Genomic DNA, 57671 nt, shown 5'->3' on the forward strand with positions numbered 1-57671 from the left:
GGCGCTTTTCGCCTTTACGGCGACCTACTTTTGCTCTTGGGCAAAAGTAGGCAAAAACCGCTGGCTCCCACATGCGGCCCCTGCGCTGCGCTCCGGGGTCCCCTCGCTGCGGTGTCTTGCGGGGCTCCGCGGCCTCCGGCTGGCTACACCAGCCTCCATCTCGCGACTTCGGCTCACGCCGAAGGGCGCTGCGCGCCTGCCCCTACAGACACCTCCACTCGGCCTTCTGAGGTCGCGATAGGTGGCGTCTGGACTATCGCGTATCAAAAGCAACGGCAAACAAATTAATTGTTTGGGTGTTTATTCCTGCCTATTCACGGCTAGGAACGCCGAACCGCCGCTCCTGTAGGCACAGCGCCGTTCTCAAGAGCGGCGGTGAGCCTGTGTGAGCGGCGGTTCGGCGCCCCGGTTTACCCGCGAATGGTCCAAAAGCTCACCACAAAAACCACTCAATGAAACAACGCCAGCCCAGGCGCCGCCCGTAACTTGCGCCCCATCAGCAGGCCGAGCGGAGGTGTCTGTAGGGGCAGGCGCGCAGCGCCCTTCGGCGTAGCCGAAGTCGCGAGATGGAGGCTGGCGCAGCCAGCCGGAGGCCGCGAGGCCCCGTAAGACACCGCAGCGAGGGAACCCGGTGCGAAGCGCCGGGCCGGATGCAGGGGCGCGCGGCTTTTGGTTACTTTTGGCCAAGACCAAAAGTGACCCGCCGTAAAGGCGGAAAGGTGACTAACCGTCGCCAAATCAAACGGATAAGCCCACAAACCTCAAAACCAACAACCAACAACCAGCTCACCGCGGCTCCATGTGCGCAATCATCAACTGCACACTCTCATTCCCCCGAAACTCATTCACATCCAGCTTGTACGCCAACTCCACCCAGCGCACCGTCGGATTCGGCCAGACATCCCGATCGATGCCAAAGGCGATGCCATCGAGCTTGACCGAGCCGCACTCGCTCTTGAGCACCACCTTCAGATGCCGCTCGCCCACCACCCGTTGTTCGATCAGTTGGAACACACCATGGAACAGTGGCTCCGGAAAGTGCTGCCCCCAAGGCCCCGCATGACGTAGAGCGCGGGCCAGGTCCAGGTGGAACTCCTCGACCGCGAGGGTACCGTCAGACAGCAATCGCCCGGTCAGGTCCTCTTCCACCAGATGCCGACGAACCTCCTCATCGAAGGCCGCGGCAAACGCCTGGAAGTTTTCCACCGGCAATGACAGGCCAGCCGCCATGGCGTGCCCGCCGAACTTGCTGATCAGGTGCGGCTGACGCGCCGCCACCGCATCCAGCGCATCGCGAATATGGAACCCCGGCACCGAGCGCGCAGACCCCTTGAGCATGCCATCGCCGACATCGGCGAAGGCGATGGTCGGGCGGTGATAGCGCTCTTTCATGCGCGAGGCGAGGATGCCGATCACGCCTTGGTGCCAGTCGGCCTCGAACAGGCACAGGCCATAAGGCATGGATTCGACCGGCAGGTCCTTGAGCTGGGCCAGCGCTTCACGCTGCATGCCTTGCTCGATGGACTTGCGGTCCTGGTTCAGGCCATCCAGCGCTTGGGCCATCTCCAGCGCCGCGACCGGATCGTCGCAGAGCAGGCATTCGATCCCCAGGCTCATATCGTCCAGGCGGCCGGCGGCGTTCAGGCGCGGCCCTAGGATGAAGCCCAGGTCAGTGGAGGTGATGCGCCGATGATCGCGCCGGGCGACTTCGAGGATGGCCTTCAGGCCGGGGCGGGCGCGGCCGGCACGGATGCGCTCCAGACCCTGGTGCACCAGAATGCGATTGTTGGCGTCCAGCGGGACAACGTCAGCGACACTGCCCAGCGCCACCAGGTCAAGCAGTTCACCGATGTTCGGCTGCGGCTGATGATCGTAGCGCCCCAGGGCGCGAAGACGAGCACGCAGCGCCATGAGCACGTAGAAGATCACCCCTACGCCGGCCAGCGCCTTGCTGGGGAAATCGCACCCTGGCTGGTTCGGGTTGACGATGGCATCGGCATCGGGCAATTGCGCACCCGGCAGGTGATGGTCGGTCACCAATACCTTGAGCCCGGCGGCCTTGGCTGCTGCCACGCCCTCGACACTGGAAATACCGTTGTCCACCGTGATCAGCAGTTGTGGCTCCCCCTGCAAAGCCACTTCGACGATCTCAGGCGTCAGGCCATAGCCGTACTTGAAACGGTTGGGCACCAGGTAATCGACATGGGCCGCGCCCAGCAGGCGAAGCCCCAGCACACCGACCGTACTGGCCGTGGCCCCGTCGGCATCGAAGTCGCCGACGATGACAATACGCTGGCGCTGGTCCAGCGCCTCCAGCAACAGGTCCACCGCCGCGTCGATGCCCTTGAGCTGTTGATACGGCAGCAGGCGCGCCAGGCTCTTGTCCAGTTCGGCCTCGGACTGCACGCCACGGGCGGCGTACAGGCGGGTCAGCAAGGGGGGCAGGTTACCGAGGAACGGCAGGCTCGGTGGCAGGGGACGGGGTTCGATACGCATGAGGTCTTCGGCAGTCAGGTTGGGGACAGGTCAGCCACGCTCACCGAGCAGCCATTCCAGTTGCACTTCGTGCTGGCCACGGTCGTCGGTCACGAACACGGTGCCTTCACTGATCATGACGTCCCACTTGATCGAGCGGGGCATGTCGGTGGCCAGAATCTCCAGCACGTCCTGGGGAACCGCGGCGATGCTGAGGTTCTTCAGGCCCTTGACCGCATCGACCACTTTGTTCTGCCACACCCGCAGGCTGCCGTAGGCCAGCAGACTGGTACGCTCGGTACGACGCGAGCACCAGGTCAGGCGCTCGGCGTCCGGTTGGCCGACTTCGATCCAGTGCAGGACGCGGTCGTCCAGGCTCTTTTCCCACAGGGCTGCTTCGTCCACGTCGGACAGACCACGGCCAAATGACAGGTTCTCGTTGTACCAGAGCGCGTAGGCCAACAGGCGTACAGCCATGCGCTCCTCGGTTTCCGATGGGTGACGGGCGATGGTCTGACGAACGTTCTCGTACACACCGCGGTCGAGGTCGGTCAGATTCAGTTCGAACTTATAAGTGGTCGACGGCTGGGCCATGGGCGGGGGCTTCTTGCGAAATAAAAGTCACACAGTCTAACCGATCCCACTCTTCGTTGCGCCGCGGCAGTACCTGACGTCGACGACCTATGATAAAACCACGGGCTAAGCCCAGCTGCCACGGATGCCCCATGCCCACCCCAAGCAAACCCCTCGCCGGCCTGAAAGTGATCGAGCTCGGCACCCTGATCGCCGGCCCCTTCGCCTCGCGTATCTGTGCCGAGTTCGGTGCCGAGGTGATCAAGGTCGAGTCGCCCGACGGCGGCGACCCGCTGCGCAAGTGGCGCAAGCTGTACGAGGGCACTTCGCTGTGGTGGTTCGTCCAGGCGCGCAACAAGCAATCGCTGACGCTCAACCTCAAGCACCCCGAAGGCCGCGAAGTGCTCAAGCGCCTGCTGGCCGAAGCGGACATCCTGATCGAGAACTTCCGTCCGGGCGTGCTGGAAAAACTGGGCCTGGGCTGGGATGTGTTGCACGCGCTCAACACGCGCCTGGTCATGGTGCGTCTGTCAGGCTTCGGCCAGACGGGGCCGATGAAGGACCAGCCCGGCTTCGGCGCGGTCGGTGAGTCCATGGGCGGCCTGCGTTACATCACAGGCTTCGAGGACCGGCCACCGGTACGCACGGGCATCTCCATCGGCGACTCGATCGCCGCCTTGTGGGGTGTGATCGGTGCGTTGATGGCCTTGCGCCACCGCGAGGTCAACGGGGGTCAGGGGCAAGTGGTGGACGTAGCGCTGTACGAGGCCATCTTCGCGATGATGGAAAGCATGGTGCCGGAGTTCGACGTGTTCGGCTTCATCCGCGAACGCACCGGCAACATCATGCCCGGGATCACGCCCTCCTCCATCCACACCAGCGCCGACGGCAAGCATGTGCAGATCGGCGCCAATGGCGATGCCATCTTCAAGCGTTTCATGCAGGCCATTGGCCGCGACGATCTGGCCAATGATCCAGGCCTGGCCACCAACGACGGGCGTGACCTGCGCCGCGACGAGCTGTACGGCGTGATCGACCGCTGGGTCAACAGCCTGCCGCTCGAAGAGGTCATGCGGGTCCTCACCCAGGCCGAGGTACCAGCCAGCCGCATCTATTCGGCCGAAGACATGTTCAGCGACCCACAGTACCTGGCTCGCGAAATGTTCCTCCAAGCCAAATTGCCCGATGGCAAGCCGTTCAAGATGCCAGGCATCGTTCCCAAGCTTTCGGACACGCCAGGCTCCAGCGAGTGGGTCGGTCCGACCCTCGGCGAACACACCGAGTCGGTATTGACGCGCCTGGGCTACGACGCCGCCGCCATCGGTCGACTGCGCGAAACCGGTGCGGTCTGAACGCCCACCGATGCGCGCAATCGCCAGGCACTTGCTTGGGCTGCTGATCATCCTGTGTGGGATGTTGCCGACCATGGGGCAGTCCAAGGAGCGCTTGATCTGGCTGGTGCGCGATCTGCCGCCTTTCACCATCTTCGAAGGCACGGCCAAAGGCCAGGGTGTCGTTGACAACCTGCTGCCGCGGCTGATCGCGCAGATGCCCGAGTACGATCACAGTATCGTCAGGGTGAACCGTGCACGGGGCCTGCAGATGCTCCAGGAGCCCAGCTTTACCTGCGATCCGACGCTGCTATGGACGCCTGAGCGCGCCAAGTTCGTGCGCTTTTCCATCCCTTCGCTGGGGGTATTGAGCAGCGGATTGGTGATACGCAAGCAAGACCAGGCGGCCCTGGCCCCGTTTCTCGACAACCAACAGGTCGACCTCAAAAGCCTGCTCAGCCAGACTCCACTCAAGCTGGGCATCGTCGCCGAACGCAGTTACAGCGTTCAAATCGACGAAATCCTCCGAGAACTACCCGACACGGCCTTGAGCCGCCATTACGGCAATGAAGCTACCGCCAATTTGCTACAGATGCAGCGCTTGGGCCGTCTGCAGCTGGTGTTGGGCTACTGGCCGGAAATCCGCTACTTGATCCAGGCTCAGGGCAACAACCCGGATGAATACGCCTTCCACCCGATCCAGGGCGTGAACCGCTACCAGTTTCTGCATGTGGGCTGCTCCGATACGGCTTTGGGACGCGAGGCCGTCCGTCATATCGACCAACTGCTGCTCACCCTGCGTCGCGAGACACTGCCAGCGTTTTATGCTCGCTGGCTGGCCCCGGAAGAGCACGAACAATACTTGATCGATAGCCAGCACTTTTTCGGCACCCAGACCGAAAGCGCCGAGAAGTACTGAAACTGCCTCGACTGGCTTTAAAAAAAAGAAACCCCGGGCGCAGGAAGGAACACCCAGGGTCGAACGAAAGTCAGGGGGACTTTCCGGAACAGCCTTGAGCACCGGAGCCAAGTGCTGTCGAACTGCTCTTAAGGATTCTGACGAAACCTTCAGGCAAAGGTTCCGGAAAATGCTCGCTGATGCTGCAAGGCTGCGATTACACAGGGTTGCAGACGCCCCTCGGCGATTTGCAGGTCTCGGTGCAGGCCGTCAACCAAGTCAACCAGTAGGCGCTGGTCCTGGAGCTGATGCGGGCTGACCGAACGCCTGAGTGTCACGTCACCCTGTTGATCGATCACGGTCAGTTGACGGTTGCCGCTGGCGTCTGTTTCGCCGAGCAGGGCCTGGTAAGGGGTCAAGGCGTCGTTGAGCAGTTTGCAGATTCTTTCCATCCGGCGTACTCGCTGTTCGTGGAACCTATCGGAACTGACCACCAGACGCCCTGCAAAGTTCGTTCATGCCGCGCCGGTATCAGTGAGCATGCGCGGGGTACATGACAGTTTGAATATGCCCCTCGACTTCATGATGGATACGCTCCAACGCCCGCTGCAACCTCGGCATCACCAACGGCCAGGACAGCTCACCGATAACCCGAACCCCCTGGCGCCTAGCCTCCCGGGCCAGGCCTTCGTCATGGTCGATCGATTGTCCGACGAACAACAATGCACAGGGTTGCTGCGCTTGCGCCACCTGCCGGAGCAGTGTTCGCCCGTAATGTACCGGCAAGCCGTGATCGAGGATCAACAGGTCGATGATGCCCCGCTGAGCCAGACAATCTTTTGCCTCGGCCAGGTTCTGGGCCACGCGCACATTGAAGACGCCTTGGGCATTGCAGGCCTGATGCAGCGAGATATCGTGGGAAGGTCGTGCGTGAATCAGTACGTTGAGCCAATGCATGAACCGCTCCTGGAGTAGCACTATGCCCATATGGACGGGCGAGCCACTCTAAAAGCCCCATGCGGCGGCTGGAATAGGAAATTACTTAAGCTTCTAAAGAAAGATCTGACTCATCTTTTGCAGACGAGTAGGAAACCGTCTGGGGCCGCTGCGCGACCCCGAGCGGGTTGAATCTTAGAGCGGTTTACCGCGGTTGCCATGCTGGGCGACGAATGCCTGGACAGCCTTCAGATCGTTGGCCAGGACCGTGCAGCGTTCGTCACGGCTGAACAGGTCGCTCAGGTGCGCTGGCAGCTCAAGGGCTTTGCCGACGCCTGCCTTTTCCACCGCTTCCGGGAACTTGACCGGATGCGCGGTACCCAGGACAACCATCGGCGTATCCAGGCTGCGACGGCACTCACGGGCGGCCTTGACGCCGATCGCAGTGTGCGGATCGAGCACCTCACCGGTGGTGGCGAACACCTCGGCGATGGTCTGGCAGGTTTGCTCGTCGGTCACGGCCAGCGAATCGAACAGCTTGCGCGCCTCGGTCCAACGATCCTGTTCGACACTGAAGCCGCCGCCCTGCTTGAAGCGCTCCATCAGCTCGGCGATGGCGGCGCCGCTGCGCCCGTGCAGGTCGAACAGCAGGCGTTCGAAGTTGGAGGAGACCATGATGTCCATCGACGGCGACAGCGTCGGGTGCAAGGTGTCCTTGACGTACTGGTTACCGCTCATGAAGCGATGCAGGATGTCGTTGCGGTTGGTCGCCACGATCAGTTGGCTGATCGGCAGGCCCATGTTGCGTGCCAGGTAGCCAGCGAAGATATCGCCGAAGTTGCCGGTCGGCACAGAGAAGGCCACCGAACGGGCCGGGCCGCCCAGCTGCAGCGCCGCATGGAAGTAGTAGACGATCTGGGCCATGATCCGCGCCCAGTTGATCGAGTTCACCGCCACCAGACGGGTGCCCTTGAGGAACGACTGGTCGGCGAAGCTGGCCTTGACCATCTCCTGGCAGTCGTCGAAGTTGCCTTCGATGGCGATGTTGTGGATGTTGTCGCCGAAGATAGTCGTCATCTGGCGACGCTGCACTTCCGAGACACGCTGGTGCGGATGCAGGATGAAGATGTCGACGTTGTCGCAGCGGCGGCAACCTTCGATGGCGGCCGAACCGGTGTCACCGCTGGTGGCTCCGATGATCACCACGCGTTCACCGCGCTTGGCCAGGACGTGGTCGAGCAGGCGGCCGAGCAACTGCAGGGCGAAGTCCTTGAACGCCAGGGTCGGGCCGTGGAACAGCTCCATCACCCACTCGTTGCCCGCCAGTTGGCGCAGCGGCGCCACCGCGGCATGGGCGAACTCACCATAGGTTTCTTCGAGAATCTTCTTGAAGTCGGCGTCAGCGATGCTGCCATCGACGAACGGGCGCATCACCCGGAAAGCCAGCTCGTGGTACGGCAGGCCAGCCCAGGAAGCGATCTCTTCCTGGGTGAAGCGTGGCAGGTTCTCCGGCACGTACAGACCGCCATCGCTGGCGAGGCCCGCCAGCAGGACGTCTTCGAAATTCAGGGCCGGTGCCTGGCCACGGGTACTGATATAGCGCATGGGTGCAAACCTTTGGTTTGAGCGGCCCGTTTGAGATGCAAGCTAAAAGAGATGCCGACCGGCGTTGCTCTCGTGCTTTGCGTCTCGCCCTTGCCGCGAATTTACTCTGTTCGAAGCCTCAACACCGCACTGCCTTCATTTGCAGCTTGCAGCCTGAAGCTTGCCGCTTAATTGAGCTGTTCGACGCGGATACGCACGACTTTGCCGACCACGTCCTGCAAAGCTTCCAGGGCGACGATGGCGTCGTTGATGCGCTTTTCCACCACTCGGTGGGTCAGGAGGATCATCGGCACCAGGCCGTCCTGCTCCTCGGCTTCCTTCTGCATGATCGACTCGATGTTGATACCACGCTCGGAGAGGATGCTCGCCACTTGAGCCAATACGCCCGGGTGGTCCTTGGCCTGGATACGCAGGTAGTAGGCACTTTCACAGGCTTCGATCGGCAGGATCGGGTGAGCCGACAGCGAGTCGGGCTGGAAGGCCAGGTGTGGCACGCGGTTTTCGGGGTCGGAGGTCATGGCACGGACCACATCGACCAGGTCGGCGACCACCGAAGAGGCGGTCGGCTCCATGCCGGCGCCGGCGCCGTAATACAGGGTGGAGCCGGCAGCATCACCGTTGACCATGACAGCGTTCATCACGCCATTGACGTTGGCGATCAGACGATCATTGGGAATCAGGGTCGGGTGGACACGCAGCTCGATGCCAGCGTCGGTGCTGCGGGCCACGCCCAGGTGCTTGATGCGATAACCCAGCGCCTCGGCGTAATTGACGTCGGCGGTGGTCAGCTGGGTGATGCCTTCGGTGTAGGCCTTGTCGAACTGCAGCGGAATGCCGAAGGCAATGGAGGCCAGGATGGTCAGCTTGTGGGCAGCATCGATACCTTCGACATCGAAGGTCGGGTCGGCTTCGGCGTAACCCAGGGCCTGGGCTTCGGCCAATACGTCGGGGAAGGCACGGCCCTTGTCACGCATCTCGGTGAGGATGAAGTTGCCGGTGCCGTTGATGATGCCCGCCAGCCAGTTGATGCGGTTGGCAGACAGGCCTTCGCGGATCGCCTTGATCACCGGGATGCCGCCGGCCACGGCTGCTTCGAAGGCAACAATGACGCCCTTCTCGCGGGCCTTGGCGAAGATCTCGTTGCCATGCACGGCAATCAGCGCCTTGTTGGCAGTGACCACGTGCTTGCCGTTCTCGATGGCCTTCAGGACCAGGTCGCGGGCGATGGTATAGCCACCGATCAGTTCGATGACGATATCGATCTCGGGGTTGCTCGCGACTTCGAACACATCAGCGGTAATGGGGGTACCGGTAATCTGGCAGTTCGGGTTCTGCGAGCGCATGGCGATCTGTGCCACTTCAATACCGCGCCCGGCACGGCGGGCAATCTCCTCGGCGTTGCGCTGAAGTACATTGAAGGTTCCGCCACCGACGGTCCCCAACCCACAGATGCCTACTTTGACCGGTTTCACTGTGAACTCCCCATTGAACGGCCGGCACCTGCGCCGACCGTGAAACATGCCGTCTCCCCATGGTGACGGCGTACTGATTGAATTACTTGGCAGCCTTGCCGTCACTGGCCAAGGCCAGCTTGGCGACCTGCGGTGCCGGCTGGTAGCCCGGGATCACCTGACCGCTCTGCAGGACGATCGCCGGCGTGCCGTTGACGCCGATCGACTGCCCGAGCTCGAACTGCTTGCTGACCGGGTTGGCGCACTTGGCGGCCTTGATTTCCTTGCCATCGATCATCTTGTCCAGCGCCGCGCGGCGGTCACTGGAGCACCAGACTGCCTGCAACTGCTCGTCACCTGGCGAGCCGAGGCCCTGGCGCGGGAAGGCGACATAGCGCACCTCGATACCGCGGCGATTGAGCTCCGGCACTTCAGCATGCAATTTGTGGCAATACGGGCAGGTGGTGTCGGTGAAGACGGTGATATGCGACTTGGTCTCGCCCTTGGCAGGATAAACCACCATTTCGGCAGCTGGAATGCCGTTGATGAGCTTGGCGATGCCCTGGCGTTCGGTCTTCTCGGTGAGGTTGACCGGCTTGCCATCCTGGATCTGGTACAGGTACCCCTGCATCACGAACTGGCCATCGCCACTGGCATACAGGACACGACCACCTTGCAGCTTGACTTCATACAGGCCGTTGACCGGGCTGCTGGCGACGCTTTCGACTGGCACTTCCAGCGCAAGGGTCTTGAGGGTATTACGAATGGCCTGCTCGGCACCGGCGCTGGCATCGGTGGCCGCGGCGACGGCAAAAGTACTGGCCAACGCCAGGGCGGCGGCGGCGAAAATCTGGGTCACGCGCATGGGATACTCCTGAAGGCGGACGGGGCCGGAGGATGTCGATCCGCGGCAAAAACGCGGCGAGTGGACGGCCCTTGATGCAAACCGTCCAAGCCTACCACAACAGGCTGATGCTAAATGCCCTCTCAACCTCCATAGGTCGGAACATGAAAATCATTCATCCACGAGGATGGTGCTGGGCATGCAGCTGCTGCAACCGTGCCTTTGCGACATGGGTATAGATCTGGGTGGTGGACAAGTCACTGTGACCGAGCAACATCTGCACCACACGCAAATCGGCCCCATGATTGAGCAGATGCGTGGCAAAAGCGTGGCGCAAGGTATGCGGCGACAGCGGTTTGTCGATGCCGGCAACCCGCGCCTGATGCTTGATGCGGTGCCAGAAGGTTTGGCGGGTCATCTGCTCCCCGCGCTGGCTGGGGAACAGCACATCGCTCGGGCGCCCGTTCAACAGGTCGTTGCGGCCGTCGCGCAAGTAGCGTTCGAGCCAGATCACCGCCTCTTCGCCCATCGGCACCAAGCGCTCCTTGCTGCCCTTGCCCATCACCCGCAGAACCCCCTGGCGCAGGTTGACCTGATCGAGGGTCAGGCTGACCAGTTCGGTCACTCGCAGGCCACAGGCATAGAGCACTTCAAGCATGGCCCGGTCGCGCTGACCGATGGCTTCGGCCAGGTCCGGCGCCTGCAACAGGGCCTCGACATCGTCCTCCGACAAGGATTTGGGCAATGGTCGCCCCAATAGCGGCATTTCCACTTGCAGGGTCGGGTCGACGCCTACCAGCTTTTCTCGCAGCAGATACCGGAAGAAGCCACGCAGACCGGAGAGAAAGCGTGCCGTGGAGCGCGGCTTGTAGCCTTCCTCCAGGCGCCAGGCCAGATGGTCCAGAATCAGGTCACGGCCGGCATCAGGCAAAGCCACGCCGCGCTCTTGCAGCCAGCCGTTGAACAACGCCAAGTCGCTGCGATAGGAGACGCGGGTATTGTCGGACAGGCCTTTTTCCAGCCAGAGGGCATCAAGAAACTGGTCGATCAGGGGATGGTCGAGAGCGGGCATGAAAACTCGGTGGCAAACGGTGCAATGGCGCTTAGTCTTTCATAACAACGATGGCATAGGGAGCCCATATGAGCGAACAGCAGATTCTCCTGAGTTTCGGTGGCATCGGCGCGGCCGCCCTTGCCTGCCAATGGCTGGCCTGGCGCCTGAAACTGCCAGCGATACTCTTTCTGCTGCTGTGTGGAATTCTGGCCGGGCCCGTGCTGGGCTGGTTATCGCCGCAGCAACTGTTCGGCCCGCTGCTGATGCCACTGGTGTCCCTGGCCGTAGCCCTGATCCTGTTCGAGGGCAGCCTGACCCTGCACTTGTCCCAATGGCGCGAGATCGGCAGCGTGGTGCATCGACTGGTGACGGTGGGTGCCTTGAGCACCTGGCTGGTGATCGCCCTCGCCACCCACTGGTTACTGGGCTTCGAGTGGCCCCTGGCGATCCTCTTCGGCACCCTTACCCTGGTCACAGGCCCGACCGTGATCGTACCAATGCTGCGAGTGGTGCGACCCAAGGCTGCAATCGCCAATATCCTGCGCTGGGAAGGGATCGTCATCGATCCGATCGGTGCGCTGCTGGCAGTGGTGGTCTATAGCTTCATCATCGCCCGTACCGACGGTGACGGGCTGAGTCAGAGCCTGGTGACCTTTGCCGGCGTGATTTTCTGCGGCAGTACCCTGGGCGCCGCGGGTGGCTGGCTGCTGGGCCAGATCATGCGCGCGCAATGGCTGCCAGAGTACCTGCACAATCTGGCGTCGCTGGCAGCGGTGCTGGGCATCTTCATCGCCGCCAACCAGATCGTCCATGAGTCGGGACTGCTGGCCGTGACGGTCATGGGTATGTGGCTGGCCAACATGCCCGGCGTGGATGTGCGGCAGATCCTGCACTTCAAGGAAAACCTCAGCGTGCTGTTGATCTCCGGGCTGTTCATCCTGCTGGCCGCCCGCCTCGACCTGCATGCACTGCTGGCACTGGGCCCAGCGGTGCTGGCATTGCTGCTGGTCATCCAGTTGCTGGCCCGGCCGCTCAATGTCTTGTTGTCTACCTGGGGCTCGAACCTGAACTGGCGCGAGCGCCTGCTGCTGGCCTGGATCGCGCCACGGGGCATTGTCGCAGCAGCCGTTTCGGCGATCTTCGCCATTCGCCTGGATGAAGCCGGCCACGAGGGGGCACTGCTGCTCGTCCCTTTGACCTTCGCGGTCATCATCGGCACTGTGGTTTTGCAAAGCGCCACCGCAAGGCCACTGGCCCGTCTGCTCAGGGTGGCCGAGCCTGCCCCAAGCGGCTTTCTCATCGTCGGCGCCAACCCGCCAGCCCGCGCCATTGCAAAGGCCTTGCAGCAATTGGGCAGCCGGGTGTTACTGACCGATTCGAGCTGGGAGAATATCCGCGCCGCGCGCATGGATGGGCTGCCGACTTACTTCGGCAACCCAGCGTCTCAGCACGCCGACGCCCACCTGGACCTGGTCGGCCTGGGCCATCTGCTGGGCCTTTCGCCCGCCGGTGAACTCAACGCCCTAGCCTGCGCACGCTTTCGCCATGACTTTGGCCACAATCGATTGTTCGTATTGGCCAGTGGCCTGGAAAAGCAGCGCAGCGACAAGCACCGTGCCAGCGAGGAGCATCGCGGCCAGCTGCTCGGTTCGAGCACGATGACCTATGGGCAACTGGCCAATCGCCTGCATCAAGGCGCCGAGCTGTACAGCACCCACCTGACCGACAGTTTCAACTGGCAGGACTACCAAGCGCTGCATGGCGAACGCGCAACCTTGCTTTTCGCCCGTGACAGCAACGGCTGGGTCCATGTCGCCAGCCCGGACTCCCCTCTCAAGCCCCAGCCTGGCTGGACCTTGGTGGCACTGGTGGAGGCAGACCTGGAGGCGACTACCAAGGTCGAGGCGCAGACCGTGGATCAGTGAGCGGGAAGCACGGGCACCGGCCGCTTGTCCTCATCGATGGCGACGAAGCTGAACACACCATGGATGGCCCGATCGCGGCCATCCAGGTACATGTTCTCGACAAAGACATCCACCTGTACCTGCAGGCTGGTATTGCCGACCTTGATCACCGTCCCCACCAGCTCGACGATCGAGCCCGCAGGAATCGGGTGCTTGAAGTCGATGCGGTCGGTCGACACGGTCACCAGCGGCAAACGACAGAACCGCGTGGCGGCGATGAACGACACTTCGTCCATCCAGGCCAGCGCAGTACCGCCGAACAGGGTGTTGTGGTGGTTGGTGGTGCTGGGGAAGACAGCCTTGGTTACGCGGGTCACCGACAGTTCGGTGCGGCGCTGGATTTCCTGATCTCGAGGGGTGGTCATGAAGGGCTCTTGTCGCAGGGGCTTGAAAGCGGTGTCGCCTGATTCGCGGGGAGCCCTGATTCCACAGGGTTGGCGCAATCGTGGTGGGGGCAGGTTTACCCGTGAAGAAGCCCACACCGCCAATACAAAAATTCAAAAAGCAAAAAAGCAGCCCGAAGGCTGCTTTTTTTCTCGCAAGGTGGCCACTGGGGCCACCGGTCAAACGGTACTCAGGCCAGTTTTTCCTTGATGCGAGCGGCTTTGCCGGACAGGTCGCGCAGGTAGTACAGCTTGGCCTTACGCACGTCACCACGACGTTTCACGGACAGGCTGTCGATCTGCGGGCTGTAGGTCTGGAAGGTACGCTCTACGCCAACGCCGCTGGAGATCTTGCGCACGGTGAAGGCGCTGTTCAGACCGCGGTTGCGCTTGGCGATAACGACACCTTCGAACGCCTGCAGACGGGAACGGTCACCTTCCTTCACTTTAACCTGGACGACAATGGTGTCGCCTGGTGCGAAGGTTGGGATTTCCTTGTTCATCTGCTCGGCTTCGAGCTGCTGGATGATCTTGTTGGTCATGCTGTGCTCCTAAGGCGGATAACTCGATCCACCATCGATACGTTAACTATCGTCCCGCTCGCGGAGATATTCCTCGAGCAGCTTCTTCTCTTCTCCAGAAAGCGAGCGACTTTCCAGAAGATCGGCGCGTCGTTCGAAGGTCCTACCAAGGGACTGCTTCAATCGCCAACGCCGGATGTGTGCATGGTTGCCACTAAGCAACACGTCGGGAACGCGCTGATCCGCATACACCTCCGGTCGGGTGTAGTGCGGGCAGTCGAGCAGACCGTCGGTGAAGGAGTCTTCCTCCGCCGAGTCCACATGCCCTAAAGCTCCGGGCAGCAGTCGCGTAACCGCATCGATCAGTACCATGGCCGGCAGCTCGCCACCGGAAAGCACATAGTCACCAATCGACCACTCTTCATCGACATGAGCCTCGATAAAACGCTCGTCAATGCCTTCGTAACGACCGGCGATCAGGATCAACGATTCCTGTTGCGCCAAGTCTTTGACCGCCTGCTGGGTCAGCTTGCGGCCTTGTGGCGAGAGGTAAATCACCTTCGCCGATGCTCCGGTCGCTTGCCTGGCGCTGGCCAGGGCGTCTTCCAGAGGCTTGATCTTCATCACCATGCCCGGACCACCGCCAAACGGCCGATCATCCACCGTGTGGTGACGATCAGTGGTGTAGTCCCGCGGGTTCCAGCAGGTCACGTGCAGCAACCCCTGTTTCACCGCGCGGCTGGTAATGCCGTACTCCGTGATGGCCGAGAACATCTCGGGGAACAACGTGACGACTTCTACGCGAAGGTTACCCATCGTTTAGAAATCCGCGTCCCACTCGACCCGCATCACACCTGCTTCCAGGTCGACTGCCAGCACGCATTGCTCCGTATAGGGCAACAGTCGCTCGCGATCATCCAGGCTGCCTGCGCAAGGCTTGATCACCATTACATCGTTCGCACCGGTCTCCAACAGGTGATCGATCTTGCCGAACAGTTGTTCGTCCTGATTGATGACCTTCAGACCTACCAACTGGTACCAGTAGTACTCGTCAGCGGCCAGGTTGGGCAAAAGGCTCCGCGGAATGCAGATTTCATAACCGCTCAGAAGACGGGCTTCATCACGATCATCAAGGCCCTTCAGTTTCACGACCAGGCCCTTTTGGGAGCCACGACCGTTGACCAGCTCGACCTGTTTTACCTTGCCTTCGTGCCGAAGCGTCCAGCGCGGATAATCCAACAGGTTTTCAATCGGATCGGTAAAGGAATACACCTTCACCTCGCCGCGAACGCCGTGAACCGAAAAAATCTTGCCGACGACAATGAGAGCGTCAGCGTTTTCTGGCGTCGCGTTCATACTGCTCAGGCAGCGGCCTTGGCAGCGTCCTTCAGCAGCTGAGCAACGCGCTCAGACGGCTGTGCGCCCTGGCTCAGCCAGTAGTTGACGCGTTCCTGATTGACCGACAGCTTGACTTCAGCGCCGGAAGCAACCGGGTTGAAGAAGCCAACGCGCTCAACGAAACGGCCGTCACGGGCGTTACGGCTGTTGGTCACGGTCAGGTGATAGAAAGGGCGCTTCTTGGAGCCGCCACGGGCAAGACGGATGGTTACCATGTGAACATCGTTCCTATAGTCGGTGCTGCAAATCTGAATGCCCAAATGGGCACAGGGTGCCCAAAAGGCCGCATATTCTCGGGGAATACACGGACATTTGCAAATGCCTTTTTCGGCGCGGGGCTACCACACCGTTCAGATCTGCCGGTTAAGCCGCGAATTTCGCGACATCGTTCCCGCCGAAGCGGGATTTCGGGAGAGCTGCCTATAGATAGAAGGCAACCTCCCAGAATCGAATTAGAGCTTCGGCATGCCGCCACCTGGCAGCATCCCGCCAAGGCCACGCATCATCTTGGCCATGCCGCCCTTGGCGGAAAATTTCTTCATCATCTTCTGCATCTGCTTGTGCTGCTTGATCAACCGACCGACGTCCTGCACCTGGGTGCCGGAGCCGAGGGCGATGCGGCGCTTGCGCGAACCGCTGATGATTTCCGGGTCGCGACGCTCGGCAGGGGTCATGGAGTCGATGATCGCTTCCATCTGCTTGAACTGCTTCTCGGCCGCACCCTGGGCATTGCCCATTTGCGACAGGTTGACCCCACCGATGCTCGGCAGCTTGTCCATCAGGCCGCCCAGGCCGCCCATGTTCTTCATCTGCTGCAGTTGGTCGCGGAAGTCTTCGAGGTCGAAGCCCTTGCCCTTCTTTAGCTTCTTGGCGAGCTTGTCGGCCTTGGCCTTGTCGATGTTCTGCTCGGCCTGTTCGATCAGGCTGAGCACGTCACCCATGCCCAGGATGCGCGAGGCGATACGGTCAGGGTGGAAGGGCTCGAGCGCTTCGGTCTTCTCGCCCATACCGATGAATTTGATCGGCTTGCCGGTGATCGCGCGAACCGACAGGGCTGCACCCCCACGGGCGTCACCGTCGACCTTGGTCAGCACCACACCGGTCAGCGGCAAGGCATCGCCGAAAGCCTTGGCGGTGTTGGCGGCGTCCTGGCCGGTCATGGCGTCGACCACGAACAGCGTCTCGACCGGCTTGACCGCGGCGTGCAGCGCCTTGATCTCGTCCATCATGTCGGCGTCGATGTGCAGACGACCTGCAGTGTCGACGATGACCACATCGATGTACTTGAGCTTGGCTTCGCGGATCGCCGCCTCGGCAATGGCCACAGGCTTCTGGCTGATGTCCGACGGGAAGAAGGTCACGCCGATGTCATTGGCCAGGGTTTCGAGCTGTTTGATCGCTGCCGGACGATAGACGTCGGCAGAGACCACCATCACGCTCTTTTTCTTGCGTTCTTTAAGGAAGCGCGCCAGCTTGCCGGCAGTGGTGGTCTTACCCGCACCTTGCAGACCGGCCATGAGCACCACGGCTGGTGGTGCGGCATTGAGCGCCAGGTCTTCGTTGGCCGCGCCCATCAGGCCTTCGAGTTCGGCCTGGACGATCTTCACGAACGCCTGGCCCGGGGTCAGGCTGCGCGACACTTCGGTGCCGACCGCGCGCTCTTTGACGCTGTTGACGAAATCCTTGACCACCGGCAGGGCGACGTCGGCCTCGAGCAGGGCCATGCGCACTTCGCGCAGCGTGTCCTTGATGTTGTCTTCGGTCAGCTTGGCCTTGCCGGTGACATGGCGCAGCGTCTGTGACAGGCGGTCGGTCAGGTTTTCGAACATGGTGATCCTTTCAGGCCCTAATGAAGCCGAGGTTTTTCAGGCGCCCAGGTGAATATGCACACGCGCTGGGCACAGCAAGGCGGCGATTATAGCGAAGAGCGAGGGCGGCGCACACCTGGGTGCTGACCACTGGGGTCCAGGTGACTTGTTCGCGGGCGAACCCGCGCCTACAAGGCCAGCGCCGGCCCTGTGGAATCTTGCAGATGGGGTAGGCCCTACCGTCTCCAGTCTTCCTAGAGCGGCGGGATCTATGCCAAACTCCGTCCCTTTAGGGCTTGCCTACCAGGACTTATGCTCTCTTCCCCCAGCCTCATCCCCAACCTGCTCGCCGCCGGCCTCTACATCGCCGCCGCTCTCTACCAAGGCAGTCGCCTGGCCCAGGGCAGCCGCGCCGACAAACGGCTGCTCGGTCTGCTCGGTGCCCTTGCGGTCATTGCCCAGGGTAGCGCCCTGTTCTTCCAGCTGATCACCCCGCTGGGCCTTAGCCTCGACTTCTTCAGCGCCGCCAGTCTGATCGCCGTCGCGGTGATCGCGCTGACCTTGCTGGCCTGCCTGCGCATCCCGGTCGAAAACCTGCTCATGCTGCTGTTCCCGCTCGGCGCGGTGACCGCCCTGCTGGCCCAGTTCGCCCCGCCCGGCACCGTACCGCTGGTCAATGAGGAGCCTGGGATCCTGGCGCATATCCTGCTCTCGATCCTGGCCTATGGCTTGTTCACCATTGCCGTGTTCCAGGCCCTGCTGCTGCTGTTGCAGGACTACCAGCTCAAGCACAAGCATCCTTCCGGGCTGATCCGTAACTTCCCGCCCCTGCAAACCATGGAAAGCCTGCTGTTCGGCTTCCTCTGGGCCGGTTGGGGTCTGCTGTCGCTGTCGCTGGTGTCCGGCTGGCTGTTCCTGGACAACCTGTTCGCCCAGCATCTGGTGCACAAGACGCTGCTATCCTGTGTGGCCTGGGTGGTGTTCGGCCTGCTGCTGTGGGGACGCACCCGCCTGGGCTGGCGCGGCCACAAGGCGATTCGCTGGACCCTCGCCGGTTTCTGCCTGCTGATGCTGGCCTATTTCGGCAGCAAGCTGGTACGTGAATTCATCCTGCATATCTGACGACCGCCCATGGACACCCTGCCGTACGCTCCGCTATTCGGCACTCTGGCACTGGCGCTGCTCTGGTCGGCGCTATTCACCGCCGTCGACGCGGCCCGCCAGCAATTGAACGGCCATCAGCGCCCTGCTGACAGCGCCGAGCCCGCACTGCCCGCCCAAGCCGTGGTGCTCTGCGCAGGCCTCGGCAAGCTGCTGGTGCTTGGCCTGGCCTGCCTGATCGGCCAGCGCTACAACGGCGAACACGGCTTCTGGCTGGCGGGCCTTGCCGCAAGCGGCGCCCTGTTGGTCTTGGCCGAGTACCTGCCAAGGCGCGCCGCCCGACGCAATCCGCACGCCTTCCTCAACCTCGGCCCCCTGCTCAGATGGCCTCTGCTCGCATTGCAACCGTTGGCCTGCGTGCTCGACGGCTGCGCCAAGTTGATCCTTCGCCCACTGCGCGCGCAACCCGCCGCCGTGGCATTGCACCCACAGGAGCACGATGATTTCGACGAACCAGAGCCCTACGAAGCACCACGCCAAGGGCTGCTCGAAGGGCTGCAATCCCTAGACAAGATCACCGTCAACGACATCCTGGTGCCCCGCAACGAGGTGGACGGCATCAACCTGGACGACTCGCTCGAGCAGATCGCTGAACAACTGATCGTCAGCCGCCATACCCGCCTGCCGGTCTACCACAGTGATATCAACCAGGTCGAAGCCATCCTCAATACCAAGCTGATCAGCCATCTGCTGCCCCATGGCGAGCTGACCCTCCAGGCGCTGCGCGCGGCCTGCTACGAACCCTACTTCGTTCCCGAGAGCACTCCGCTGCAACGGCAGTTGCTGAACTTCCACAAGCAGCAAAGACGCCTGGGCGTGGTGGTGGACGAGTACGGAGAGGTCCAAGGCATCGTCACCTTGGAGGACATCCTCGAGGAGATCGTCGGCGAGTTCGAGGATGAGCACTCGCTGGAAAACCCGCACGTCCACCCCCTGGCCGACGGCCGCTACGTGATCGAAGGCACCGCCTCGCTGCGCGAAATAAACCGCAGTCTGGGGTGGCACCTGCCCTGCGACGGTGGCCCGAAGACCCTCAACGGGCTGGTCACCGAGGCGCTGGAAAGCATTCCGGAAAGTGCTGTATGCCTGAAGATTGGCCGCTATCGCCTGGAAATCCTCGAAACAGAGGACAATTGCGCCAGCAAGGTACTGGTGTGGACCGTGACCCGATAGCTATACTCCGGTCACGCTTACCCAGCCCTGCCGTCCCGCCTGCTACCCGCTTCCGGCACCACACGGCCGGTGCGCTCCACTGACACGCCCCGCGGTCCTGCTTCGACACCCAGAACAGCCCGCTCCCGTCCCTACCCTTGGGCTATCGTCGGTCGAGCGACTCACACTATGACGCTCCGGCGCCCGCACGCCCATGCCTGCCTGGCAGGGAGCGACCCGCCCATAGGGAGCAATGACTGTCAGGGACCTACAACATGACTATCAGCAGTACCTGCGCCGACACCTCGGCAGCCCCCGTCAATTCCCCCGCCCGTGTGGCCACCGCCAGCTTCATCGGCACCGCCATCGAATTCTACGACTTCTACGTCTACGCCACCGCCGCCGCGCTGGTGATCGGCCCGGTGTTCTTCCCGTCGGGTTCGGGCACCGCGCAGATGCTCGCGGCCTTTCTGACCTTCGGTATCGCCTTCCTCGCCCGCCCGCTGGGTTCGGCACTGTTCGGCCATTTCGGCGACCGTATCGGCCGCAAATCCACCTTGGTCGCCTCGTTGCTGCTGATGGGCGTTTCGACCACCCTGATCGGGGTTCTTCCGGGTTATGACAGCATCGGCGTCTGGGCGCCGATCATCCTTTGCCTGCTGCGCTTCGGCCAAGGCCTGGGCCTGGGCGGCGAATGGGGCGGGGCGGCACTGTTGGCCACCGAAAACGCCCCTGAAGGCAAGCGTGCCTGGTTCGGCATGTTCCCGCAGCTTGGCCCCTCCATCGGTTTTCTGGCGGCCAATGGGCTGTTCCTGACCCTGGCGCTGGTGCTCAGCGACGAGCAATTCCGTGACTGGGGCTGGCGCATTCCGTTCCTGCTCAGCGCCGCGCTGGTGATCGTCGGCCTGTACGTGCGACTGAAGCTCGAGGAGAGCCCGGTATTCGCCAAAGCCGTGGCACGCCACGAGCGGGTGAAGCTGCCGGTGGTCGATCTGTTCGCCAAGTACTGGCTGCCCACCTTGCTGGGCGCGGCGGCGATGGTTGTGTGCTACGCGCTGTTCTATATCTCCACGGTGTTCTCCCTGAGCTATGGGGTCTCGACACTGGGCTACAGTCGCGAGAGCTTCCTGGGCATGCTGTGCTTTGCCGTGGTGTTCATGGCCTTGGCCACGCCGATATCGGCCTGGCTGAGCGATCGCTATGGACGCAAGCCGGTGCTGATCGTCGGCGGCCTGCTGGCGGTTGCATCGGGATTCACCATGGAGCCGCTGCTGACCTCAGGCTCGACCACCGGCGTTGCGCTGTTTTTGGCCATCGAGCTGTTCCTGATGGGCGTGACCTTCGCACCGATGGGGGCATTGCTGCCTGAGCTGTTCCCGACCCATGTGCGCTACACCGGCGCCTCGGCAGCCTACAACCTCGGCGGCATCGTCGGCGCCTCAGCGGCACCGTTCTTTGCCCAACAGTTGGTCAGCATGGGGGGATTGAGCTGGGTGGGCGGCTATGTGTCGGTAGCCGCGGTGATCAGCCTGATCGCCGTCTTGTGCCTGAAAGAGACACGCAATACAGAGCTGTAAGTGGGGAGCGGCAAGCTTCAAGCGGCAAGAAAAAGCCAAAGCCTGCGCGGATTTGCTTTTTCTTGCAGCTTGAGGCTTGAGGCTTGAGGCTTATGGCTTAAAATTCGACCGTGACCGCCTGGGCAGCCCGGGTCGCTTTGGCCCGCGCCGCTTCGATCGACTCGTCACGCGCCAGGCATACGCCCATGCGACGTTGGCCATTGATTTCCGGCTTGCCGAACAGGCGGATGGCGGTATCGGGCTCGCTCAGGGCCGCACCCAGGTTGGCGAAGGTGGTCTGCTGTGACCGACCTTCAGGCAAGATTACCGCCGAAGCCGACGGACCGAACTGACGCACTACCGGGATCGGCAGACCCAGAATCGCGCGAGCATGTAAGGCGAATTGCGAGAGGTCCTGGGAAATCAGGGTCACCAGCCCGGTATCGTGGGGACGCGGCGAGACTTCGCTGAACCACACTTGGTCACCCTTGACGAACAGCTCCACGCCGAACAGACCACGACCGCCCAGGGCGTCAGTGACCGCCTGAGCCACGCGCTGGGACTCGGCCAGAGCCTTCGGGCTCATGGCCTGTGGCTGCCAGGATTCCTGATAGTCGCCCTTTTCCTGACGGTGACCGACCGGTGCGAGGAAGGTGGTGCCGCCTACATGACGCACGGTCAACAGGGTGATTTCGTATTCGAAATCGATGAAACCTTCGATGATCACCCGGCCTTTGCCGGCGCGGCCGCCTTCCTGGGCATAGTCCCAGGCCTTCTGCAGATCGGCATCGCTGCGCAGCAGGCTTTGCCCCTTGCCCGAGGAACTCATCACCGGCTTGACCACGCAGGGGTAGCCCAGGTCGGCGACGGCCTTGGCGTAGTCTTCGAAGGTATCGGCGAAATGGTAGGGCGAGGTCGGCAGGTCCAGCTCTTCGGCGGCCAGCCGGCGAATGCCCTCACGGTTCATGGTCAGCTGGGTGGCGCGGGCGGTGGGAACGACATTGAAGCCTTCGTTCTCCAGCTCGACCAGGGTCGCGGTGGCGATGGCTTCGATCTCAGGGACGATGTAGTGCGGCTTTTCGGCTTCGATCACCGCACGCAGGGCAACGCCATCGAGCATGTTGATGACGTGGCTGCGGTGCGCGACCTGCATGGCGGGGGCATTGGCGTAGCGGTCCACGGCGATGACTTCGACACCCAGACGCTGCAGCTCGATCACCACTTCCTTGCCCAGCTCGCCGCAGCCACACAGCAGTACACGGGTCGCGGTGGGCGACAATGGGGTTCCGATACGGGTCATTTCAGGTCCTCGAAGGCGTCCGGGGCTGCGCCGGATTGGCTGCTGCCCGCTGAAAAAGGACCGATATTCTACACCCGCCGAGGCATTCCGGGGCCGCTGCGCAACCCCGATCACATCACCCTGCGACGACCTCGCGTCGGGCGCGCCAGGCCATGGCCAGCCACACGGCAGTGACGCCGGCAAACTTGGACGCCAGAGCCGTACCGATCACTGCCGGGGTCAGGGCGCCGATCATGCCGAAGAAGATGAAGGTGTCCACCGGAATGCTCAGGGCCGAGCTGAGCCATAGACGGTCACGCAACGGCCGACGGGTGATGCTGAACACCAGCCAGTCGATCAGCTCGGAGACGAAGAACGCGGTCGCACTGGCCAGGGCAATGGCAGGCTCCGAGGTGACATAGGACAGCACCAACGCCGCCAGCATGGCCAACAACGCGCCATGACCATAGCGGGTCTGCACCATGTCGCGCAGGATGAACACCAGCCCACCCCAGGCGGACCAGATCACATCCAGGTGCGGAGCACTGGAAAAGGCGTAGTTGATCAGCACTACGCTACTGATATAGGCAATGAGATAGAACATGGGATCACACGTTGGGCAAGCGGCACAGAATACTTGATTTTCGGGTCAACTACAGCCCCGACCCGATGATCAAGCCTGACGCCACCGCCCGCCCGTGGCACAGCACCAGCACCTGACGGCGCTCGTCGTTGCTCATGCGCGACCAGCGGGTGATCTCGCTCACCGTGCGCTGGCAACCGACGCAGATGTCCTGCTCGTCCAGCGCACAGACATTGACGCACGGCGAGGCGACCGGGCGTTCGGCGTTCTGCATGTCAGTCATCCTGGGGGCCAGCTCGCGCGCGTAGCGCTCGGCATTATGGACATAATGTGCGGCGCTGGCTTCGAGCATGCGCTTCTGCGCCTCGGTCAACTCGCGTACCACCTTGCCTGGCGAACCCATGACCAGCGAGCCGTCGGGAATTTCCTTACCCTCAGGAATCAGTGCGTTGGCGCCGATGATGCAATGCTTGCCGATGCGCGCGCCATTGAGAATCACGGCATTGATACCGATCAGGCTGTGATCGCCCACCGTGCAGCCATGGAGCATCGCGTTATGGCCGACGGTCACGCCCTTGCCGAGGGTCAGCGGCGAGCCCATGTCGGTGTGCATCACCGTGCCATCCTGGACGTTGCTGCCTTCGCCGATGTCGATCAGTTCGTTGTCGCCGCGCAGCACCGCGCCGAACCAGACACTGGCCCCGGCCTGCAGGCGCACCTTGCCGATCAGGGTGGCATTGGGGGCGGCCCAACTGGTGGGATGGGTCTCGACCCGCAGGTCGCCCAGGCGGTATTTCATGTCTTGCTCCTCACGGTTGAAGGCAGATGGCGGGTTGGACCCCGCTCAGATCTGGGTATAGCGCTCAGGGGGCTGGTGCAGGCTGATGCCAGCGTCGAACAGCACATTGACCAGTTCGACGATCATGATCGCCGACAACCCCCAGATCTTGTACTCGCCGTAGCGGTAGGCCGGCACGTACCAACTGCGCCCTTGGTAGTCGATACGGTGGGTATGGTCGCGCGGGTCCTGGCGGAAAAACGCCAGCGGAACCGTGAACACGGCGGCGATCTCCGCGTCGTTGGCACGGTATTCGACATAATCGGGGATGATCCCGACGAATGGCGTCACTTTAAGGCCATGCAGGGAGATCACCGGGCTCAGCGGACCGATGACTTCCACCAGTCCCGGCGGCAGACCGATTTCCTCCTCGGCCTCGCGCAGGGCGGTGAACACCAGGTCCGGATCCTCCGGGTCGCGTCTACCACCGGGGAAGGCCACCTCGCCTCCATGGGTGGAAAGCCCTTTGGCCCGCAGGGTCAGCACCAGCTCGGGCTCTTCGCTACGCGTGATGGGCAAGAGCACCGCCGCCTCGGGGAAACGCCGGTCGGTTTCCAGTGACGTGGGGGTGTGATTGCTCATTCGGCGAAGAAGCTCGTCCAGCATTGCACTCTCTCGATTCCAAGGCCTGCCCTGCATGATGCACCAAAGCCGTGAAGCACCCAAGCCCCGCCAGCAGGCCGCTTGCGCAGCGCAGGGCCGGCACGCCAAGATAGCTGCAGATAAAGGGAAGAACAGCATGAAATTCTGCAGCGCGTGCGGCCAGGCGGTCATTCAGCGGATCCCCGAGGGCGACAGCCGCCTGCGGTATGTCTGCGAGCATTGCCATACCATTCATTACCAGAACCCCAACATCGTTGCTGGCGTGCTCCCCACCTGGGGCAGCCAAGTGCTCCTTTGTCGACGGGCGATCGAACCGCGCCGGGGGTTCTGGACGCTGCCCGCCGGGTTCATGGAGAACGGTGAAACCCTCGATGCGGCCGCCCGACGCGAAACCGTCGAGGAGGCCTGCGCCCGGGTCGGGCAGATGAGCCTGTACCAGTTGTTCGACCTGCCTCACATCGACCAGGTACATGTATTCTTCCGCGCCGAGCTGGCTGACCTGGATTTTGCCGTTGGCGTCGAGAGCCTGGAGGTGCGCTTGTTCGAGGAACATGAAATTCCCTGGAACGAGTTGGCTTTCCGCACCGTCGTACGGACACTAGAATGCTATTATCGCGACCGCATCGGGCAGCACTACCCCGTAGGCCATGAGTACCTGCCGCCGATGAACGTCTCGTCGTCCACCACTTAGCTCTCAGGGATACGGTTTCATGCGTTGGTTGCTTGCCCTTTTCTGCCTTTCCGTTGCATCGGTGTCCCAGGCCGCCTTCACCGAGACCATCATTCGCAAGCCTGTCGAACCGTCTGCGGTCGCCAACCAACCACTGATCGACAAGGTCCTGGTGATCAAGTCCGAGCGCCGCCTGCAACTGATCAGCCGTGGCGAGCCACTCAAGACCTACCGCATCTCCCTGGGCAAGCAACCCAAAGGCACCAAAGAGCGCGAAGGCGACAGCAAGACGCCCGAAGGCCTGTACTGGCTTGACTGGCGCAAGGTCAGTGACCGCTTCAACCTGGCCATGCACATTTCCTACCCGAACATCAGCGATGCCGCCCGCGCCCGCCGCGAGGGCGTGAGCCCAGGCGGCATGATCATGATCCATGGCACGCCGATCAACGAGGACTACCCGGAGTGGTACTTCCATACCCTGGACTGGACCGAAGGCTGCATCGCCATGCGCAACAATGACATGCGCGAGGTCTGGGACATGGTCAAGGACGGGACCTTGATCGAGATCCGTCCCTGATTCCTACAATTCGATTAACTTTGTAGGAAATTACACACATTAAACCCACCCCCACCTGACGCCCAGATGGGTACGGGACCGCATCCAAACGGTAAGTCGGATTCTTAGAATCCCCGCAAAAAAGCACATACGTGCAGCCATTGCGGGGCTTCTCCATGTCGACTTCCTTGCGTCGCTTCGCCAGGCCAATACTGGCCAGCCTGGCCCTTGCCTTGATGGTCCACCCAACTGCGTGGGCCAACGATCCCGCCACCTCGCAACTACGCGAGCAACAACGCACCCTGCAGCTTCAAGAACGCCGGCAGCGCCTCGAGCGATGGCAACGCCGTCGTCAGCCAGGCCCGGTACGGGTCGACCCTGCCCCACCTACTCGCGCAGATTCACACTGCTGGCCCACCGCCGGGTTACGCCTGAGCGGGAACCGAGTGCTATCGAACCAGCAGCTGGAAGCGGTCCTGCGTCCCCTGTGGCGCCCTTGCCTGAGCGTCGACGACGTCAACACGCTGCTCAGGGCCATCACCGACAGCTACGTCCAGGCAGGTTATCCGGCCAGCCGCCCTTACCTGGCGCATCGGCCCCAGGCCGGCAAGCCACTGGCTATCGTCATCGTCGAAGGCTTCGTCGAATCCATCGAACTGGCCGGTGCCGACCTGCCGCTTTCCTTGCGAGGCGCCTTTCCCGACCTGCTCGGTCAGCCCTTGTACCTGCCCGCACTCGAGCAAGGCCTGGACCAGCTCAATCGCCTGCGGGCCTACGACTTGAACGCCGACCTGCTACCGGGCGAGATCCAAAGTGGTACACGCGTGGTCATCCAGCCGCGCCGCACCGGTTCGCGCTGGCACCTGGACAGCCGCCTGGACAACCGTGGCAGTGACCTGACCGGTCGTCATCGCCTCAACCTTGGGTTGGGACTGGACAGCCCACTGGGCTTGAACGACGACCTACGCCTGGGCGTGGCCTCGACCGTGTTCGACGCCCCCGGCCAAAGCCAAGGTGTGAACCTCTATTACAGCGTGCCCTACGGCCCGTGGAGCCTGGCCGTGAACGCCAGCTGGATGCGTTATCGCGCTCCCCTGCCACAACGGCGTCAGGTCAGCACCGGCGAAAGCCATCTCCAGGGCCTGAGCGTGGAACGCCTGCTATGGCGCAACAGCCAAGGGATGTTGAGTGCGCTCGCCCGACTGGACCGCAAGCAACTGGTCAACCGCATTCAACACACGGCGATCGCGCAGCAAAGCCCGACGCTGACCACCTTCGAGGCCGGCCTCAACCTGCTGTGGCTCGAAGGGGGACTGTGGAACGCCTATGTGGGCGTGTCCCAGAACCTGGACTGGTTTGGCGCCGAGCATTCACTGCTGCCCTCGGAAAGGGCTGCGCAAACGCATTGGCGCAAGTACCGGGCCAGCTTCGTGCATTTGCGCCAGGGGCCTGCGCAATGGCCCTGGCGTTGGCAGAGCGAGTTGAACCTTCAGTACAGCGAGCAACCGCTTGCGGCCATCGAGCAATTGCTGCTTAGCGACGACGCCGCCGTTCGCGGCTGGCGTCAGGACACGGTCGCCGGTGCCAGCGGCGCGGTCTGGCGCAACACCTTCAGCCAGCCCCTGCCCTTCTCCCGGACATTGGAGATACGCCCTCACCTGGGCCTGGACCTGGGCTGGACCCGCTTCACTCCCGCCAGCGCTCCCCAACGGATCGCAGGGGGCGCCCTGGGTGTAGTGCTAGGGCCTCCCGCCAATCACCTGCGCCTGGACTATCAACGAGCCCTGTACGCCAGCGAACGCAACCGCCGCTCGCTGGAACCTGGCCTCTGGGTCCTGGAGTGGACCCTGAGTCTCTGATCACACAACAAAAGAGAAAAAACAGTGACCCTTACTACCCACCCCCACTCGGTGAGCCCGGATGTCTTGCGCTGGGCCATTTTCATCGCCCTGGTGACATGCTCCTGCGCCGTGGCCGCAGATGGCCTGCAACCAACCACCGGGCCCGGCGGTACGCCGGTCGTCAACAATAACCACGGCGTACCGGTGATCGACATCGTCGCCCCTAACGCCCGCGGCCTGTCCCACAATCAGTTCCTCGACTACAACGTCGCCAAGCCCGGCGTGGTGCTCAACAACGCCTTGCGGCCTGGCCAATCACAACTGGTCGGTGCCCTGAACGCCAATCCACAATTCCAGGGCCAGGCCGCGTCGACCATCCTCAACGAAGTCGTCAGCCGCAACGCCTCGCTGATCGAGGGACCGCAGGAGATTTTCGGTCGCGCCGCCGACTACATCCTGGCCAACCCCAACGGCATCACCCTCAATGGCGGCAGCTTCATCAACACCACACGTGCCGGACTGCTGGTCGGCACGCCGGACATCCAGGATCAACAGATCCGCTTTCTCGATACCCTGAACGCCAGCGGTACCCTGCAGGTGCTCGAAGGCGGACAATCCAACCGCGAGGCGGCGCTGGAGCTGATCGCCCCACGCATCGATCAGCACGGGGCGCTCGAAGCCCGCACAGATCTGAACCTGACTGTCGGGCGAAATCGCATCGATGCCCAGGACGGGCAAATCATTCAGCACCTGCCCAGCGCCCCGGCCAGCATCGATGCCAGCCTGTTCGGCGCCATGCGTGCCGGGCGCATCCGGGTGGTAAGCACTGCCGAAGGTGCAGGTGTACGCGTGGGCACTTCCCCATTGAGCGCGGATAATGGCATCAGCGTCCGTTCTTCAGGCACCCTGCACGTCAGCGGCACCGCCGATGAACGTGCGCGTCTGCGCACCGAGCAGGGTGAACTGGCGTTGACCGCAGCTGGCGACCTGACGCTCGACGCCGTCGAGGCCAAAGCCGGGCGTATCGAATTCACCGCCGGCAACAAATTGACCCTGGACGCCAAGACTCGGGAAAGCCTCCAGCGCGATCACGAACAATGGAACAACAAGTTCCTCTTCGTCACCACCGAGACCTACAACCGCGAGCGCACCACCACCGACCGTCAGCAACAAGGGACACTGCTGCACGCCGACGAAGGGATCGCACTGCAATCAGGCGATGACATGCGCCTGGTGGCGGCGGACCTTCGAACCCGAGGCGAGCTGAGGCTCGACAGCGCGGCCAAGCTCGATGTCGAAGCCGGCATCGACAGTCAACGGATCGAAGAACAGGTGCGCCACCGCAAGCACCTGTGGCGCGGCGACAGCGATACCGACCGCTACAAGGAAACCGCCAACGCCAGCCAGCTGGAAGGCGGACGCATCGTGATGACCGCCGGCGATACGCTCAAGGTGCAGGGCAGCCGCCTGCAAAGCCAGGGCGACACCCTATTCAAGGCCGGTCAGGTGAGCGTGACCACGACCACCCTGCAGGACACAGGCACACAACGCGACTATCGGGGCGATCTGGTCTCCGGAGCCTTCTTCGGTTCACGCGATGGCAACGAACGCCAGGGTCAGACGGTGGCCGGCAGCGAGCTCAAGGTAGGAGGCGATCTCGACATCATCGCCGATCAGGTCACGGTCAAGGGCAGTACCTTGAGCAGCCAGGGCGATTCGGTCCTGTTCAGCGAAAAGGGCCTGCTGGCCATCAAGGCCGATCGCAACCGCATCACCACGACCGAGCACGAGCGCGACAGCAAGCTGTTTGGCCTGTTCGGTAGCGACCAGACACGCTCCACGCGCCAGGAGCAAGCAATCGTCAGCGACCTGAACGCCACCAGCGACCTGCGCCTGGCCAGTGCTGAAGAGATGCGCCTGATCGGCGCCAAGGCCACGGCAGGCAAAACGCTGCAGGTGCAGGCCAAGGGCGACCTGCTGATCGCCAGCGCGCAAGCCCAGACCCACAGCGAAACCCAGCAGGTACAGCGCGGGCTGAAAGCCAGCGCCCGCCAGACCCAGGATGCCCAGGACGGTAAGGCGGATTCGCGCCAGTTCGAAGCGAGCCTGGGGTACCAGGTCACCAACACCCAACAGCAGGCCGATCAGACGATGCAGACACCCAGTGAACTCAAAGGGGCAACGGTAAGCCTCGACAGCGGCGCTCACCTACAGGTCGATGGCTCCAGGGCCCAGGCCACCGCCGGCACGCTCACCGCCCAGGGCGCGAAAATCTCCCTCGGCGCAACGCACGATACCGTCCGATCGACCACCGAAAAGACCCGCAGCGAAGGAGGCCTCACAGTCTCGGGTGGCATCGACCGGCTGGGCAGCGCCACGACAGGCCAGCGTCACCAGAACACCACCGTCGAAAACGACAGCACGGCCGTGCGCAGCGAACTGCTGGCCAAGGGCGATCTGACGCTCTCTACCGCAAACCTTGCCAGCGACGCGGCCCGGGTGGAGGCAGGCGGGACCTTGCAGGTCAACGCACGGCAGATCGACAACCGGGCCGTTGAAGACCTCAAAGAGCGCAAGCAGGATGCCACCGACTGGCGCGCCGGCCTTGGCGCCAGCCTGGAATACCGCGACCTGACCCGGCCCATCGAGCGCCTGGTCCAAGGCGAGGAGGCTGCGCGCTTCCAACAAGCCTCGGTCGAGGATGCCCTGGCCGCCCCCAGCATCGGCGGCGACCTGACTGTCGAGCACATCAAGCGCTTGGAAAACCAGCGACGAGGATATGCACAGGTCAGCGAATTCACCGGTGCCTCGGTCCAGGTCAAGGCCGACCGGATCGAGGACCAAGGCACTCAATGGCGAGCCACTGCCGGCACGCTGAAGATCGACGCCGGGCGCCATCAACTGAAAGCGGCCAGCGATTCCCAGTCCGACACCCTCCAGCGCCTGGATGCCGGGGGCGACCTACGCGTGGACACCAGTACCGGGCAGGACATCAATGGCCGCGGCGCAGGTAAGGGAGGCTCTGTGGATAAAACGCAAACCCAGCTCACCGCACGCCCTGGCGGGCTGTTCGGCCAACAAGGCGTCCAGATCCAGCTCGCAGGCCCGGGCCTCTATGAAGGCACGCGCGTCGATGCAGGCAACGGCGCCTTCAGCGCCCAGAGTACCGGCAGCTTGACCTTTGCCGCCGCCACCGACAGCACATCCGAGCAATCGCTCCAGCTCACCGGCAACGCCTGGCTCAAGGGCGGCAATCGCCCCGGCAGCACAGGCCTTGAGGGGCGTGGCTATCTTGACCGCGAGCGCGAGCAACGCCAATCGGGCAACGCCCACGTCGCGCAGATCGACGCCAAAGGCGACGTCATCCTCAAAAGCGGCGGCGACCTGCTGCTCGAAGGCACCCGTATCGGCAGCCGGGAGGCGCCCACAGGCGAGGTCCGCCTGGACAGCGATGGCTTGCTGCAGATCAAGGCCGCCCGCAATACCCAAACGGCCAGTGGCGGCAAGATCGGTGGAGGCCTGGAACTGGCCGCCAAGACGGGTAACAGCAAGGGGGGCGCCCTGGGCGGCCACTTCACCCATGCAAAACTGGATGAAGACGCCAACCAAGCGGTCGACGCGCGCATCGACACCCGCGCAGAAGTGCATTTGAGCAGCCGCGCCCGCGAGGACGTCGCCCTGCACGCGCAAGGTCTGCACGTCTCGGCCACGCGGCTCGATCTGCAGACGCCCAATGGCGGCCTGCTGCTAGAGGCTTCAGGCAACCAGGACAAGCGCAGTAACCTGGACATCACCGGCGGCGCCGGCCTGACCCTCAGCCGAGGCGAACTCGACAGCCGCGGCCTGTATGGCCGGTTCAAGCTCGACCTCGATAAACGCGACAACCAGACCTGGAATGCCAACACCCTACGCGCAGACCACATCAACCTGTACACCCAGGGCGATGCCCGCTTCGAAGGTACCAGCCTGGGGGCCGGACGTATCCAGGGTTCGGTTGGCGGCGACCTGTTGCTGGCCAGTCGCAAGGACCGCATCGATACCCTGACCGTCGGGGTAGATGCGCGCTTGAGCCAAGAGAAGAACCCACAAAGCTATACCAACGCGGCCAAAGCCCTGGCGGGCCCGGCATCAGGCAAAGTCGGCAATAAGACCAGCTCCGCCCTGAGCCAGGCCGAGCCCGGCTTGTCCCCTACCTTCAAGCTGGACCTGTCCCATCTACAGCGCGACACCGTGGCCCATCAAGCCACCTTCAAGGGCACCGACGGCATCGCCCTCAAGGTCGGTGGCGATGCGAAGCTGGTGGGTGCGCGCTTGCTGTCGGCAAACGGCTCTGTCGAGCTGGATGCAGCCTCCGTCACCCGCCAAACCCTCTCGGGCACCGACTACCGTCGAGATGTCTCGATCGACGCGTCCAACTCGCCGGTCGACCTGGGGACAGCCATCGCCGAGCTGGCCAAGGACAAAGGCGCGGCCGAGGGCGACAACCCACTGGATCTGGGCCTGGTACGCACCAGTGGACACAACCGCACGGAGCAATGGGCCTCGCACATCGAGCAGAAGCGCCGCTAGGCCAACCGTGGCACGAGCAGGCATGCCTGCTCGTTTTCGAGGGCAAGGCCATCCATCACACATCCTGAAAACCAATCCTGGCCGTGACGAACGGGTTTCGGCGACCCTTTCATGGTTTTGCCAAAAAATCGTCATACTTTGCGTTCAAAGTCGCGGTCTTCCTTCCACTCAGCAACGCAAGGACACCCTGATGAGTCGAGAAAGCGGCGATAACCTTGATCGCAACTCCAGCGGCAACCTGCCCATGGCCAGTGTCATGGATGCCTACCTGAGCCGGCGCAGCGTCATGCGCGGCAGCTTGGGGGCGGCCATCGCGCTGATCGCAGGGGCAGGCCTGACCGGCTGCCTGAGCAGTGGCGCCAACCAAGGCACGCCCGCTCCGGCCCGTCCCGCCACTCCCAGGCCCAGACTGGGGTTCCAGTCGATCCCCGGCTCGCGTACCGATGGCTGCGCCGTGGCCGCCGGCTACAGCGCCTATGTACTGGCGCCCTGGGGCACACCGTTGAACAGCAAGGCCAGCCCCTGGAAAGCCGACGGCAGTAACACATCCACAGATCAGGCCAACGCCATGGGCATGCACCACGACGGCATGCACTTCTTTCCCATCGGTGGCAGTTCCGACGATGGCCTGCTGGCAATCAACTTCGAATACATCGACCCTGCCGCGCTGCACCCGAACGGCCCGACCACCTCTGCCAATGGCAAGCGCCCGGCCGAAGAAGTGCGCAAGGAAATCAACGCCCACGGCGCCGGCGTGGTTCGCCTGCGCAAACTCAACGGGCGCTGGCAGGTGGTCGACAATGACCCGCTCAGCCGCCGCTTCACCACCGCCTCGCTGATGGAGATCGCCGGCCCTCTGCGCGGCAGCGAGCACGTCAAGACCCGATTCTCGCCCACCGGCACCCAGTGCCGTGGCACCAACAACAACTGCGGTAACGGCTATACACCCTGGGGCACTTACCTCACGTGCGAGGAGAACTGGCCCGGCATCTTCGTCAACAAGGGCACCCGCCCTGCCGACCAAGTGCGCATCGGCGTGGCCACCTCGAGCGGCCAGTACGGCTGGGAGAGCGCCGCAGGTGACCGCAGCGAAGCCAACGACGAGTTCGCCCGCTTCGACATCACCCCTCGCGGCGCCAGTGCCACCGAGGACTACCGCAACGAAGCCAGCACTTACGGCTACATCGTCGAGATCGACCCGTACGACGCCCGCACGCGCGCCGTCAAACGCACCGCGCTGGGCCGGTTCCGCCACGAGGGCTGCTGTCCTGGCCTGGCGGTAGCCGGCAAGCCGCTGGTCTGGTACATGGGCGACGACTCCAACAATGAATACCTGTACAAGTTCGTCTCTGACGCTGTCTGGGACCCTGCCGACGCCAACCCGAGCGATCGACTGGCCACCGGCGCCAAGTACCTGGACCACGGCAAGCTCTACGTGGCGCGCTTCGATGCTGACGGCACCGGCCACTGGCTGTTGCTCGCCCCCGGCACAGCCACCACCGGCGGCAGCACCTTGGGTGCGCTGTACGGCGACCTGGCCGGGATCATTCTCAATACCCGGGGTGCTGGCGATGCCGTGGGCGCAACGCCCATGGACCGCCCGGAGTGGACGGCGGTCAATCCCCTCAATGGTGACGCCTATGTCACCCTGACCAACAACAGCGAACGCACACCGGCCAAGGTCGATGCGGCCAACCCACGCGGCCCGAACCGCCACGGCCACATCATCCGTTGGCACGACAGCGACGATCAGCGCAGCTTCACCTGGGACATCTTCGTCTTTGGCGCCAATGCCGATGGCGGTGCCGACATCAATCGTTCGGGCCTGACCGAACTGAACCAGTTCGCCAGCCCCGATGGAATGAGTTTCGATAGCCGCGGTGTGCTGTGGTTCGAGACCGACAACAGCGAATCGAGCGTGACTCGCTATACCAACGACCAGTTGCTCGCGGTGATCCCTACCGATCTGGTGGACGCAAACGGCAGGCAAGTGCCGATCGATGCCCGCAACCAGGCAGACTTGCGCCGCTTCTTCGTCGGGCCGAACGGCTGCGAAGTGACTGGCATCACCTTCACTCCCGACAACAAGACGTTGTTCGTCAACATCCAGCATCCGGCCAACTGGCCCCGCAGTGACATCGCTACCGACGCCACCCCCACGGGCAGCCGCGTGCGACCTCGGTCGTCGACCGTGGTGATTCAACGCAAGGATGGAGGAGAGATCGGCATCGGCTGATGCCTGTAGAAAGGGCCGCTACGCGTCCCATCGCAAGCGTCGAGCGCGCTGCGATGGGCTGCATAGCGGCCCCTGGGATATCACACGAACGGGATCAGAACTCGGCGAGCCGCCAGACCTCGTAGGCTGGCGTCTCGTACGGGTGGCTCGCCTTGAGCGCGGCGACGACTTGGGCGATCAACTCATCCGCCACCACCAGCTCGACCTTCCACTCCTCCACCTGCTCGACCTGACCGGTCTGCCCGAGGTACGGCTGGCTGCCGTCCAACGGGCGGAACTGGCCCAGGCCCTGCGTCTGCCAGGCACAGTGGTCATAGTCGCCGATGCGTCCGCCGCCTGCGGCGAACACAGCGGCCTTGACCACTTCCACATGGCTCGGCGGCACGAAGAAGGCGAGCTTGTACACGTTTAGTTCACCCAGACGCGCGCATTGCGGAACATGCGCATCCAGGCGCCGTCTTCCTGCCACTCGTCCGGACGCCAGGAGTTCTGCACGGCACGGAATACACGCTCAGGGTGCGGCATCATGATGGTCACGCGACCGTCGCGGCTGGTGAGGCCGGTGATGCCACGCGGCGAGCCGTTCGGGTTGGCCGGGTAGGCCTCGGTGACCTTGCCGTGGTTGTCGACAAAGCGCAGGGCCACGCAACCGGACAGGTCCGCTTCCAACAGGGCTTCCTCGCTGGCGAACTCGGCATGGCCTTCACCGTGGGCGATGGCGATCGGCATGTGCGAACCGGCCATGCCCTGCAGGAAGATCGAGTTGGACTTCTGCACCTCGACCATCGCCACCCGCGCCTCGAACTGCTCCGAACGGTTGCGCACGAAGTGCGGCCAGTACTCGGTGCCCGGGATGAGTTCGTGCAGGTTGGACATCATCTGGCAACCATTGCACACGCCCAGGGCGAAGCTGTCGTTACGCTCGAAGAACGCCTGGAAGGCTTCACGGGCACGGCTGTTGAACAGCGCCGACTTGGCCCAGCCTTCACCGGCGCCCAACACGTCACCGTAGGAGAAGCCACCACAGGCCACCAGGCCCTTGAACTCGGCGAAGTCGACACGACCGGCGAGAATGTCGCTCATGTGCACATCGATGGCGGCAAAGCCTGCGCGGTCGAAGGCGGCAGCCATCTCGACCTGGCCGTTGACGCCCTGCTCGCGCAGGATGGCCACTTGCGGGCGCACGCCCTTCTTGATGTACGGCGCTGCGATGTCGTCGTTGACGTCGAAGCCCAGCTTGACCGACAGGCCTGGGTTTTCTTCTTCCAGCAGGACGTCGTATTCCTGGTCGGCGCAATCGGCGTTGTCACGCAGGCGCTGGATCTGGTAGCTGGTCTCGGCCCACTGGCGCTGCAGCAGACGACGCTGGTCGTCGAACAGCACTTCGCCATTGAGGCTGATGGACACTTCGCCGTTGTTGACCGGCTTACCGATCACCGCGACGCAGTCGCCCAGGCCAGCGGCGCTGAACTGTGCCAGCACGTCCGGGGTGGCGTCCTGGCGAACCTGGATGACCGCGCCCAGCTCTTCGTTGAAGAGAATGGCCGGTACGTCGCCTTTGCTGTCGGTCAGCGGATCGAGTTGCAGGTCCAGACCGCAGTGGCCAGCGAAGGCCATCTCCAGCACGGTGGTCAGCAGGCCGCCGTCGGAACGGTCGTGGTAGGCCAGCAGGTGGCCGTCGGCGTTCAGGCCCTGAACCACTGCGAAGAAGGCCTTGAGATCCTCTGGGTCGTCGACGTCCGGTGCCTGGGCGCCGAGCTTGCCGAAGGTCTGGGCCAGGATCGAGGCGCCCATGCGGTTCTTGCCGCGGCCCAGGTCGATCAGGATCAGGTCGGTCTCGCCCTTGTCCATGCGCAGTTGCGGCGTCAGGGTGTCACGGATGTCGACCACCGGTGCGAAGCCGCTGACGATCAGCGACATCGGTGCGGTGACGCTCTTCTCGACGCCGTCCTCGCTCCATTTGGTCTTCATCGACATGGAGTCCTTGCCCACCGGAATGGTCAGGCCCAGCTCAGGGCACAGCTCCATGCCGACGGCCTTGACGGTGTCGTACAGGCGGGCGTCTTCACCCGGGTGCCCAGCCGCGGACATCCAGTTGGCCGACAGTTTGATGTCGGAGAGTTTCTCGATACGGGCACCGGCCAGGTTGGTCAGTACTTCGCCGATGGCCATACGGCCAGAGGCTGGGGCATCGAGCAGGGCCAGCGGGGTGCGCTCGCCCATGGCCATGGCTTCGCCGGTGTAGACGTCGAAGCTGGTGGCGGTGACGGCGCAGTCGGCCACCGGGACCTGCCACGGGCCGACCATCTGATCGCGGGCGACCAGGCCGGTGATGGTGCGGTCGCCGATGGTGATCAGGAAGCTCTTGCTGGCAACGGCCGGGTGGTGCAGGACGCGCTCGACGGCGTTGTCCAGGTCCAGCGTGCTCGGGTCGAAGTCATCGCCCAGCTCGGCTTCACGGGTGACCGAGCGGTGCATGCGCGGCGGCTTGCCGAGCAGCACATCCAGCGGCATGTCCACCGGGGTGTTGTCGAAATGGCTGTCGGTGACGGTGAGGTGTTTCTCCTCGGTGGCTTCGCCGACCACGGCGAACGGGCAGCGCTCGCGCTCGCAGATGGCCTTGAAGCGCTCGAAGTCCTCGGCGCTGACCGCAAGCACGTAACGTTCCTGGGACTCGTTGCTCCAGATCTCGTGCGGGGCCATGCCCGGCTCGTCGTTGGGCACGTTGCGCAGTTCGAAACGCCCACCGCGACCACCGTCGTTGACCAGTTCAGGGAAGGCGTTGGAAATACCACCGGCGCCGACGTCATGGATGAAGGCGATCGGGTTCTTGTCGCCCAGTTGCCAGCAGCGGTCGATGACCTCCTGGCAACGGCGTTCCATTTCCGGGTTTTCGCGCTGTACCGAGGCGAAGTCCAGGTCGGCGGAGCTGGCGCCGGTGGCAACCGACGAAGCCGCGCCGCCACCCAGGCCGATCAGCATGGCCGGGCCGCCGAGCACGATCAGCTTGGCGCCGACAGTGATTTCGCCCTTCTGCACGTGGTCTTCACGGATGTTGCCCATACCGCCGGCGAGCATGATCGGCTTGTGGTAGCCGCGCACTTCTTCACCGCGCGGGGTGTCGATGGCTTGCTCGAAGGTACGGAAGTAGCCGGTCAGGGCCGGACGGCCGAACTCGTTGTTGAATGCGGCGCCGCCCAGGGGGCCTTCGACCATGATGTCGAGAGCGTCGACGATACGGCCCGGCTTGCCATAGGCCTGCTCCCACGGCTGTTCGAAGCCAGGGATGCGCAGGTTGGAAACGGTGAAGCCGGTCAGGCCGGCCTTGGGCTTGGCCCCACGACCGGTGGCGCCTTCGTCGCGGATCTCGCCGCCGGAGCCGGTGGAGGCGCCGGAGAACGGGGCGATGGCGGTCGGGTGGTTGTGGGTCTCGACCTTCATCAGGATATGCACCGGCTCCTGGACCGCGCCGTACTGGCGGGTTTCAGGATTCGGGAAGAAGCGGCCCGCCACGTGGCCGACGATGACCGAGGCGTTGTCCTTGTACGCGGACAGCACGCCTTCGCTGTGCATCTGGTAGGTGTTCTTGATCATGCCGAACAGGCTCTTTTCCTGAGCCTGGCCGTCGATGTCCCAACTGGCGTTGAAGATCTTGTGGCGGCAGTGTTCGGAGTTGGCCTGGGCGAACATCATCAGCTCGATGTCGTTCGGGTTGCGCTTGAGGCCCTGGAAGGCATTGACCAGGTAGTCGATCTCGTCTTCGGCCAGGGCCAGGCCCAGGTCGACGTTGGCCTGGGCCAGTGCGGCACGGCCACCGCCGAGAATGTCCACGGAGGTCATCGGCTTGGGCTGGGCGTGGCTGAACAGGTCCGCTGCGTCCTCCAGACGGGCCAGCACGCGCTGGGTCATGCGGTCGTGCAGCTCGGCGGCGATCAGCGCGACGTCGGCATCGGACAGCTCCCCGGCGACGTAGTAGGCGATACCGCGCTCCAGGCGCTGGATGCTCTGCAGGCCGCAGTTATGGGCGATGTCACTGGCCTTGCTGGCCCAGGGCGAGATGGTGCCCAGGCGCGGGACCACCAGGAACAGGCGACCGGCCGGCTCCTGGACCGGAACGCTCGGACCGTACTTGAGCAGACGCCCCAGCACCTGCTGCTGGTCGGCGGTCAGCTCGCCATCGACATCGGCGAAGTGGGCGAATTCGGCATACAAACCAGTAACAGCGGGGACTTTCTGGCTCAGTTGCTCGAGTAACTTACCGTGGCGGAAGGCAGAAAGGGCAGGAGCGCCGCGCAGGATCAACATCGTCGGGACAGCCTCAGGAAGGGGTGTGCTTAGAGGCCGTGCATTCTAGCCTAATTCGCAGACTTTCGGCACCCGCTCTAAGCCAATGCTGCCGGGCGGCGGAACCGGACTTCGGGGTCAGAAATATCGCTTCAAGCGGCAAGCCTCAAGCGCAAAGAAAATGCAGGCCGCCACGGTCCGCTTTTCGCTTATCGCTTGCCGTCTGAATCAGCTAGCAGACCTGCCAACCATTGTCGAGATATGGCGGGACCGGTCCTTTGCGTATACTGCAACCTATGTTCGCCCTCACTGCTTTGCGCCAGCGCTGCGCCAGATGGCTCTTCGCAACCGGACTCTTCCTGCTGCTCGGTGCCTGTGTTGAAAAACCCAGCACCCTCGAGCGCGTCAAGGAGGACGGCGTGCTGCGCGTGATAACCCGCAACAGCCCCGCCACCTATTTCCAGGACCGCAACGGTGAAACCGGTTTCGAGTACGAACTGGTCAAGCGTTTTGCCGACGAACTGGGCGTGAAACTCGAGATCGAGACCGCCGACAGCCTCGATGAACTGTTCGACCAGCTGGGCAAGCCCTCCGGCCCGGTGCTGGCCGCCGCCGGACTGGTCAGCAGCGAAAAACGCACGGCCCAGGCAAGGTTCTCCCACCCTTACCTTGAGGTGACCCCGCAGGTCATCTACCGCAACGGCCGCTCACGCCCCACCAACGTCAAGGGGCTCATCGGCAAGAAGATCATGGTGCTCAAGGGCAGCAGCCACGCCGATCAACTGGCCGAACTGAAAAAGCAGAATCCTGCCCTGGTATACGAAGAGTCCGACGCGGTCGAGGTCGTTGATCTACTGCGCATGGTCGATGAAGGCCAGATCGACCTGACCTTGGTGGATTCCAACGAACTGGCCATGAACCAGGTCTACTTCCCCAACGTCCGAGTGGCCTTCGACCTGGGGGATTCCCGCGATCAACGCTGGGCGGTTGCCGCCGGCGAAGACAACAGCCTGCTCAACGAGGTCAACGAGTTTCTCGACAAGTCGCAGAAGAACGGCACCCTTCAGCGCCTGAAGGATCGCTACTACGGCCATGTCGACGTGCTCGGCTATGTCGGGGCCTACACCTTCGCTCAACACTTGCAGCAGCGCTTGCCCAAGTACGAGAAGCATTTTCGCACCACCGCCAAGGCCGAGCAGGTGGACTGGCGCCTGCTGGCGGCGATCGGTTACCAGGAATCGATGTGGCAGCCGGAGGTTACCTCCAAGACCGGCGTGCGCGGCTTGATGATGCTGACCCAACGCACCGCCCAGGCCATGGGCGTGTCCAATCGCCTGGACCCGAAACAGAGCATCCAGGGCGGCGCCAAATATTTCATGCTCGTCAAGGACCAGCTCGACGAGAGCATCAAGGAACCGGATCGCACCTGGTTCGCCCTGGCCGCCTACAACGTCGGCAGCGGCCACCTGGAAGACGCACGCATGCTAGCCAAACGAGAAGGCCTGAATCCGAACAAGTGGCTGGACGTGAAGAAAATGCTGCCGCGCCTGTCGCAGAAGCAGTGGTACCGCAAGACCCGCTACGGCTATGCCCGCGGCGGCGAACCGGTGCACTTCGTGGCCAACATCCGCCGTTACTACGACATCCTTACCTGGGTGACCCAGCCGCAGCTCGAGGGGCAGGTGGCCGAAGGCAACCTGCACGTGCCGGGGGTCAACAAGGACAAGCCGGCCGAACAGCCCTCGCCGATGTGACGCACAGGCGTTGCTAGCACTTGGCCCGCCGTGCCTTGAAGAAATCGCTCAGAATCTGCCCGCACGCCTCGGCCAATACCCCTCCCTCGAACATCACCCGATGATTCAAAAAGCCCTGGGTGAAGAACTGCCCCTGGCTCTGCACGATCCCGGCCTTGGGCTCCAACGCGCCATAAACCACCCGCGCAATGCGCGAATGCACGATCAGCCCGGCGCACATGCTGCACGGCTCCAGTGTCACGTACAGCGTACTGCCGGGCAGTCGGTAGTTGCTGGCGGCCTGCGCGGCCGCACGGATAGCTACCATCTCGGCGTGCGCACTGGGATCGCTGTCGGTGATAGGACGGTTGAAGCCCTGTCCGATGACCTGGCCATGCTGCACCAGCACCGCGCCAACCGGCACCTCGCCCATGGCCGCCCCCTGTGCGGCGAGTTCCAGGGCTAATTGCATGAATTCCTGATCGCGGCTGCGATCGATGATCTGCGGACGCATCAGACCACCGCTATCGCGGCCATAAGGCCGGTTTCCATGTGGTCGATCACATGGCAATGGAACATCCAGGTACCAGGGTTATCAGCCACCAGCGCTACCTGGGCGCGCTCGTTCTTGCCCAGCAAATAGGTATCGGTGAACCAAGGTTCGACGATCTTGCGGCGATTGGACGCAATTACCTTGAAACTCATGCCATGCAAATGAATGGGATGCTGGTACTGGGTCATGTTTTTCAATTCGAAGATGTAACTCTTGCCCTTCTTTAGCGTGGCGATCGGGCGATCGGCGCAGGTCTTGTCGGTGATGTCCCAGGCCTGACCGTTGATCTGCCACAAGCTCGGTGGACGACCGTTGTCGGTATCCACCGACACCTTGCCGGCCCATTCGAAATTGAAGTTGAGCTTTTGCGCATTCTCCAAGTCCGGCTCGGCGATCGGGTTGGCCGGTAGCGCCTTGGGCCAATCCCCCGGCGCCTGGTCGCTGGCCACCGAACGCAGGGTCCCCAAGCGCACGAAGCCGTCACGCAGAGAAATCTCCTCGCCTGCCTCGGGGATGCGGATCGCCAGGCAAATGCGCATGCCTGGGCCGAGCCAGTAATCCTCTTCCAATACGCGCGGAGTGACGGGATTGCCATCGAGCGCGTACACCCGCGCCTCGCAGTTGCCCTTGAGGTTGATGCGGTAGGTCCAGGTGTTGTCCAGGTTCAACAGACGCACCCGCACCACCTGGCCTGCCGGCAGCTCGGTGACCGCGTCCGCCTGGCCGTTGATGGTGATCAGGCGCCCAGCCGTACCGTTGCGCGCGGCTTCGCGAGGGATACTGAACGGCAGCCAGCCCCCCTGTTCGTCCACGTGCCAGTTCTTCAGGCTCAAGGTCCGCTCATGCAGGAAACCGGTAGGCTCGCGCTCCTCGACGATCAACGGACCGACCAGGCCACGCCCCAGCTCTTCGGAACTGCTGACGTGGGGGTGGTACCAGTAGCTGCCAGCATCGGGCACACGGAACTTGTAGTCGAAGAACTCGCCCGGCTTGACTGGCAATTGCGAAACGTAGGGCACCCCGTCCATTTCCAGCGGCAGACGGATGCCATGCCAATGGATGGTCGTTTCCACGGGCAGGTGATTGATGAAGCGCACCCGCAACCAGGTGCCCTGACGGACACGCAGTTCAGTACCTGGCGCCGAGGGGCCAAAGGCCCAGGCCTGGGTTTTGAACCCCGGCACCAGCTCCACGTCCAGCGGGGCAGCGATCAGTTCATAATCGTGCCCGGCGTTCTCGTCCTCGACTTTGCCCAACCAGTAACGCGCCGCGCCTCCGGCGCCCAAGCCAACCACGGCAAGGCCGGTCAGGCCCTTGAGCATTTGTCGACGGGTAAAGGACATCGGTGCGGGTACCTCGTTTCTGCGCAATCAGTCTGCCAGCAGTGCTGGCAATGAAGGGCGAATACGATACACCTGCATTTGCGAAAGATTAAGTGAAGTCTTGAGCGGGCGACTGGATCACCTTGTCGCAGCGGGAGCGCGCAGAAGGCCTGACTCCCCATAACCCTCTACGCGCCTCGCTATCAATTGCCCGCCTGACCCACCGTCGCACTCCAGGAATTCTCCGCTCCTGCCCGGATTTTCAACCGCCGCCCAAAGGGGGCATAGAAATCAACGGCAGCATCTCGAAATTCGAGATACGCCAGAGAACGCATCCCCGCCTTGGGCTTCAACACATCGTCAAGCAGGTCCGCGTAATCTGGACGTGCGCGCTTAAGTGTGTCGAGGAACATCTGAGGACCACTGATTGCAAAGATCTTGCGCATATAGGGATTGGTCCCGTCAGCGTTTAGCCCGCGGGAACTTTCCAGCTCCCGCAGTGCGTCGATCTCATTGATCCAACGACGATAGGCCGCCTGCTGGATCTCCTGCAGGACCGGATTACCGGCGTGACTTGCAAAATGGCTGTTACCTGGGCCGTAAAAGCCCATTCTTGGTGACGAGACTGCCCCACCGGTCAATACATCATCCGGCCCCGCATAGAGTTCAGCGTCTTCGAACGCCCCGACCATGACGTCATCACAATCCATGTAGAGACCGCCGTATTCGTGAATCAGGCGATACCTCAAGATATCCGAAGCGGCCGCCAGATTTTGTCCGGTGCCACTGCGAAAGTAACGATAAGGCACCACGGTTTCATTATCGGTAAGAAACTTGAAGAAAAACGGCTCGTCCCTCAGCTCTGAAACCACCATGTTGGGGAACTCGGCGAACGCCTGTTTCAACCGATCCAGTTCACCCGTGAACGCGGCATTATCGACGTCCAGATGCAGCGTGAACTTCAAGCCAGGATTGGCACGAATGTTCGTCTTCATCGTTTCAATCAATTCTCCCCTGGGCCCTCGCTCACCAAGCCAAATCTGGTGAACTTCCCGGTTGATCGCACGGGCCTCCTGCGAGACGCCCGGAATACGAGGAAACGTGTAGATCTCATAACGCACGCCGAACCGAAGCGATGCCCGAGCCGCAAGAAACGACTTCACACTGCCTTGCTTCCAGACACCCTTATTGTTCAGCCAGTGGATCTTTCCATCATAAGATTTCCATCCCCCGATATCGGCATCGAAAGTGACGCGCGTGCCCTCGGCGGAGTTCATCGCGTAATACGTGTCTATCTGTTGTTCTTCTTCGAACGCCGGGCGCACCTCGATACCATCCAGGGGCACTTCGATCTGTACGGGAGGATGTGCACGAACCAGGGTAATGCCCGGTTTGACACGCTCCGGCAACGGCTCAGCCTGCGCTGTCACCTCGATGAAACTCTCACCACCGCGCAGGCCAGGTTTGACATCGATATCGGAATAAAACCCCTTCAACCGTTTGATATAGGGGCCTTGGATATCGGCCTCGTATGGAGAAACGATTCTGTACTGCCCTGCGCGCTCGATGCGCTCGACACGGTATACCTTGGCATGTACCCGAGCGTAGCGAGTGAGGACTCCGGAAGCTGCGTCGGTTTCCTGATAGACAGCACCGAAATCATCCACCACCCATTTGCCGCCCTCGCCCAGCGGCCCGTTGTATTCGAACTTGGCCAGTTCATCGCGCAGTTGGGGTGACAATGAACGAAGGCCGTCGGGCTCGATACCGAACGCCTTCACACTGTCAAAGGTTTGAGCATGGAGGTTGGCGCGCGCCTGCCTTTGCGTCTCTTCATGCGCGCGACGGGCCATTCGCTCATCGGCCGATTCATTGGCCCGCTCTTCTCGCTGAACGGCAATCTCTTGCTCCTGCTGCTCTGCCGTAGTGGCATTTTCCAGTTTTTCCTGGGGGGTGAGCGTATTTGCCTTTTGCCCTATCTCGTCCGCAGCCCCTGGGGTGACCGTGTCGCCTACCCGCGCCGCAGCGCCTGCAGCCTTGGCCAGCTCCAAGGTGGCTGGCACAGCGTTGAGAATGCCAAAGACGATGCGGCGCTTGCCTTGCGCCTGATCCTCGACCGTGCCGTTGACGACCTCATCGGCTCCCAAGCCGATCAGCGCAGCGGACATCGTTGCCACGGGCAGCCAAAGTGCCGGGATCGCCATTGCAACGATACTGGTGACAGTCAATGCGGTGGACAGTACCTCGCCTGCGACCCCTTGATTGTAAGCGGCACGGCTTCGAATCAGCCGCACGGCATCGGACTGCAGACGGCTTTTCAGAGAGTTTTTGAAATGTGTGAACGGCCAAGGATGTAGAGCGGGGCCGAGGCTAATTTCATCGTGCGGATTCCAGCGGGAGTAATTGCCCACATGCCAAGAGGGAAAAGCCCCCAGCCCCAACAGCGCTGTCTTTAGGCCTGACACGAATATCCCGTCCGGGTCGTCTTCGGCCTTGAAATGACCTTCCAGAACCGTGCGTCGCTGAGTGAATCTGCACTGCAGGGCGAACCAGTCGCAAAACGCTGCCATATCCTCAAAACCCTGCAGCGGCGAAGAATTGCCGGGGATGTAAACCAGCAGGCGTCCGGACTGTTCATCCTTGAAGACAATAATGTCGCTCGCCGTATAGCGATAAACCAAGAGCTCGCGAATGCTAACGACATGCTGATCGAGCGCCGCTTGTTCGAACGCCTGGTAAGTCAGTGTTTCCCAAGTGGTGGACACCTCAAGCCCCAAGGCCCTGAGTACCATGTACTTGTCATTGAGCGTCAGCGAACCTTCTTCATGCTGAACAAAGGCAGCCCTGAGCACCGATGCCTTGATCAGCAAGTTGTAATCGCGCTCATGAAGACGCCAGAAGTTCTTCAAGTGCCTCAGATAGTTCGCTTGAAGATCGGCCTCCCAGGCGAAATGTTTGAACTGCTTCGGGTCCAGGCGGACTTGCGTATCACTGGAAAAGCGCTGAGGCGTGGTCTTGCGATAGATCGCCTCATAGGCAAAGCAGTTATCCAACGGCAGAGGCGCCTCGCTGATGACCGTGGGATAGCCCTCGACCCTGAACGCCTCCAATGTCCCAAGATGACTAAAGAGGCTGCCATCACCCTGTTGCTGCCAATTACGCATCAGGGCATCGGTCAAGGTCATGGACGATGCGATGTTTGCGCGTTGATCACCCTCATCCCAGGCATCGATATACAAGGTCGTGATGAACAGATCATCAGGGTCGATATCCAGCGCCAACGCTTGCAATACATAGGCCTTGGCCACGTCATGGGCGAATTTGCGCGGCGATGGATAGTCCAATGCCTGCTGGTTCACGAAGTCCTTCAATAAAAAAGGCCCGCTCGCTTCCTGCCTGGAGGCAGTTACTTCGTCGTTTAAATCCTGGAAAACGCTTCGCTCGGTCATTTCGACAGTCCTTCGCAATGAAGGCCATAGCATGCGAAGTCTGTCGATTCTTAAAAATCCAACTATTTACCACCTGCTGAGAACCCGCCATCCGCTGCGGCGCGCCCAACAAAAAGCCCGCAGATATGCGGGCTTTTTGTTGGCGCTTCAGTTGCCGGGTTACTCCGGCAAGCCGGTCATTCCCACTCGATGGTGGCTGGCGGCTTGCTCGACACGTCGTAGGTGACGCGGGAGATGCCGTCGATCTCGTTGATGATACGGCCGCTGACGGTTTCCAGCAGCTCGTATGGCAGGTGCGCCCAGCGAGCGGTCATGAAGTCCACGGTCTCGACGGCGCGCAGGGCCACGACCCAGGCGTAGCGACGGCCATCGCCAACGACGCCGACCGACTTGACCGGCTGGAAGACCACGAATGCCTGGCTGGTCTTGTGGTACCAGTCGGCCTTGCGCAGTTCTTCGATGAAGATATGGTCAGCGCGACGCAGCAGGTCGGCGTATTCCTTCTTCACTTCACCCAGGATACGCACGCCCAGGCCTGGGCCCGGGAACGGGTGACGGTAGACCATGTCGTACGGCAGGCCCAGTTCCAGGCCGATCTTGCGTACTTCGTCCTTGAACAGCTCGCGCAGTGGCTCGACCAGCTTGAGGTTCATTTCTTCCGGCAGGCCGCCAACGTTGTGGTGCGACTTGATCACATGGGCCTTGCCGCTCTTGGCGCCCGCCGACTCGATCACGTCCGGGTAGATGGTGCCCTGGGCAAGGAACTGGATGTTCTCCAGCTTGCTGGCTTCGGCATCGAACACGTCGATGAAGGTGCGACCGATGATCTTACGCTTCTTCTCCGGGTCGGTTTCGCCGGCCAGGTTGTCGAGGAACTGCTGCTCGGCATCGGCGCGGATCACCTTGACGCCCATGTTCTCCTTGAACATGGCCATCACTTGGTCGCCTTCGTGCAAGCGCAGCAGGCCGTTGTCGACGAAGACGCAGGTCAGTTGGTCGCCGATGGCGCGGTGCAGCAGCGCGGCGACCACCGAGGAGTCGACACCGCCGGACAGGCCCAGCAGCACGTTGGCCGAGCCGACTTGCCCACGGACCTGGGCGATGGCGTCTTCAACGATGTTGGACGGGGTCCACAGGGCCTCGCAGCCGCAGATGTCCTGGACGAAGCGGGACAGGATGCGACCGCCCTGCTTGGTGTGGGTCACTTCCGGGTGGAACTGCACGCCGTAGTAGCCACGCGCGTCGTCGAACATGCCGGCGATCGGGCAGCTCGGGGTGCTGGCCAGCACGTGGAAGTTGCCCGGCATCTGGGTGACCTTGTCGCCGTGGCTCATCCAAACGTCCAGACCCAGTACACCGTCGTCATCAACGTGGTCTTCGATACCGTCGAGCAGGCGGCTCTTGCCGACCACATCAACACGGGCGTAACCGAACTCGCGCAGGTCGGAACCTTCGACCTTGCCGCCCATCTGTTCGGCCATGGTCTGCATGCCGTAGCAGATGCCCAGTACCGGCACGTTCAGGTCGAAGACCGCTTGCGGTGCGCGCGGGCTGTTGGCTTCGTGGACCGACTCGGGGCCGCCAGCGAGGATGATGCCGCGCGGGTTGAATTCGCGGATCGCTTCATCGTCCATGTCGAACGGGTGCAGTTCGCAGTAGACACCGATCTCACGCACGCGACGGGCGATCAACTGGGTGTACTGGGAACCGAAATCGAGGATCAGGATGCGGTGAGCGTGAATGTCGAGGGCCATGACTCAATCTCGTCAGTGGAAATCGGAAACGACGCGGGGCTGTCGTGACAGCCCCGCTAACAGGTATTGCTGGAAGCCTTAGCCTACGCGGTAGTTAGGGGCTTCTTTGGTGATCTGCACGTCATGCACATGGGACTCGGCCATGCCGGCACCGGTGATGCGCACGAATTCAGGCTTGGTGCGCATCTCTTCGATGGTCGCGCTGCCGGTGTAGCCCATGGAAGAACGCAGGCCACCCATCAGTTGGTGGATGATCGCAGCCAGGGCGCCCTTGTACGGCACACGGCCTTCGATGCCTTCCGGAACCAGCTTCTCGGCGCCAGCCGAGGAGTCCTGGAAGTAACGGTCCGAGGAGCCTTGGGCCTGTGCCATGGCGCCCAGCGAGCCCATGCCGCGGTAAGCCTTGTAGGAACGGCCCTGGAACAGCTCGACCTCACCCGGCGCCTCTTCGGTGCCGGCGAACATCGAACCCATCATGACGCAGGAGGCGCCAGCGACGATGGCCTTGGACAGGTCACCGGAGAAGCGGATGCCACCGTCGGCGATCAGCGGTACGCCAGTGCCTTCCAGTGCGGCGGCGACGTTGGCGATGGCGCTGATCTGCGGCACACCGACACCGGCGACGATACGGGTGGTGCAGATCGAGCCCGGGCCAATACCGACCTTGACCGCGTCAGCGCCGGCTTCGGCCAGGGCTTTGGCAGCGGCGCCGGTGGCGATGTTACCGCCGATCACCTGCACTTGCGGGTAGGTCTCTTTGACCCAGCGAACGCGATCGATCACGCCCTTGCTGTGGCCGTGGGCGGTGTCGACCACCACCACGTCAACGCCGGCGGCAACCAGGGCGGCAACGCGCTCGCCGGTATCCTTGCCGGTGCCGACCGCAGCGCCGACGCGCAGACGACCTTGGTCGTCCTTGCTGGCCAGCGGGTAGGCCTTGGCTTTTTCGATGTCCTTGACGGTCATCATGCCCTTGAGGCTGAACTTGTCGTCGACGATCAGGACTTTTTCCAGGCGGTGCTTGTGCAGCAGCTCGCGGACTTCGTTCTTGTCGGCGCCTTCGCGCACGGTGACCAGACGCTCTTTGGGCGTCATCACTTCACGAACCTTGGCGTCCAGGCGGCTTTCGAAGCGCACGTCACGGGAGGTGACGATGCCGACCAGGTCGCCGTTCTCCAGCACTGGAACACCGGAGATGTTGTTCAGGCGGGTCAGGTCGAACAGGTCGCGCACAGTGGCGTCGGCGTCGATGGTGATCGGGTCCTTGACCACGCCAGCCTCGAACTTCTTGACCTTGCGCACTTCGGCAGCTTGCTGCTCGATGGTCATGTTCTTGTGGATGATGCCGATGCCGCCTTCCTGGGCCATGGCGATGGCCAGGCGCGCTTCGGTCACGGTATCCATGGCGGCGGAAACCAGGGGAATGTTCAGCTCGATGCCGCGGGTCAAACGGGTCTTGAGACTGACTTCATTGGGCAGTACCTCAGAATAGCCAGGTACAAGGAGAATATCGTCGAAGGTCAGGGCTTCTTGGCTGATACGCAGCATCGCGGGGGCTCCCGGGCGGGAAAAATGGAAGCGCGCCATTATACTCATCCACGGCGCGCCGCTCAATGCAATTCAAGCTCCAAGTTACAAGCGGCAAGCGACGAGATTCACTCCACCCACGTCTGCGCTTTTGCTGTCGCTTGCGACTTATGGCTGGCAGTTGACCTGCACCACCGCCACCGGCTGGTCCAACCAGTCGGCGAAGCTGTCGAGAAAGGCCTGGGTGAACCCGGCCTCGCCCCAGTTGTTGAAGATGAACCCCAGGTTGGAGAAGGCGCACGGCTGCAGGAACAAAAAGCCGTTGATGTCGTCCTCGAAGCCGCACAGCGGGCAGGTGAAGTTGTCGCTCACCCCAGGCATCCACTCCTCCAGGCTCTCGAACAGCGGCTCGCCAATTTCGCGCCGACACTCAGGGCAACCCGCTTCTTCGAGAAAGCCCTCGGTCGGTGTATAGATGCAGCGCTTGAGCATCACCTCCAGGCCGTTGATCTGCTCGCCGAAGGGGAGTCGTTCCGGATGCAACGCGACCTTGCGTGCGCCCTGGGCCAAGGCGTACCCCATGCGACTGCCGGTGCGCCCACAGGTGCTGAGCTGCTCCTCGACGATCTTCTCGCGCACCAACCAGCGCAGGATCGCCCGGGCACGGGCTTCGTGGACCGGGACGGTGGAGAGTTTGGGAACGATGATGCTCTGGGTGTTCATGAACGAAACGGGCCTGCGGACTGCGGTAATAGCGAGATTCTACCGCTCAGCCGCCCAGGTAGCGACCGATCAACGCCACGCCACTGCCCAGCACCAGCCAGGTGACCACACGCACGAAGGCTTCGCGGGACAGCCTCAAGGACAGGTGCCGCCCCAGCCACAGCCCGGCAGCCATCACCGGCAGCAGGCAGGCCGCGACAAACAACAGGCTGGCATCGGCGTATACCCCAGCAGCAACAAACAACGACAGGCGCACAACAGTACTGCAACTGATGAGCGCACTCTGGGTCGCCCTTGCCTGTTCCGTTGAATCCAGCCGGGCATTGAGGTAGATCGCATACAGAAAGCCACCGCTGCCGAACAAGGCGCCGAACAGCCCACCCGCCGTGCCCATCGGCACCGCCCAGGCGCCTGCGAGTCGCGCCGGCCGCACCTTTACGGCCAGGCTATACAACGCATACCCGGTCACGAACAGGCCCATCAGCAACAGCAGAAGGTCCGATTTCAGGCGTAGCAGAAAGACCACGCCCAAGGTACAGCCCAGCGCCATGCACGGCAGCAAGCGCAGCAGTTCGCCACGCACCACCGACTGGCGCGATGGCAACCAGTTGCCAAAGGCCGCGACGAAGTCCAGCAGCACCAGCAACGGAATGATCCGCGACAATGGCATGAAGTGGATCAGCACCGGCCCCGCCACCAACGCCGTACCGAAACCGGCGATACCGAACACGATGTAGGCCACGCCTACCCCCAGCAGGATGGGCAGCCAGTCGAGACCTGAAAACGGCAATTGAGCAAGCATCGGCATGACTCCTGAAAACACCGAGACAGGTTAGCCAGCCACGAGCCATGCCGACTAATATGCCTTTTAACCCTCAGATATCTCGAAAAGGCATGTCATGACTTCCATCCGCCAGTTGCGCTACTTCGTTGAAATAGCCCAGAGCGGCAGCTTCAGCGCGGCCGCCGAGCGGCTGTACATCGCCCAGTCTGCGCTAAGCCGTCAGATCAAGGAGCTGGAACATCAGCTCGGTACGCCTTTGTTCGAGCGAACTGCCCGCCAGCCTCGGCTGACCTCGGCTGGCCTGGCCTTTCTCGATCGCGCGCAGCGCCTGCTGGCCGATCTGGACCAAGCCGAGCGCCTGGCCCAGGAGATCGGCCAGGGCCTGCGCGGCAGTCTGCGCCTCAATCACTCCAGCACCGTCCCCTTGACCGGCCGGCTCTTGGCGAGCCTGGGCAGCTACCTGAACAACAATCCTGGCGTGTCCCTGGAGATTGCACAGCAGTCCTCCGAGGCCCAACTGGAGGATATCGCCGAAGGCCGGCTCGAACTCGGTCTGTTGCGTCTGCCGGTGCTGCGCCAGCACCAGGAGGTGGAGATCCATGCCCTGTTCAGCGAGCCATTGCTCTTGGCCGTGGCGGCAGACCATCCACTGGCCGACGCCCCCCAGGTGGCACTGGCGCGATTACGAGATGAGCGTTTCATTTCCATCCCTCATCGACAGCGAGGGGGCTTGAGCTACCTGTCCGCTTCGTTGTGCATGGAGGCAGGATTCTTTCCACGCGCCGCCCAGGTCGTGTCTCGCAAGACCACGCAACTGCAGCTGATACAGGCAGGATTCGGGGTGGCGCTGTTACCAGCTTGCATGCGCGACATCGCGCCGGCCTCGGTGCGTTTCATACCGTTGCAAGAGGCTTGCCCGAGCACCGTGGCCCTGGCGTGTCGACGAGACGCGGGGGAACTGGTGCGCCAGTTCGTCTCGACAATGTCCGGCTCAAGCGCCAGCACAGACAACCAGGCGTGATGTCCTTTATGATGCCGGCCATGATCAGAGACCCCTTCGAACGACTCGGCCTGGACCGCGAGGTCCTCACCGTCAGCCAGCTTAACGGCCGCGCGCGCGTGCTGCTCGAGGATGTGTTCCGCAGTGTCTGGGTGGAAGGCGAGATATCCAACCTCGCCCGCCCGGCCTCCGGGCACATGTACTTCACCCTCAAGGACAGCGGCGCCCAGGTGCGCTGCGCACTGTTTCGGCAGAATGCAGTACGCGTACGCCAGGCCCTGCGCGATGGCCTGGCAGTCAGGGTGCGCGGCAAGGTATCGCTGTTCGAGGGGCGTGGTGACTACCAACTGATTCTCGACACGGTCGAGCCCGCAGGGGATGGCGCCCTGCGCCTGGCCTTCGAGGCCTTGAAGGAAAAGCTCGGCGCCGAGGGCCTGTTCAGTGCCGAACGCAAGCAACCTCTGCCGGCCCACCCGCGCCGCATCGGCATCATCACCTCCCCCACTGGCGCGGTGATCCGCGACATCATCAGCGTGTTCGGCCGACGCGCCCCCCAAGTGGAACTGAACCTGATTCCCACCGCAGTACAGGGCCGCGAGGCCATTGCCCAGATCGTCCGAGCCCTGCGCCTGGCCGACAGCATGGGCTTCGATGCATTGATCCTGGCCCGGGGCGGAGGTTCGCTGGAGGACCTGTGGTGCTTTAACGAAGAGGACGTCGCCCGCGCCGTGGCCGCGTGCGTGACGCCCATCGTCAGCGCCGTGGGTCATGAAACCGACGTCTCGATCAGCGACTTCGTCGCCGATGTGCGCGCGCCGACCCCATCGGCCGCCGCCGAATTGCTGGCGCCGGACAGCAGCGGTCTGCAACAGCGCCTGGACAGCCTGCAGCGGCGCCTGTTGCTACGCATGAAAAACCGCCTGGCTCATGATCACCTGCGCCTGGATGGCCTGGCCCGCCGCCTGCGCCACCCCGGCGAGCGCTTGCGCCAACAGGCACAGCGCCTGGATGACCTGGATATGCGCCTGCGCCGCGCCTTCATGCTCAACATGAACCAGCGCCACGAGCGCCTGGGCCGTCTGGACACCCGCCTGGCCGCGCAACATCCGGGGCGCGCGCTTAAACTGCTTGGCCAGCGCCTGGACAGCCTCGCCGAACGCCTCCCGCGGGCTATGCGCGAAGTGCTCAAGGATCGTCGGCAACGCTTCCAGGCCCAGTTGCAGACCTTGCACGTGGTCAGCCCCCTGGCGACCCTGGCCCGCGGCTACAGCATTCTGCTCGACGAGCGCGGCCAGGCCATCCGCAGCGCCGCCCAGACCCACAACGGCCAGCGCCTGACCGCCCGCCTGAACGAAGGCGAGCTCAAGGTGCGGGTCGAGGACAACCACCAGACTCCGGTCACCCTCTCGCTACTGGACTGACACATGCCCCGCCTGCTCGCCCCTCTGCTCGCCTTCTTCTTGCTGTTGCTCGGTACCCACGCCCAGGCCAGCTACATCACGCGCCAGCTGAACAAGCCGGTGCCCGGAGGCGTGGCGGTGGTCGACCTGGGCCCTGCCCCCTCGGCACCCAGCGCACGCTTCGATGGCAAGCCGGTGCTGGTGGTCCAGGAGCAGGGCAACTGGCTGGCGATCGTCGGCATTCCTCTGACCCAGAAGCCCGGCACCGCGGTGCTCACCCAAGGTTCGCGTACCCTGCCCTTCACGGTCGGCAGCAAGAAGTACCCCGAGCAACACATCACGTTGAAGAACAAGCGCCAGGTCAATCCCGACCCCGCCGACCTCAAACGCATCGAGCGCGAGCTGGCCGAACAGCTCAAGGCCTACCGCAGCTTCAGCCCTGCCCTGCCGAGCAACCTGATCCTCGACAAACCGGTCAGCGGGCCACTGTCGAGCAAGTTCGGCGTGCGTCGCTTCTTCAACGGAGAGGAGCGCAACCCCCATGCCGGCCTGGACTTCGCCGTGCCCGCCGGTACGCCTATCAAGACCCCGGCCAATGGCAAGGTGATCTTGGTGGGGGATTACTTCTTCAATGGCCGTACCGTGTTCGTCGATCACGGACAGGGCTTCATCAGCATGTTTTGCCACATGTCCAAGATCGATGTGAAACCTGGCCAGACGCTGCGTCGCGGCGAGGTGGTCGGCCGCGTGGGCGCCACAGGCCGGGCGACCGGGCCGCATATGCACTGGAACGTCAGTCTCAACGACGCGCGGGTGGATCCGGCAATTTTCATCGGGGCGTTTCAGCCCTGATCCAGGCGTACCGACTTCGCGAGTGAACCCGCACCCACAAGGCCGACGCTGTATTGGAGGCGTTCACAGAACCCTGTGGCGGCGGGTTTACCCGCGAAAAGGCTCACACCGCCAACAATCTTTCCCTTGAGTTGCGCCATCAAAAAATAGCGCGCAAAAATACCGAAGTCGCCGTTCGATATCAGCCATAAAATCTCGCACAAGCGCTTTTTTTAAGCATTCCTCTCAATTTTTTCCGAATGCTTGCCATCCCACCGGTCACTGGTTAGGGTTGAGGCATGAAAACCTTCAGCACCCTCATCCTGCTCCGACAACATCGCAGCCTCTGCCTGGTCAGCGCCCGACTACCAGGCTGATCGCGTCGCCTCGCCTCTTCATCTCGTTATCGCTCGGCAGGCCCGATCTCGGCCGCACATAAAAGGATTGCTTCCATGACCATGCTCAAAGACCCTTCGAAGAAATACCGCGCCTTCCCGACCATCGATCTGCCGGACCGTACCTGGCCGTCGAAGACCATCACCCAGGCGCCGATCTGGTGCAGCTCCGACTTGCGTGACGGCAACCAGTCGCTGATCGAGCCGATGGATTCGGAGAAGAAACTGCGTTTCTGGAAGACCTTGGTGCAGGTCGGCGTGAAGGAAATCGAAGCCTCGTTCCCGTCCGCCTCGCAAACCGACTTCGACTTCGTGCGCACCCTGATCGAAGACGGCCACATCCCGGACGACACCACCATCCAGGTGCTCACCCAGGCCCGTGAAGACTTGATCGCGCGTACTTTCGAATCCCTGCGTGGCGCCAAGAAAGCCATCGTCCACCTGTACAACGCCACTTCGCCGTCGTTCCGCCGCATTGTCTTCAACCAGGACAAGCAGGGCGTGAAGGACATCGCGGTGAACGCCGCCAAGCTGTTCGTCAAGTATGCCGCTCAGCAGCCGGAAACCCAGTGGACGTTCCAGTACTCGCCGGAAACCTTCAGCGCCACCGAGATGGAGTTCGCCAAGGAGGTCTGCGACGCGGTGATCGAGGTGTGGAACCCGACCCCTGAACACAAGATCATCCTCAACCTGCCGGCCACCGTCGAAGTGTCGACGCCCAACGTCTATGCCGACCAGATCGAATGGTTCTGCCGCAACGTCAACCGCCGCGACAGCGTGATCATCAGCCTGCACACCCACAACGACCGCGGCACTGGCATCGCAGCCACCGAACTGGGCCTGATGGCCGGCGCCGACCGCGCCGAAGGCTGCCTGTTCGGCAACGGCGAGCGTACCGGCAACGTCGACCTGGTGACCCTGGCCCTGAACCTCTACACCCAGGGCATCGACCCCAAACTGGACTTCTCCGACATCGACGGTGTACGCAAGGTCGTCGAGGAGTGCAACCAGCTGCCTGTGCACCCACGTCACCCGTACGTGGGCGATCTGGTCCACACCGCATTCTCCGGCTCGCACCAGGACGCCATCCGCAAGGGCTTCGCCAAGCAGAAGGAAGACGCACTCTGGGAAGTGCCTTACCTGCCGATCGACCCGGCCGACATCGGCCGCAGCTACGAGGCGGTGATCCGCGTCAACAGCCAGTCCGGCAAAGGCGGCATCACCTACCTGCTCGAGCAGGAGTACGGCATCAGCCTGCCACGTCGCATGCAGATCGAGTTCAGCCAGGTGGTACAGGGCGAGACCGACCGCCTGGGCCTCGAGATGACTGCTCAGCAGATTTACAGCCTGCTGCACAAGGAATACCTCCAGGCCAACACGCCCTATGCGCTGGTCAGCCATCGTCTGCAGGAAGAGAACGGCCACAGCGCCGTGGAAGTGGAAGTCGCCGGCGAAGGCGAAACCACCCTGCACTGGCGCGGTAAAGGCAACGGCGCGCTGGAAGCGCTGGTCGCCGGCCTGCCCATCAGCGTGGAAATCATGGACTACAACGAACACGCCATCGGTGCCGGCACCAATGCCAAGGCTGCGGCCTATATTGAATTGCGCGTGGCCGGTGGTCGTCCGGTACATGGCGTGGGGATCGACGAGAACATCACCACCGCCAGCTTCAAGGCGCTGTTCAGCGCACTGAACCGTTCGCTCAGCCAGCAGGCAGCCAAGGCGGCGTAAACGTCAGCCCTACCTGAAAAGCCCGCGTCCTGGACGCGGGCTTTTTTTTGCCCTGCCCTTTTCGCGGATAAATCCGCTCTCAGAGGGTTGCCGGTGATCCTTGGGAACCAGGTCTACCTGCAAACGGGCCAGCCCAGGCAACAGAAAACCCAGGCAAAAAAAGGGCGCCAATCAGGCGCCCCACAAGCGTTGTAGCACACAACAAATTCGTTTTCAGTCCAGCAGCGCCATCGCCTCGGCACTGCAGGCCTCGATCCGTGCCCAGTCGCCGTTCTTGATCCAGCTGCTGTCGAGCATCCAGGTCCCGCCCACGCACATCACGTTGGGCTGGGCCATGTAGTTGCGCACGTTGGCCGGGTTGACACCACCGGTGGGGCAGAAGCGGATGTCGCCGAACGGGCCGGCGAAGGCCTTGATGGCCGCCACGCCGCCACTGATTTCGGCGGGGAACAGCTTGAAGCGACGGTAGCCCAGGGCATAGCCCATCATGATTTCAGACGGCGTACTGATGCCAGGCAACAGCGGGATATCGCTTTCGACGCCCGCCTGGAGGAGATCCTGGGTCACTCCAGGGGTCACCACGAATTGTGCGCCAGCCGCTTCCACGGCAGTGAACATGGTCCGATCGAGCACGGTGCCGGCACCGATGCACAGCTCCGGACGCTGTTCGCGCAGCACTCGAATGGCCTTGAGGCCATGCTCGGAACGCAGGGTCACCTCCAGGGTACGGATGCCGCCGGCGGCCAGGGCGTCGGCCAGGGGCAGGATATCTTGCTCACGGGCGATGGTGATCACCGGCAGAATGCGCGCCTTGCCGCAGATCGCGTCGATCCGGGCGGCTTTCTCGGCCATCGAGAGCAGAGGCTGTTGGCGTTCGAGCGTGGTCATGAGAGTGGATCCTTGGCTCATGGGCACCAGTAGATGTCCAGGGGGTCGTGAAGAAAGGCGCGAATCGGCATTTCGGTTGGGTCAGCGGCCGCTAATGCGGCGCGCAGGGTAGCGAGTTTGCCCAGGCCTTGCACAGACAGCGCGGTGAAACCGGCGCTGGCCAACAGGGCTCGGGTCATGCTCAGGCGCTGGCGCGGCACACTCGGTGCCAGCATCGGCAGGCAGCGGTGCGTGCTTCGCAGGTCCAGGCCTTCAGGCAGGTTGGGGCTGGCCGGGAACAACGAGGCCGTGTGACCGTCATCGCCCATGCCCAGCACCAGCACATCGATGGGGGGCAACGCAGCCAGGGCCTGGTCGGCCAGGACAGCGGCGGCATCGAGACTCTCGGCACAGTGATACAAGCCCACGAAGCGAGCCTTGGCGGCCGGGCCCTTGAACAGGTGAAGCACCAGCAATCCGGCATTGCTGTCGGCATGCTCGACCGGTACCCAGCGCTCGTCGGCCAGGCTGACCGTGACCTTCGACCAGTCCAGCGCTTCGCCTGCGAGCTTCTCCAGGAAGGGGACCGGGCTGCGGCCACCCGACAGGACCAGGCACGCCTGCCCCTTATCGACAATGGCCTGGCGCAGGCGCTCGGCCACATCATGGGCCAATGTCGCCGCCAAGGCCTTGCCATCAGCTAGCGAATGCATCGTTACGCTCGCCGGCAGTTGCAGTTCAGATATCGCCATACCACGCCCTCCCATCACGTGTGATCAGTGCGATGGAGCTCATCGGCCCCCAGGACCCCGCCGCATAAGGCTTGGGTGCGTCGCCAGCGTTCTTCCAGCCGGCAATCAGCTGATCGCACCACGTCCAGGCATATTCGATTTCATCTTTGCGCACGAACAGGTTCTGGTTGCCGCGCATCACTTCCAACAACAGACGCTCATAGGCATCCGGGATGCGCGCGCTGCGCCAGGTGTCGGAGAAATTCAGTTGCAAGGGCCCGCTACGCAGTTGCATGCCTTTG

46 protein-coding genes and 1 pseudogene (1 of these 47 running past the window's edge) are annotated in these 57671 nt (G+C 62.7%); 16 read left to right on the forward strand and 31 right to left on the reverse strand.

Annotated features, from left to right (window positions below):
• Positions 1 to 786: 786 nt before the first annotated feature.
• Together recJ and DQ397_RS19660 are read right to left on the reverse strand one after the other, a co-directional pair.
• Positions 787 to 2496, reverse strand: coding sequence for a single-stranded-DNA-specific exonuclease RecJ (gene recJ, locus DQ397_RS19655; RefSeq protein WP_043212485.1), 1710 nt, complete (start codon positions 2494 to 2496; stop codon positions 787 to 789).
• A 30-nt stretch (positions 2497 to 2526) separates the two neighbouring features.
• Positions 2527 to 3069, reverse strand: coding sequence for a YaeQ family protein (locus DQ397_RS19660; RefSeq protein WP_043212483.1), 543 nt, complete (start codon positions 3067 to 3069; stop codon positions 2527 to 2529).
• Between the two features lie 131 nt (positions 3070 to 3200).
• Between DQ397_RS19660 and DQ397_RS19665 the strand changes: the two genes are divergently transcribed.
• Positions 3201 to 4400, forward strand: a complete 1200-nt coding sequence (locus DQ397_RS19665; protein ID WP_043212482.1) for a CaiB/BaiF CoA-transferase family protein — start codon at positions 3201 to 3203, stop codon at positions 4398 to 4400.
• Positions 4401 to 4410: 10 nt separating this feature from the next.
• Positions 4411 to 5298, forward strand: a complete 888-nt coding sequence (locus DQ397_RS19670) for a TIGR02285 family protein (protein WP_043212480.1) — start codon at positions 4411 to 4413, stop codon at positions 5296 to 5298.
• 149 nt (positions 5299 to 5447) lie between these two features.
• On the opposite strand, the gene DQ397_RS19675 is transcribed toward DQ397_RS19670, so the two are convergent.
• From DQ397_RS19675 to xerD, 6 genes are all read right to left on the reverse strand, one after another.
• The gene (locus DQ397_RS19675; protein ID WP_043212477.1) at positions 5448 to 5729 is read right to left on the reverse strand and encodes a DUF3509 domain-containing protein; all 282 of its coding nucleotides are present in this window, start codon (positions 5727 to 5729) and stop codon (positions 5448 to 5450) included.
• A gap of 79 nt (positions 5730 to 5808) precedes the next feature.
• A complete protein-coding gene (locus tag DQ397_RS19680; protein ID WP_043212476.1) occupies positions 5809 to 6234 on the reverse strand; it encodes a response regulator in 426 nt (141 codons plus the stop codon).
• Between the two features lie 174 nt (positions 6235 to 6408).
• The gene (gene thrC / locus DQ397_RS19685; RefSeq protein ID WP_043212473.1) at positions 6409 to 7818 is read right to left on the reverse strand and encodes a threonine synthase; all 1410 of its coding nucleotides are present in this window, start codon (positions 7816 to 7818) and stop codon (positions 6409 to 6411) included.
• Positions 7819 to 7985: 167 nt separating this feature from the next.
• A complete protein-coding gene (locus DQ397_RS19690) occupies positions 7986 to 9290 on the reverse strand; it encodes a homoserine dehydrogenase (RefSeq protein WP_043212471.1) in 1305 nt (434 codons plus the stop codon).
• An 82-nt stretch (positions 9291 to 9372) separates the two neighbouring features.
• Positions 9373 to 10134, reverse strand: coding sequence for a DsbC family protein (locus DQ397_RS19695; protein WP_043212468.1), 762 nt, complete (start codon positions 10132 to 10134; stop codon positions 9373 to 9375).
• Between the two features lie 154 nt (positions 10135 to 10288).
• Positions 10289 to 11185, reverse strand: coding sequence for a site-specific tyrosine recombinase XerD (gene xerD / locus DQ397_RS19700; RefSeq protein ID WP_043212466.1), 897 nt, complete (start codon positions 11183 to 11185; stop codon positions 10289 to 10291).
• A gap of 68 nt (positions 11186 to 11253) precedes the next feature.
• On the opposite strand from xerD, the gene DQ397_RS19705 reads away from it, so the two are divergent.
• Entirely contained in the window at positions 11254 to 13092 is a 1839-nt protein-coding gene (locus DQ397_RS19705; RefSeq protein ID WP_043212465.1) for a sodium:proton antiporter, read from the forward strand.
• On the opposite strand, the gene DQ397_RS19710 is transcribed toward DQ397_RS19705, so the two are convergent.
• The 6 genes from DQ397_RS19710 to ffh all read right to left on the reverse strand — a co-directional run bounded on the left by DQ397_RS19710 (position 13086) and on the right by ffh (position 17262).
• Complete coding sequence (locus DQ397_RS19710; RefSeq protein WP_043212463.1) at positions 13086 to 13496, reverse strand: acyl-CoA thioesterase; 411 nt, start codon at positions 13494 to 13496, stop codon at positions 13086 to 13088. The genes DQ397_RS19705 and DQ397_RS19710 overlap by 7 nt on opposite strands.
• A 209-nt stretch (positions 13497 to 13705) precedes the next feature.
• The gene (rplS, locus tag DQ397_RS19715; protein ID WP_043212460.1) at positions 13706 to 14056 is read right to left on the reverse strand and encodes a 50S ribosomal protein L19; all 351 of its coding nucleotides are present in this window, start codon (positions 14054 to 14056) and stop codon (positions 13706 to 13708) included.
• 42 nt (positions 14057 to 14098) lie between these two features.
• On the reverse strand, positions 14099 to 14851 hold the full coding sequence (trmD, locus tag DQ397_RS19720; RefSeq protein WP_043212458.1) for a tRNA (guanosine(37)-N1)-methyltransferase TrmD: 753 nt from the start codon (positions 14849 to 14851) through the stop codon (positions 14099 to 14101).
• 3 nt (positions 14852 to 14854) lie between these two features.
• A complete protein-coding gene (rimM, locus tag DQ397_RS19725; protein ID WP_043212456.1) occupies positions 14855 to 15391 on the reverse strand; it encodes a ribosome maturation factor RimM in 537 nt (178 codons plus the stop codon).
• Positions 15392 to 15396: 5 nt separating this feature from the next.
• Positions 15397 to 15648: a 30S ribosomal protein S16 gene (rpsP, locus tag DQ397_RS19730; RefSeq protein ID WP_043212455.1), complete on the reverse strand. Its 252-nt coding sequence runs from the start codon at positions 15646 to 15648 to the stop codon at positions 15397 to 15399.
• Between the two features lie 237 nt (positions 15649 to 15885).
• A complete protein-coding gene (ffh, locus tag DQ397_RS19735; protein WP_043212452.1) occupies positions 15886 to 17262 on the reverse strand; it encodes a signal recognition particle protein in 1377 nt (458 codons plus the stop codon).
• A 291-nt stretch (positions 17263 to 17553) separates the two neighbouring features.
• Here ffh and DQ397_RS19740 point away from each other — a divergent pair, with 291 nt between their 5' ends.
• The 3 genes from DQ397_RS19740 (at position 17554) to DQ397_RS19750 (ending at position 21131) form a co-directional block, all read left to right on the forward strand.
• On the forward strand, positions 17554 to 18363 hold the full coding sequence (locus DQ397_RS19740) for an inner membrane protein YpjD (RefSeq protein ID WP_043212451.1): 810 nt from the start codon (positions 17554 to 17556) through the stop codon (positions 18361 to 18363).
• A 9-nt stretch (positions 18364 to 18372) separates the two neighbouring features.
• The gene (locus tag DQ397_RS19745; RefSeq protein WP_043212450.1) at positions 18373 to 19575 is read left to right on the forward strand and encodes a transporter associated domain-containing protein; all 1203 of its coding nucleotides are present in this window, start codon (positions 18373 to 18375) and stop codon (positions 19573 to 19575) included.
• A 254-nt stretch (positions 19576 to 19829) separates the two neighbouring features.
• Complete coding sequence (locus DQ397_RS19750) at positions 19830 to 21131, forward strand: MFS transporter (RefSeq protein ID WP_043212448.1); 1302 nt, start codon at positions 19830 to 19832, stop codon at positions 21129 to 21131.
• A gap of 97 nt (positions 21132 to 21228) precedes the next feature.
• Here the strand turns inward: DQ397_RS19750 and purT are convergent, their stop codons facing one another.
• From purT to DQ397_RS19770, 5 genes and pseudogenes are all read right to left on the reverse strand, one after another.
• A complete protein-coding gene (purT, locus tag DQ397_RS19755; protein WP_043212445.1) occupies positions 21229 to 22410 on the reverse strand; it encodes a formate-dependent phosphoribosylglycinamide formyltransferase in 1182 nt (393 codons plus the stop codon).
• A gap of 115 nt (positions 22411 to 22525) precedes the next feature.
• Entirely contained in the window at positions 22526 to 22993 is a 468-nt protein-coding gene (locus DQ397_RS19760) for a VUT family protein (protein ID WP_043212443.1), read from the reverse strand.
• A gap of 49 nt (positions 22994 to 23042) precedes the next feature.
• Positions 23043 to 23246 (reverse strand): DUF1289 domain-containing protein, encoded by a 204-nt coding sequence (locus DQ397_RS24570; protein WP_178113805.1) that lies wholly within the window; start codon positions 23244 to 23246, stop codon positions 23043 to 23045.
• 18 nt (positions 23247 to 23264) lie between these two features.
• Positions 23265 to 23771, reverse strand: a pseudogene (locus tag DQ397_RS19765) (gamma carbonic anhydrase family protein); the annotation flags it as partial.
• A gap of 45 nt (positions 23772 to 23816) precedes the next feature.
• The gene (locus DQ397_RS19770) at positions 23817 to 24416 is read right to left on the reverse strand and encodes a CoA pyrophosphatase (RefSeq protein ID WP_070574714.1); all 600 of its coding nucleotides are present in this window, start codon (positions 24414 to 24416) and stop codon (positions 23817 to 23819) included.
• A gap of 133 nt (positions 24417 to 24549) precedes the next feature.
• Here DQ397_RS19770 and DQ397_RS19775 point away from each other — a divergent pair, with 133 nt between their 5' ends.
• The 5 genes from DQ397_RS19775 to DQ397_RS19795 all read left to right on the forward strand — a co-directional run bounded on the left by DQ397_RS19775 (position 24550) and on the right by DQ397_RS19795 (position 34285).
• A complete protein-coding gene (locus DQ397_RS19775) occupies positions 24550 to 25104 on the forward strand; it encodes an NUDIX hydrolase (RefSeq protein ID WP_043212441.1) in 555 nt (184 codons plus the stop codon).
• Between the two features lie 19 nt (positions 25105 to 25123).
• Complete coding sequence (locus DQ397_RS19780; RefSeq protein WP_043212440.1) at positions 25124 to 25660, forward strand: murein L,D-transpeptidase family protein; 537 nt, start codon at positions 25124 to 25126, stop codon at positions 25658 to 25660.
• Positions 25661 to 25815: 155 nt separating this feature from the next.
• On the forward strand, positions 25816 to 27498 hold the full coding sequence (locus DQ397_RS19785) for a ShlB/FhaC/HecB family hemolysin secretion/activation protein (RefSeq protein ID WP_043212438.1): 1683 nt from the start codon (positions 25816 to 25818) through the stop codon (positions 27496 to 27498).
• A gap of 24 nt (positions 27499 to 27522) precedes the next feature.
• On the forward strand, positions 27523 to 32049 hold the full coding sequence (locus DQ397_RS19790) for a hemagglutinin repeat-containing protein (protein ID WP_043212436.1): 4527 nt from the start codon (positions 27523 to 27525) through the stop codon (positions 32047 to 32049).
• A gap of 190 nt (positions 32050 to 32239) precedes the next feature.
• Complete coding sequence (locus DQ397_RS19795) at positions 32240 to 34285, forward strand: PhoX family phosphatase (protein ID WP_043212434.1); 2046 nt, start codon at positions 32240 to 32242, stop codon at positions 34283 to 34285.
• A 94-nt stretch (positions 34286 to 34379) separates the two neighbouring features.
• On the opposite strand, the gene DQ397_RS19800 is transcribed toward DQ397_RS19795, so the two are convergent.
• Complete coding sequence (locus DQ397_RS19800; RefSeq protein ID WP_043212432.1) at positions 34380 to 34691, reverse strand: YqfO family protein; 312 nt, start codon at positions 34689 to 34691, stop codon at positions 34380 to 34382.
• A 2-nt stretch (positions 34692 to 34693) separates the two neighbouring features.
• A complete protein-coding gene (gene purL, locus DQ397_RS19805) occupies positions 34694 to 38590 on the reverse strand; it encodes a phosphoribosylformylglycinamidine synthase (RefSeq protein WP_043212430.1) in 3897 nt (1298 codons plus the stop codon).
• Between the two features lie 275 nt (positions 38591 to 38865).
• Between purL and mltF the strand changes: the two genes are divergently transcribed.
• On the forward strand, positions 38866 to 40323 hold the full coding sequence (gene mltF / locus DQ397_RS19810) for a membrane-bound lytic murein transglycosylase MltF (RefSeq protein ID WP_043212426.1): 1458 nt from the start codon (positions 38866 to 38868) through the stop codon (positions 40321 to 40323).
• Between the two features lie 13 nt (positions 40324 to 40336).
• Here mltF and tadA read toward each other — a convergent pair whose 3' ends face one another.
• From tadA to DQ397_RS19845, 7 genes are all read right to left on the reverse strand, one after another.
• On the reverse strand, positions 40337 to 40816 hold the full coding sequence (gene tadA, locus DQ397_RS19815; protein WP_043212425.1) for a tRNA adenosine(34) deaminase TadA: 480 nt from the start codon (positions 40814 to 40816) through the stop codon (positions 40337 to 40339).
• The gene (locus DQ397_RS19820; protein WP_043212423.1) at positions 40816 to 42198 is read right to left on the reverse strand and encodes a multicopper oxidase family protein; all 1383 of its coding nucleotides are present in this window, start codon (positions 42196 to 42198) and stop codon (positions 40816 to 40818) included. Before DQ397_RS19820 ends, tadA begins: the two co-directional genes overlap by 1 nt.
• Before the next feature lie 182 nt (positions 42199 to 42380).
• Complete coding sequence (locus tag DQ397_RS19825) at positions 42381 to 45626, reverse strand: dermonecrotic toxin domain-containing protein (protein WP_043212420.1); 3246 nt, start codon at positions 45624 to 45626, stop codon at positions 42381 to 42383.
• 176 nt (positions 45627 to 45802) lie between these two features.
• Positions 45803 to 47380, reverse strand: a complete 1578-nt coding sequence (guaA, locus tag DQ397_RS19830; RefSeq protein WP_043210620.1) for a glutamine-hydrolyzing GMP synthase — start codon at positions 47378 to 47380, stop codon at positions 45803 to 45805.
• 78 nt (positions 47381 to 47458) lie between these two features.
• Complete coding sequence (gene guaB / locus DQ397_RS19835; protein WP_043210622.1) at positions 47459 to 48928, reverse strand: IMP dehydrogenase; 1470 nt, start codon at positions 48926 to 48928, stop codon at positions 47459 to 47461.
• 147 nt (positions 48929 to 49075) lie between these two features.
• A complete protein-coding gene (locus DQ397_RS19840; protein WP_043210625.1) occupies positions 49076 to 49630 on the reverse strand; it encodes a hypothetical protein in 555 nt (184 codons plus the stop codon).
• Positions 49631 to 49676: 46 nt separating this feature from the next.
• Positions 49677 to 50432 (reverse strand): sulfite exporter TauE/SafE family protein, encoded by a 756-nt coding sequence (locus tag DQ397_RS19845; RefSeq protein WP_043210627.1) that lies wholly within the window; start codon positions 50430 to 50432, stop codon positions 49677 to 49679.
• Between the two features lie 97 nt (positions 50433 to 50529).
• Here DQ397_RS19845 and DQ397_RS19850 point away from each other — a divergent pair, with 97 nt between their 5' ends.
• The 4 genes from DQ397_RS19850 to leuA all read left to right on the forward strand — a co-directional run bounded on the left by DQ397_RS19850 (position 50530) and on the right by leuA (position 55771).
• Positions 50530 to 51435, forward strand: a complete 906-nt coding sequence (locus tag DQ397_RS19850) for a LysR substrate-binding domain-containing protein (RefSeq protein ID WP_043210629.1) — start codon at positions 50530 to 50532, stop codon at positions 51433 to 51435.
• A 20-nt stretch (positions 51436 to 51455) separates the two neighbouring features.
• Complete coding sequence (gene xseA, locus DQ397_RS19855) at positions 51456 to 52835, forward strand: exodeoxyribonuclease VII large subunit (RefSeq protein WP_043210740.1); 1380 nt, start codon at positions 51456 to 51458, stop codon at positions 52833 to 52835.
• A gap of 3 nt (positions 52836 to 52838) precedes the next feature.
• Positions 52839 to 53666 (forward strand): M23 family metallopeptidase, encoded by an 828-nt coding sequence (locus DQ397_RS19860; protein ID WP_043210631.1) that lies wholly within the window; start codon positions 52839 to 52841, stop codon positions 53664 to 53666.
• Positions 53667 to 54097: 431 nt separating this feature from the next.
• Positions 54098 to 55771 (forward strand): 2-isopropylmalate synthase, encoded by a 1674-nt coding sequence (gene leuA, locus DQ397_RS19865; RefSeq protein WP_043210635.1) that lies wholly within the window; start codon positions 54098 to 54100, stop codon positions 55769 to 55771.
• Positions 55772 to 55984: 213 nt separating this feature from the next.
• Here leuA and DQ397_RS19870 read toward each other — a convergent pair whose 3' ends face one another.
• The 3 genes in view from DQ397_RS19870 to zwf are tightly spaced (at most 17 nt apart) and all read right to left on the reverse strand, a layout consistent with a single transcriptional unit that may run on beyond the window.
• On the reverse strand, positions 55985 to 56659 hold the full coding sequence (locus tag DQ397_RS19870) for a bifunctional 4-hydroxy-2-oxoglutarate aldolase/2-dehydro-3-deoxy-phosphogluconate aldolase (protein WP_043210636.1): 675 nt from the start codon (positions 56657 to 56659) through the stop codon (positions 55985 to 55987).
• A 17-nt stretch (positions 56660 to 56676) separates the two neighbouring features.
• On the reverse strand, positions 56677 to 57390 hold the full coding sequence (pgl, locus tag DQ397_RS19875; RefSeq protein WP_043210638.1) for a 6-phosphogluconolactonase: 714 nt from the start codon (positions 57388 to 57390) through the stop codon (positions 56677 to 56679).
• Positions 57377 to 57671 carry the 3' end of a glucose-6-phosphate dehydrogenase gene (zwf, locus tag DQ397_RS19880; protein WP_043210640.1) on the reverse strand. Its footprint extends 1175 nt past the window's final position, so 295 of the gene's 1470 nt are visible here — the last part of the coding sequence; its start codon lies off the right edge, out of view — the gene reads right to left on this strand; its stop codon occupies positions 57377 to 57379. The genes pgl and zwf overlap by 14 nt, the downstream gene beginning before the upstream one ends.

Origin of the sequence: Pseudomonas sp. CK-NBRI-02, assembly GCF_008124495.1 — a bacterium.
Classification (GTDB): Bacteria; Pseudomonadota; Gammaproteobacteria; order Pseudomonadales; family Pseudomonadaceae; genus Aquipseudomonas; species Aquipseudomonas guariconensis.

Coding starts and splice junctions, on each gene's coding strand:
- recJ (WP_043212485.1), bottom strand. CDS start 2,496: ATGCGTATCGAACCCCGTCCCCTGCCACCGAGCCTGCCGTTCCTCGGT.
- DQ397_RS19660 (WP_043212483.1), bottom strand. CDS start 3,069: ATGGCCCAGCCGTCGACCACTTATAAGTTCGAACTGAATCTGACCGAC.
- DQ397_RS19665 (WP_043212482.1), top strand. CDS start 3,201: ATGCCCACCCCAAGCAAACCCCTCGCCGGCCTGAAAGTGATCGAGCTC.
- DQ397_RS19670 (WP_043212480.1), top strand. CDS start 4,411: ATGCGCGCAATCGCCAGGCACTTGCTTGGGCTGCTGATCATCCTGTGT.
- DQ397_RS19675 (WP_043212477.1), bottom strand. CDS start 5,729: ATGGAAAGAATCTGCAAACTGCTCAACGACGCCTTGACCCCTTACCAG.
- DQ397_RS19680 (WP_043212476.1), bottom strand. CDS start 6,234: ATGCATTGGCTCAACGTACTGATTCACGCACGACCTTCCCACGATATC.
- thrC (WP_043212473.1), bottom strand. CDS start 7,818: ATGCGCTATATCAGTACCCGTGGCCAGGCACCGGCCCTGAATTTCGAA.
- DQ397_RS19695 (WP_043212468.1), bottom strand. CDS start 10,134: ATGCGCGTGACCCAGATTTTCGCCGCCGCCGCCCTGGCGTTGGCCAGT.
- xerD (WP_043212466.1), bottom strand. CDS start 11,185: ATGCCCGCTCTCGACCATCCCCTGATCGACCAGTTTCTTGATGCCCTC.
- DQ397_RS19705 (WP_043212465.1), top strand. CDS start 11,254: ATGAGCGAACAGCAGATTCTCCTGAGTTTCGGTGGCATCGGCGCGGCC.
- DQ397_RS19710 (WP_043212463.1), bottom strand. CDS start 13,496: ATGACCACCCCTCGAGATCAGGAAATCCAGCGCCGCACCGAACTGTCG.
- rplS (WP_043212460.1), bottom strand. CDS start 14,056: ATGACCAACAAGATCATCCAGCAGCTCGAAGCCGAGCAGATGAACAAG.
- trmD (WP_043212458.1), bottom strand. CDS start 14,851: ATGGGTAACCTTCGCGTAGAAGTCGTCACGTTGTTCCCCGAGATGTTC.
- rimM (WP_043212456.1), bottom strand. CDS start 15,391: ATGAACGCGACGCCAGAAAACGCTGACGCTCTCATTGTCGTCGGCAAG.
- rpsP (WP_043212455.1), bottom strand. CDS start 15,648: ATGGTAACCATCCGTCTTGCCCGTGGCGGCTCCAAGAAGCGCCCTTTC.
- ffh (WP_043212452.1), bottom strand. CDS start 17,262: ATGTTCGAAAACCTGACCGACCGCCTGTCACAGACGCTGCGCCATGTC.
- DQ397_RS19740 (WP_043212451.1), top strand. CDS start 17,554: ATGCTCTCTTCCCCCAGCCTCATCCCCAACCTGCTCGCCGCCGGCCTC.
- DQ397_RS19745 (WP_043212450.1), top strand. CDS start 18,373: ATGGACACCCTGCCGTACGCTCCGCTATTCGGCACTCTGGCACTGGCG.
- DQ397_RS19750 (WP_043212448.1), top strand. CDS start 19,830: ATGACTATCAGCAGTACCTGCGCCGACACCTCGGCAGCCCCCGTCAAT.
- purT (WP_043212445.1), bottom strand. CDS start 22,410: ATGACCCGTATCGGAACCCCATTGTCGCCCACCGCGACCCGTGTACTG.
- DQ397_RS19760 (WP_043212443.1), bottom strand. CDS start 22,993: ATGTTCTATCTCATTGCCTATATCAGTAGCGTAGTGCTGATCAACTAC.
- DQ397_RS24570 (WP_178113805.1), bottom strand. CDS start 23,246: ATGCAGAACGCCGAACGCCCGGTCGCCTCGCCGTGCGTCAATGTCTGT.
- DQ397_RS19770 (WP_070574714.1), bottom strand. CDS start 24,416: ATGCTGGACGAGCTTCTTCGCCGAATGAGCAATCACACCCCCACGTCA.
- DQ397_RS19775 (WP_043212441.1), top strand. CDS start 24,550: ATGAAATTCTGCAGCGCGTGCGGCCAGGCGGTCATTCAGCGGATCCCC.
- DQ397_RS19780 (WP_043212440.1), top strand. CDS start 25,124: ATGCGTTGGTTGCTTGCCCTTTTCTGCCTTTCCGTTGCATCGGTGTCC.
- DQ397_RS19785 (WP_043212438.1), top strand. CDS start 25,816: ATGTCGACTTCCTTGCGTCGCTTCGCCAGGCCAATACTGGCCAGCCTG.
- DQ397_RS19795 (WP_043212434.1), top strand. CDS start 32,240: ATGAGTCGAGAAAGCGGCGATAACCTTGATCGCAACTCCAGCGGCAAC.
- purL (WP_043212430.1), bottom strand. CDS start 38,590: ATGTTGATCCTGCGCGGCGCTCCTGCCCTTTCTGCCTTCCGCCACGGT.
- mltF (WP_043212426.1), top strand. CDS start 38,866: ATGTTCGCCCTCACTGCTTTGCGCCAGCGCTGCGCCAGATGGCTCTTC.
- tadA (WP_043212425.1), bottom strand. CDS start 40,816: ATGCGTCCGCAGATCATCGATCGCAGCCGCGATCAGGAATTCATGCAA.
- DQ397_RS19820 (WP_043212423.1), bottom strand. CDS start 42,198: ATGTCCTTTACCCGTCGACAAATGCTCAAGGGCCTGACCGGCCTTGCC.
- DQ397_RS19825 (WP_043212420.1), bottom strand. CDS start 45,626: ATGACCGAGCGAAGCGTTTTCCAGGATTTAAACGACGAAGTAACTGCC.
- guaA (WP_043210620.1), bottom strand. CDS start 47,380: ATGGCCCTCGACATTCACGCTCACCGCATCCTGATCCTCGATTTCGGT.
- guaB (WP_043210622.1), bottom strand. CDS start 48,928: ATGCTGCGTATCAGCCAAGAAGCCCTGACCTTCGACGATATTCTCCTT.
- DQ397_RS19840 (WP_043210625.1), bottom strand. CDS start 49,630: ATGAACACCCAGAGCATCATCGTTCCCAAACTCTCCACCGTCCCGGTC.
- DQ397_RS19845 (WP_043210627.1), bottom strand. CDS start 50,432: ATGCTTGCTCAATTGCCGTTTTCAGGTCTCGACTGGCTGCCCATCCTG.
- DQ397_RS19850 (WP_043210629.1), top strand. CDS start 50,530: ATGACTTCCATCCGCCAGTTGCGCTACTTCGTTGAAATAGCCCAGAGC.
- xseA (WP_043210740.1), top strand. CDS start 51,456: ATGATCAGAGACCCCTTCGAACGACTCGGCCTGGACCGCGAGGTCCTC.
- DQ397_RS19860 (WP_043210631.1), top strand. CDS start 52,839: ATGCCCCGCCTGCTCGCCCCTCTGCTCGCCTTCTTCTTGCTGTTGCTC.
- leuA (WP_043210635.1), top strand. CDS start 54,098: ATGACCATGCTCAAAGACCCTTCGAAGAAATACCGCGCCTTCCCGACC.
- DQ397_RS19870 (WP_043210636.1), bottom strand. CDS start 56,659: ATGACCACGCTCGAACGCCAACAGCCTCTGCTCTCGATGGCCGAGAAA.
- pgl (WP_043210638.1), bottom strand. CDS start 57,390: ATGGCGATATCTGAACTGCAACTGCCGGCGAGCGTAACGATGCATTCG.